At 68.4% G+C, this 56121-nt stretch carries 55 protein-coding genes (2 of these 55 running past the window's edge); 27 read left to right on the top strand and 28 right to left on the bottom strand.

Going from position 1 to position 56121, the window contains the following annotated elements; all coding sequences use genetic code 11:
- The 3 genes from F614_RS0110555 to F614_RS0110545 all read right to left on the bottom strand — a co-directional run.
- Positions 1 to 959, bottom strand: the beginning of a protein-coding gene (locus F614_RS0110555) for an efflux RND transporter permease subunit (RefSeq protein WP_019558866.1). It extends 2230 nt beyond the left edge of the window; the window shows 959 of its 3189 coding nt (coding positions 1–959); it begins with the start codon at positions 957 to 959; its stop codon lies off the left edge, out of view.
- A 3-nt stretch (positions 960 to 962) separates the two neighbouring features.
- Complete coding sequence (locus tag F614_RS0110550) at positions 963 to 2021, bottom strand: efflux RND transporter periplasmic adaptor subunit (protein ID WP_019558865.1); 1059 nt, start codon at positions 2019 to 2021, stop codon at positions 963 to 965.
- A gap of 160 nt (positions 2022 to 2181) precedes the next feature.
- Positions 2182 to 3270, bottom strand: coding sequence for a hypothetical protein (locus tag F614_RS0110545; protein ID WP_018881599.1), 1089 nt, complete (start codon positions 3268 to 3270; stop codon positions 2182 to 2184).
- A 125-nt stretch (positions 3271 to 3395) separates the two neighbouring features.
- Here F614_RS0110545 and F614_RS0110540 point away from each other — a divergent pair, with 125 nt between their 5' ends.
- Both F614_RS0110540 and fliL read left to right on the top strand, forming a co-directional pair.
- On the top strand, positions 3396 to 4241 hold the full coding sequence (locus F614_RS0110540) for a zinc-dependent peptidase (protein ID WP_018878470.1): 846 nt from the start codon (positions 3396 to 3398) through the stop codon (positions 4239 to 4241).
- On the top strand, positions 4238 to 4645 hold the full coding sequence (gene fliL / locus F614_RS0110535; protein WP_018876905.1) for a flagellar basal body-associated protein FliL: 408 nt from the start codon (positions 4238 to 4240) through the stop codon (positions 4643 to 4645). Before F614_RS0110540 ends, fliL begins: the two co-directional genes overlap by 4 nt.
- A 134-nt stretch (positions 4646 to 4779) precedes the next feature.
- On the opposite strand, the gene F614_RS0110530 is transcribed toward fliL, so the two are convergent.
- Both F614_RS0110530 and abc-f read right to left on the bottom strand, forming a co-directional pair.
- On the bottom strand, positions 4780 to 5076 hold the full coding sequence (locus tag F614_RS0110530) for a hypothetical protein (RefSeq protein ID WP_018866736.1): 297 nt from the start codon (positions 5074 to 5076) through the stop codon (positions 4780 to 4782).
- 84 nt (positions 5077 to 5160) lie between these two features.
- On the bottom strand, positions 5161 to 7074 hold the full coding sequence (gene abc-f / locus F614_RS0110525) for a ribosomal protection-like ABC-F family protein (RefSeq protein WP_018882864.1): 1914 nt from the start codon (positions 7072 to 7074) through the stop codon (positions 5161 to 5163).
- Positions 7075 to 7409: 335 nt separating this feature from the next.
- Here abc-f and F614_RS0110520 point away from each other — a divergent pair, with 335 nt between their 5' ends.
- On the top strand, positions 7410 to 8333 hold the full coding sequence (locus tag F614_RS0110520) for a GGDEF domain-containing protein (RefSeq protein WP_018866734.1): 924 nt from the start codon (positions 7410 to 7412) through the stop codon (positions 8331 to 8333).
- A gap of 21 nt (positions 8334 to 8354) precedes the next feature.
- Here F614_RS0110520 and F614_RS0110515 read toward each other — a convergent pair whose 3' ends face one another.
- Positions 8355 to 9308 carry a hydrogen peroxide-inducible genes activator gene (locus F614_RS0110515; protein WP_018866733.1) on the bottom strand — a complete coding sequence of 318 codons (954 nt, stop codon included), beginning with the start codon at positions 9306 to 9308 and terminating at the stop codon, positions 8355 to 8357.
- Complete coding sequence (locus tag F614_RS0110510) at positions 9305 to 9661, bottom strand: DUF3301 domain-containing protein (protein ID WP_018881597.1); 357 nt, start codon at positions 9659 to 9661, stop codon at positions 9305 to 9307. Before F614_RS0110510 ends, F614_RS0110515 begins: the two co-directional genes overlap by 4 nt.
- A 96-nt stretch (positions 9662 to 9757) precedes the next feature.
- Here F614_RS0110510 and F614_RS0110505 point away from each other — a divergent pair, with 96 nt between their 5' ends.
- The 4 genes from F614_RS0110505 to F614_RS0110490 all read left to right on the top strand — a co-directional run bounded on the left by F614_RS0110505 (position 9758) and on the right by F614_RS0110490 (position 14403).
- Positions 9758 to 10588, top strand: a complete 831-nt coding sequence (locus F614_RS0110505) for an inositol monophosphatase family protein (RefSeq protein WP_019558864.1) — start codon at positions 9758 to 9760, stop codon at positions 10586 to 10588.
- Positions 10585 to 11979 (top strand): adenylate/guanylate cyclase domain-containing protein, encoded by a 1395-nt coding sequence (locus F614_RS0110500; protein ID WP_018866730.1) that lies wholly within the window; start codon positions 10585 to 10587, stop codon positions 11977 to 11979. Before F614_RS0110505 ends, F614_RS0110500 begins: the two co-directional genes overlap by 4 nt.
- Complete coding sequence (locus F614_RS0110495; RefSeq protein WP_019558863.1) at positions 11976 to 13097, top strand: hypothetical protein; 1122 nt, start codon at positions 11976 to 11978, stop codon at positions 13095 to 13097. The genes F614_RS0110500 and F614_RS0110495 overlap by 4 nt, the downstream gene beginning before the upstream one ends.
- A 91-nt stretch (positions 13098 to 13188) precedes the next feature.
- Positions 13189 to 14403, top strand: coding sequence for a TraB/GumN family protein (locus F614_RS0110490; protein ID WP_018881594.1), 1215 nt, complete (start codon positions 13189 to 13191; stop codon positions 14401 to 14403).
- Positions 14404 to 14637: 234 nt separating this feature from the next.
- Here F614_RS0110490 and F614_RS0110485 read toward each other — a convergent pair whose 3' ends face one another.
- Genes F614_RS0110485 through F614_RS0110470 form a run of 4 tightly spaced genes read right to left on the bottom strand, consistent with a single transcriptional unit; the run spans position 14638 to position 17716 of the window.
- Positions 14638 to 15636, bottom strand: coding sequence for a zinc-binding dehydrogenase (locus tag F614_RS0110485; protein ID WP_026329850.1), 999 nt, complete (start codon positions 15634 to 15636; stop codon positions 14638 to 14640).
- Between the two features lie 60 nt (positions 15637 to 15696).
- Positions 15697 to 16188, bottom strand: a complete 492-nt coding sequence (locus tag F614_RS0110480) for a Slp family lipoprotein (RefSeq protein ID WP_018866726.1) — start codon at positions 16186 to 16188, stop codon at positions 15697 to 15699.
- 2 nt (positions 16189 to 16190) lie between these two features.
- Positions 16191 to 16775: a Slp family lipoprotein gene (locus F614_RS0110475; RefSeq protein ID WP_019558861.1), complete on the bottom strand. Its 585-nt coding sequence runs from the start codon at positions 16773 to 16775 to the stop codon at positions 16191 to 16193.
- A gap of 44 nt (positions 16776 to 16819) precedes the next feature.
- Positions 16820 to 17716 carry an HDOD domain-containing protein gene (locus F614_RS0110470; RefSeq protein ID WP_019558860.1) on the bottom strand — a complete coding sequence of 299 codons (897 nt, stop codon included), beginning with the start codon at positions 17714 to 17716 and terminating at the stop codon, positions 16820 to 16822.
- A gap of 194 nt (positions 17717 to 17910) precedes the next feature.
- Between F614_RS0110470 and F614_RS0110465 the strand changes: the two genes are divergently transcribed.
- Entirely contained in the window at positions 17911 to 18708 is a 798-nt protein-coding gene (locus F614_RS0110465; RefSeq protein WP_018866723.1) for a dienelactone hydrolase family protein, read from the top strand.
- An 81-nt stretch (positions 18709 to 18789) separates the two neighbouring features.
- Here the strand turns inward: F614_RS0110465 and F614_RS0110460 are convergent, their stop codons facing one another.
- The 5 genes from F614_RS0110460 to metH form a co-directional block, all read right to left on the bottom strand.
- A complete protein-coding gene (locus F614_RS0110460) occupies positions 18790 to 20163 on the bottom strand; it encodes a response regulator (protein ID WP_019558859.1) in 1374 nt (457 codons plus the stop codon).
- A 168-nt stretch (positions 20164 to 20331) separates the two neighbouring features.
- The gene (locus F614_RS0110455; protein ID WP_018866721.1) at positions 20332 to 21885 is read right to left on the bottom strand and encodes a bifunctional GNAT family N-acetyltransferase/carbon-nitrogen hydrolase family protein; all 1554 of its coding nucleotides are present in this window, start codon (positions 21883 to 21885) and stop codon (positions 20332 to 20334) included.
- A gap of 57 nt (positions 21886 to 21942) precedes the next feature.
- Positions 21943 to 22266 carry a hypothetical protein gene (locus F614_RS0110450; RefSeq protein WP_018878480.1) on the bottom strand — a complete coding sequence of 108 codons (324 nt, stop codon included), beginning with the start codon at positions 22264 to 22266 and terminating at the stop codon, positions 21943 to 21945.
- Complete coding sequence (locus F614_RS0110445; protein ID WP_018876895.1) at positions 22263 to 22655, bottom strand: PH domain-containing protein; 393 nt, start codon at positions 22653 to 22655, stop codon at positions 22263 to 22265. Before F614_RS0110445 ends, F614_RS0110450 begins: the two co-directional genes overlap by 4 nt.
- A 149-nt stretch (positions 22656 to 22804) precedes the next feature.
- Entirely contained in the window at positions 22805 to 26596 is a 3792-nt protein-coding gene (gene metH, locus F614_RS0110440; protein ID WP_019558858.1) for a methionine synthase, read from the bottom strand.
- A 154-nt stretch (positions 26597 to 26750) separates the two neighbouring features.
- On the opposite strand from metH, the gene F614_RS0110435 reads away from it, so the two are divergent.
- Complete coding sequence (locus tag F614_RS0110435; RefSeq protein ID WP_018878482.1) at positions 26751 to 27485, top strand: arginyltransferase; 735 nt, start codon at positions 26751 to 26753, stop codon at positions 27483 to 27485.
- A gap of 39 nt (positions 27486 to 27524) precedes the next feature.
- On the opposite strand, the gene F614_RS0110430 is transcribed toward F614_RS0110435, so the two are convergent.
- Together F614_RS0110430 and F614_RS0110425 are read right to left on the bottom strand one after the other, a co-directional pair.
- Positions 27525 to 28373, bottom strand: coding sequence for a methyltransferase domain-containing protein (locus F614_RS0110430; protein WP_018876893.1), 849 nt, complete (start codon positions 28371 to 28373; stop codon positions 27525 to 27527).
- Entirely contained in the window at positions 28370 to 29188 is an 819-nt protein-coding gene (locus F614_RS0110425; RefSeq protein ID WP_018866715.1) for a class I SAM-dependent methyltransferase, read from the bottom strand. Before F614_RS0110425 ends, F614_RS0110430 begins: the two co-directional genes overlap by 4 nt.
- Positions 29189 to 29677: 489 nt before the next feature.
- On the opposite strand from F614_RS0110425, the gene purH reads away from it, so the two are divergent.
- From purH to F614_RS0110410, 3 genes are read left to right on the top strand one after another with little or no spacing between them, the layout of a single operon-like run.
- Complete coding sequence (gene purH / locus F614_RS0110420) at positions 29678 to 31243, top strand: bifunctional phosphoribosylaminoimidazolecarboxamide formyltransferase/IMP cyclohydrolase (protein WP_018878484.1); 1566 nt, start codon at positions 29678 to 29680, stop codon at positions 31241 to 31243.
- Between the two features lie 7 nt (positions 31244 to 31250).
- Positions 31251 to 32540: a phosphoribosylamine--glycine ligase gene (gene purD, locus F614_RS0110415; protein WP_019558857.1), complete on the top strand. Its 1290-nt coding sequence runs from the start codon at positions 31251 to 31253 to the stop codon at positions 32538 to 32540.
- A gap of 44 nt (positions 32541 to 32584) precedes the next feature.
- Positions 32585 to 35071 (top strand): glycogen/starch/alpha-glucan phosphorylase, encoded by a 2487-nt coding sequence (locus F614_RS0110410; RefSeq protein WP_018879721.1) that lies wholly within the window; start codon positions 32585 to 32587, stop codon positions 35069 to 35071.
- A gap of 27 nt (positions 35072 to 35098) precedes the next feature.
- Here the strand turns inward: F614_RS0110410 and cysQ are convergent, their stop codons facing one another.
- The 3 genes from cysQ to F614_RS0110395 form a co-directional block, all read right to left on the bottom strand.
- Entirely contained in the window at positions 35099 to 35932 is an 834-nt protein-coding gene (gene cysQ, locus F614_RS0110405; RefSeq protein WP_018878486.1) for a 3'(2'),5'-bisphosphate nucleotidase CysQ, read from the bottom strand.
- A gap of 85 nt (positions 35933 to 36017) precedes the next feature.
- Complete coding sequence (gene nudE, locus F614_RS0110400; protein ID WP_018879722.1) at positions 36018 to 36563, bottom strand: ADP compounds hydrolase NudE; 546 nt, start codon at positions 36561 to 36563, stop codon at positions 36018 to 36020.
- Positions 36564 to 36579: 16 nt separating this feature from the next.
- Entirely contained in the window at positions 36580 to 37293 is a 714-nt protein-coding gene (locus F614_RS0110395) for an alpha/beta hydrolase (protein ID WP_081601992.1), read from the bottom strand.
- A 32-nt stretch (positions 37294 to 37325) separates the two neighbouring features.
- Between F614_RS0110395 and F614_RS0110390 the strand changes: the two genes are divergently transcribed.
- Complete coding sequence (locus F614_RS0110390) at positions 37326 to 38066, top strand: HAD family hydrolase (protein WP_051080443.1); 741 nt, start codon at positions 37326 to 37328, stop codon at positions 38064 to 38066.
- Here F614_RS0110390 and F614_RS0110385 read toward each other — a convergent pair.
- Both F614_RS0110385 and F614_RS0110380 read right to left on the bottom strand, forming a co-directional pair.
- Positions 38059 to 38298 (bottom strand): hypothetical protein, encoded by a 240-nt coding sequence (locus F614_RS0110385; RefSeq protein WP_018876886.1) that lies wholly within the window; start codon positions 38296 to 38298, stop codon positions 38059 to 38061. The genes F614_RS0110390 and F614_RS0110385 overlap by 8 nt on opposite strands.
- The gene (locus F614_RS0110380) at positions 38295 to 38936 is read right to left on the bottom strand and encodes a 7-cyano-7-deazaguanine synthase (RefSeq protein WP_018881586.1); all 642 of its coding nucleotides are present in this window, start codon (positions 38934 to 38936) and stop codon (positions 38295 to 38297) included. Before F614_RS0110380 ends, F614_RS0110385 begins: the two co-directional genes overlap by 4 nt.
- 43 nt (positions 38937 to 38979) lie before the next feature.
- Here F614_RS0110380 and F614_RS0110375 point away from each other — a divergent pair, with 43 nt between their 5' ends.
- Together F614_RS0110375 and F614_RS0110370 are read left to right on the top strand one after the other, a co-directional pair.
- On the top strand, positions 38980 to 39441 hold the full coding sequence (locus F614_RS0110375; RefSeq protein ID WP_018866706.1) for a TerB family tellurite resistance protein: 462 nt from the start codon (positions 38980 to 38982) through the stop codon (positions 39439 to 39441).
- A gap of 311 nt (positions 39442 to 39752) precedes the next feature.
- Complete coding sequence (locus F614_RS0110370) at positions 39753 to 40415, top strand: sulfite exporter TauE/SafE family protein (protein ID WP_018876885.1); 663 nt, start codon at positions 39753 to 39755, stop codon at positions 40413 to 40415.
- Positions 40416 to 40460: 45 nt separating this feature from the next.
- On the opposite strand, the gene F614_RS0110365 is transcribed toward F614_RS0110370, so the two are convergent.
- The 4 genes from F614_RS0110365 to ppsA form a co-directional block, all read right to left on the bottom strand.
- Positions 40461 to 40913, bottom strand: a complete 453-nt coding sequence (locus F614_RS0110365) for a DUF4426 domain-containing protein (protein WP_018866704.1) — start codon at positions 40911 to 40913, stop codon at positions 40461 to 40463.
- Between the two features lie 139 nt (positions 40914 to 41052).
- Positions 41053 to 41616 (bottom strand): YggT family protein, encoded by a 564-nt coding sequence (locus tag F614_RS0110360; protein ID WP_018866703.1) that lies wholly within the window; start codon positions 41614 to 41616, stop codon positions 41053 to 41055.
- A gap of 100 nt (positions 41617 to 41716) precedes the next feature.
- Complete coding sequence (locus tag F614_RS0110355) at positions 41717 to 42547, bottom strand: pyruvate, water dikinase regulatory protein (RefSeq protein WP_018866702.1); 831 nt, start codon at positions 42545 to 42547, stop codon at positions 41717 to 41719.
- Positions 42540 to 44912, bottom strand: a complete 2373-nt coding sequence (gene ppsA, locus F614_RS0110350; RefSeq protein WP_019558855.1) for a phosphoenolpyruvate synthase — start codon at positions 44910 to 44912, stop codon at positions 42540 to 42542. Before ppsA ends, F614_RS0110355 begins: the two co-directional genes overlap by 8 nt.
- Before the next feature lie 123 nt (positions 44913 to 45035).
- Between ppsA and F614_RS14000 the strand changes: the two genes are divergently transcribed.
- From F614_RS14000 to F614_RS0110290, 12 genes are all read left to right on the top strand, one after another.
- Complete coding sequence (locus tag F614_RS14000) at positions 45036 to 45584, top strand: ATP-dependent zinc protease (RefSeq protein WP_019583378.1); 549 nt, start codon at positions 45036 to 45038, stop codon at positions 45582 to 45584.
- Positions 45581 to 47116, top strand: coding sequence for an inactive transglutaminase family protein (locus F614_RS0110340; RefSeq protein ID WP_019558854.1), 1536 nt, complete (start codon positions 45581 to 45583; stop codon positions 47114 to 47116). The genes F614_RS14000 and F614_RS0110340 overlap by 4 nt, the downstream gene beginning before the upstream one ends.
- Positions 47116 to 48144 carry an alpha-L-glutamate ligase-like protein gene (locus F614_RS0110335; RefSeq protein WP_018881857.1) on the top strand — a complete coding sequence of 343 codons (1029 nt, stop codon included), beginning with the start codon at positions 47116 to 47118 and terminating at the stop codon, positions 48142 to 48144. Before F614_RS0110340 ends, F614_RS0110335 begins: the two co-directional genes overlap by 1 nt.
- A 49-nt stretch (positions 48145 to 48193) precedes the next feature.
- Positions 48194 to 48676, top strand: coding sequence for a Fur family transcriptional regulator (locus tag F614_RS0110330; protein ID WP_018866697.1), 483 nt, complete (start codon positions 48194 to 48196; stop codon positions 48674 to 48676).
- A gap of 39 nt (positions 48677 to 48715) precedes the next feature.
- Positions 48716 to 49243: a DNA-deoxyinosine glycosylase gene (locus F614_RS0110325; protein ID WP_038037346.1), complete on the top strand. Its 528-nt coding sequence runs from the start codon at positions 48716 to 48718 to the stop codon at positions 49241 to 49243.
- Positions 49244 to 49377: 134 nt separating this feature from the next.
- A complete protein-coding gene (locus F614_RS0110320) occupies positions 49378 to 50679 on the top strand; it encodes a TonB-dependent receptor (RefSeq protein WP_018878496.1) in 1302 nt (433 codons plus the stop codon).
- Between the two features lie 107 nt (positions 50680 to 50786).
- A complete protein-coding gene (locus F614_RS0110315) occupies positions 50787 to 51713 on the top strand; it encodes a metal ABC transporter substrate-binding protein (protein ID WP_019558852.1) in 927 nt (308 codons plus the stop codon).
- Positions 51714 to 51804: 91 nt separating this feature from the next.
- Entirely contained in the window at positions 51805 to 52404 is a 600-nt protein-coding gene (locus F614_RS0110310) for an ATP-binding cassette domain-containing protein (protein WP_026329849.1), read from the top strand.
- On the top strand, positions 52394 to 53164 hold the full coding sequence (locus tag F614_RS0110305; protein ID WP_019558850.1) for a metal ABC transporter permease: 771 nt from the start codon (positions 52394 to 52396) through the stop codon (positions 53162 to 53164). Before F614_RS0110310 ends, F614_RS0110305 begins: the two co-directional genes overlap by 11 nt.
- A gap of 169 nt (positions 53165 to 53333) precedes the next feature.
- Positions 53334 to 54302 (top strand): YafY family protein, encoded by a 969-nt coding sequence (locus F614_RS0110300; RefSeq protein ID WP_019558849.1) that lies wholly within the window; start codon positions 53334 to 53336, stop codon positions 54300 to 54302.
- On the top strand, positions 54302 to 54832 hold the full coding sequence (locus F614_RS0110295; RefSeq protein ID WP_018881860.1) for an MOSC domain-containing protein: 531 nt from the start codon (positions 54302 to 54304) through the stop codon (positions 54830 to 54832). Before F614_RS0110300 ends, F614_RS0110295 begins: the two co-directional genes overlap by 1 nt.
- A gap of 70 nt (positions 54833 to 54902) precedes the next feature.
- Positions 54903 to 55322, top strand: a complete 420-nt coding sequence (locus tag F614_RS0110290) for an HIRAN domain-containing protein (protein WP_018866684.1) — start codon at positions 54903 to 54905, stop codon at positions 55320 to 55322.
- A gap of 32 nt (positions 55323 to 55354) precedes the next feature.
- On the opposite strand, the gene F614_RS0110285 is transcribed toward F614_RS0110290, so the two are convergent.
- Positions 55355 to 56121, bottom strand: the 3' portion of a protein-coding gene (locus F614_RS0110285) for an NAD-dependent succinate-semialdehyde dehydrogenase (RefSeq protein WP_019558848.1). The gene runs 601 nt beyond the window's last position; 767 of the gene's 1368 nt are visible here — the last part of the coding sequence; the start codon falls outside the window, past its right edge — the gene reads right to left on this strand; the stop codon is at positions 55355 to 55357.

Genomic DNA, 56121 nt, shown 5'->3' with positions numbered 1-56121 from the left:
TCCAGCCGCTGGAGCGTCCCGCGCACGGCATCCACCGACTCGACGGTATTGGCCTCCGGCAGCTTGAATACCGATACGCGCGCGGCCGGGGTGCCATCCAGGCGGATGAACAGGCGCTGCTCGCGGTGGCCGTCGCGCACCTCGGCCAGCTCGCCCAGGCGCACATGCGCCGACTGCGGCCCCGGCAGCGGGATCAGCACGTTGCGCACATCGTCCTCGGAGGTGAACAGGCCCTCGGTCTTGGCCATCACATCAAAGGTGTCGGAGGTCACCCAGCCACCGGCCACCTCGCGGTTCTCGTCCGCCAGCGTCTCGCTGATCGCGGCCAGCGACAGGCCGTAGCCGCGCACCCGTTCCTGGTCGAGGATCACCTCCAGCTCGCGCTGCTGGCCGCCGGAGGCCTCCACCGAGGAGATCCCGTGGATGGCGATCAACTGCGGGGCCAGCTCGTGCTCCACCCAGTCACGCACCGCGGTCTCGGAACGCACGGTGGAGGAGAAGCCGGCCTCCCAGATCGGGTCCTGCGACGGGTCGAACTTGTACAGGCGCAGGGATTCGAAATCGTCCGGCAACTGGGTGCGCGCCAGCTCGAGGTGACGCGCCGCATCCTGCAACGCCAGATCCAGGTTGGTCCCGTACTCGAACAGCAGGTTGACGTTGGTGCGCCCCTCGGAGGCGCGGCTGTAGATCCGGGTCAGGTTCTCGGTCGCCGCAAGATTGCGTTCCAGCACCCGTGTGACCTGCTCCTCCATGACCTCCGGGGCGGTGCCTGGGTGGTTCACCGTGACCCGGATGTGCGGGTACTCGACATGCGGCAGCAGGTCCACCGGCAGGCGGTCGACAAAGAACATGCCCAGCACGATCACCACCGAGGCCAGCGCCATGATCGCGACCGGCCGGCGGATGGAGAAGCTGGTCACCCGCCCGTGTGGGCGCTGGGAGTCCCCCGCATCGGCCATGCCCTAGCCCCGCCAGCCGACAATGCGCACCCGCTGACCCTCGCGCATGTCGATCGGATTGGTCGCCAGCACGATCTCGCCTTCTTCCAGACCCTCGGTAATCTCGGTCCAGGGGCCCCGGGTCACACCGGTCTCGACCGTGCGCCGTTCCAGCTGTTCATCCACCACCACGTACACATAGCGCGCGTCATCGTCCTCGCCGATCGCCGCGGCCGGCACCGCCAGGGCGTTCGGGCGCTCATCAACGGTCATGCGGATGCGTGCGAGGTTACCCGGACGCACGCCGTTGTCGGCGGCCTCGGCCGGCAGCGCGATCTCCACCGTCACCTGCTGGGAATCCGGCGAGGCCGCCGGGAAGATGCGACGAATCTCGGCGACGTAGTCAGTATCAGGAAAGGCATCCAGCCGAATGGGCACGTCCTGGCCCACGACCAGGTCGCGCACGTCCAGCTCGGACACCCCGGGTCGCAGCACCAGCGTAGTAATATCGACCAGCTCCAGCAGCGCATCGCGCGCCGCGACGGCCTCTCCAGGCTCCACCATCCGCTCGGTAATCACGCCGTCGCGGCCGGCAGCAAGCGCCCCGTAGTCGACCCGCGCCTGCCACAGGGCCTGCTCGCTCTCGGCCGAACGCAGCGCGGCGCGGGCCCGTTCGTAGCTGGCGCGGCTGGCAATCCCCTCGTCCCGCAACTCGGCGCTGCGGGCGTACTCCAGCCGCGCCTCCTCGGCGTGCGCCACGGCACGCGCCAGCTCCGCGCGCTCCTCGGCCACGTCCAGCTCGACCAGGATATCGCCCTGCCCGACGCGGTCGCCTTCCTCGACATGGACCGCCTTGACCACGCCATCCGTACGAGCCGCCAGGCGCACCCGCGCCCGCGGCTCGACCCGCGCGGAAAGTCGCAGTTCGCGCGAGAGGTCCCGCGGCTGCATCTCCACCGCCGCGATCGGGGTCGCCGCCTCGCCAGCGGGCTCGTCAGCCGCTTCGGAAGACTCGCCCCCACAGCCGGCCAGTCCCACGGCCAGGATCATGAGCAGGGACAGGCGGCCGCCCCCCCGCGACATGCAGGTGGCGGGCAGCGGGCGCTTCAGGGGCGGTCGGTCCGACCGCCGCCAACACAAGAGGGTCTCGAATCGCATGCGCCGGGTCGCTCGCGGGGAGTGGACGAAAGCACAGAGTAGCCGTTATACAACCCTCGACGCAGGAACGAGCCTCCGCGTTCCGTCAGGCCGTCAGATCGATCTGCTGCACGCTGCCGCTGCGGCCATCCTCGGCCACCCAGACGCCGGTCGACTGCACCTGGCCCAGCAGGCTGTTGTCACCGCCATGGCGCAGGTCAAAGGGGGTACTGACATGTCCGAGGTAGATCGCCCCCACCCCCACCTCGCCCAGGGCCAGCAACTGATCGCGGCCCTGGGCGTCGCGGGTCCAGACGCGCAGGCGGTCATAGACCGGGTCCGCCGCATCGATCCAGCCATTGCCGTCGTGATCGAAGCGGCGCAGTTCGGCGAAGCCGTCCCCGGTCAGCGGCCCGAACAGCTCGGAGCCATCATCGACCTGCCCGCTGCCCGATCGGTCGAGGGCCAGAAAACCGCTTCCGGGCTGCAGGAAGGCCACCTGCTGCGGTGAGCCATCGGCGTCCAGGTCGAATTCGAAACGGGTCTCGGTCAATGCCGCCGCCGGGGCATCGAAATTGATCACCAGCGGGTCATGCAGTTCGCCATCGACACCGCCCTGAATACGGGTGTGCTCGACGAACTCGCGACTCATGGTCAGGGCAATGTCGATCTCGATGGTCTTGCCGTCGGCCGTCTGCACCCGCCCCTGGGCCTGGAAGGCCGTGCGCTCGATCTCCACCCGGGTCTGCTCCACCGACCAGGCCACGGCAAGGCCGCCCGGCGCACGCGGGGCGCCCGGGGGCCGGGCTGCGGGCGGTTCGAGGAATGCCGGCGGGTTCGCATCCGCGTTCGCGTCGGGCCGGAGGTCCGCCGGGTCCACGACGCGGATCTCGCGCCCGGTAAAACGTTCCAGGATCAGCCGGAGCAGTTCGGTGCGCAGCTGGTCCACAGACGTCAGCTCACTGTCCGCCGGGGCCACGCCCACGAAGGGCGCGCGCAGGGCCGCAACGGAGGCCGGGGCCGGCCGTTCGCCCCGGTCCGGGCTCACAAGTCCAGGCAGCCCGGCGCCCTGGCGGGGCTCCGCCGGGGGCGCGGCCCCGCCCCCTTCGCGCACCGTCAGGCGCACCTCGCGCCGGGTAGCCTCCAGCGCCAGGCGCTGGCTCGAGAACTGCATGGAATAATCGGCAATATGCATGGATGTTCCTCAACGGGACGGATTCCCGAGAGGGTTAACGGCCGCACAGCGGCAATCCTTAACCGCCACCGGCAAGCCTTTGCCGCAGGCGGACGCGACACGGCCAAACATGCGACGATCGGGCGATGAACTCGACACCGCAATTCCCGCTGCGAGGCCTGTTCCGCCGCCTGCTGGGACCGTTCGCCGGACTGGAACCAGAGGCGGTCCCCCTCGACAACGACGAGTGGGAGGCCATGCGCCAGCGGGTGCCGTTCATCGCCCGCCTCACACCGGAGGAACGCGCCCGGCTGCGCGAACTGATCGGGCAGATCCTCGCGCAGAAGGAGTTCATCGGGATCGCCGCGGAACCCGAGCCGTGGCAGTGCCAGGTGATCGCGGCCTACGCGGCACTCCCGATCCTGGAGCTGGGCCTGGCGCCGTACCGGGACTGGCGCACGCTGATCCTCTATCCGGATACCTTCGTGCCGGAACACGAGTGGGTAGACGAGGCGGGCATCGTGCATCAGGGCGCGATGCCCCAGTCCGGCGAGGCCTGGGAGCGCGGGCCGGTGATCCTGTCGTGGAATGACGTCGAACGCGACGGCGCCGTGGTCGTCCACGAGATGACCCATGTGCTGGACGCCGGCAACGGCGAGGTCAACGGCTTCCCCCCGCTCCCCCGCGGACAGTCCACACGCGCCTGGACCGAGGATTTCTCCCGCGCCTTCGACCGCTTCGTGGAGACTGTCGAGGCGGTGGAGGCCGGCACGGTCGACGAGTCGGCTCTGCCGCTGGACCCGTACGCGGCCACAGCCCCGGAGGAGTTCCTGGCGGTCGCGGTGGAGTCCTTCTTCTTCGAGCCCGCGCGGCTGCGCGAGCGGCTGCCCGCCATCTATGATCACCTGGTGGCATACTTCGGTCAGGAGCCGCATCGACGCGGCGACTGGATCGCCTCCAGCACGCAAACCGCCCCGGAGCACGCACCATGACCTCGAGCCCCCTTCGTTTCCTGCCCCCGACCCTGTCGGGGCTTCTCCTGCTGTTGCTTGCCCCCCTGGCTCTTGCCGTGGACGATCTGGACAGCCACTACGTGACCCTGGAACCCGTGGTCGTGAACATGGAGGCCGCCGATCGCGGACGCTACCTGCAGGCCTCCATCCAGCTGGAGGGCCACAATCTGGAAGATGCCCGGGCCATCCGCGAACACATCCCCGCCGTACGCGACCGCCTGATCCACATCCTCGGCGGCCGCAGCCCCGACAGCCTGACCGGCAGCGGCGCCCGGGAGGATCTGCGCAACCAGGCCACGGACGAGCTGAACGAATTGCTCGAAGAGATCACCGGCTCCCCGCGGATCGCCGCACTGTATTTCTCGGATTTCATCCGCCAGTAGTAGCCCCGGAAGGTCCGGACGGATACCCCGAACGAAAAGACCCCGGCAGTCGGGACCACCGGGGTCGGCAAGCGGGACGCCGCATCCGGAGTCCCGGGCCCCGTTGGGGGCCCAAGCCATTCAGAAAACGCTGATCAGTGGGGCCGGTGCAGCAGCGGCATCTCGCCGCGCTCCATCATGTGACGGATCAGCGTGGCCCGGCCCGGCTCCTCCTGCTCCAGTTCCTCGGCGCACTGCGAGGGCTCGTGCGCGGCCTCGGCCAGCATCACCTCCAGTTCGCGCAGATCCACCTTCGGCTCCTGCAGGTCTTCCGGCTTCGGGTTCTCCAGCATGTGGGTCTCCCAGAACATGCGCGGGTGCCAGCAATGCAGCTTTGCATCCGGGTGGTGAAAGAGCTCGACACAGCGACGATTCAGTTCCTGTGCATTCATGGGGTCACTCCTCGTTCCGGTGCATTCCCCTCCTATATAGACCTCGCAATACCCGATCTCAAGGGTTGGTCTTTGAATCGCTTCTCACTCCGTCGGCTCGGCCTGTGCCGCCTCCAGGGCCTCCAGCGCCTCCATCCACTCGCCCTCCAGCGACTCCAGCCGGGCGCGCAGCTCCCCCTGCTCGCGGGTCAGCTGCGCCAGGCGATCCGCCGCCTCTCCCTCGTAAAGGGCAGGATCGGCCATCTCCGCCTCCAGGGCCTCCAGGCGCTCCTGCACCCGGGTGCATTCCTGCTCGGCGCGGTCCGCGCGCTGCTTCAGCGGCTTGAGCGCCGCCCGTGCCTGTGCGGCCTGCTGGCGCCGCTCCTTCTGCGACGGGGCCGGGGCGCTGCGGGCTGCCGATTCACCGGTGCCGGGTTCGCTCGCGGCAAAGGCCTCGCGCTCGCGCGCCTGCAGTTCCCGGGCGTAGTCATCCAGGTCCCCGTCGAAATCTCTCAGATGGCCGTCCTCGACGCGCCAGAAACGGTCGCACACCCGCGCCAGCAATTCGCGATCATGCGCCACGACCACCAGCCCGCCGGCATAGTTCTCCAGCGCCTCGGCCAGTGCCTCGCGCATATCCAGATCCAGGTGGTTGGTGGGCTCGTCCAGCAACAGCAGGGAAGGTGCCTGCCAGATCAGCAGCGCCAGCACCAGGCGTACGCGCTCCCCGCCCGAGCACTGGCCAACCGGGGCATCCGCCTTCTCCCCGGGAAAGCCCATGCCACCGAGAAAGTTGCGCAGCCGCTGTTCCTCGGCGCGCGGATCCTGGCGTTGCAGATGCACGAGGGGCGAGGCGCCCAGATCCAGCTGCTCGCTCTGGTGCTGGGCGAAATAGCCCACCTTCAGGCTCGGCTCGACCCGGCGCTCGCCGGCGGTGGGCGCCAGCTCGCCGGCCAGCAGGGTCAGAAGCGTCGATTTCCCGGCACCATTGGGCCCCAGAACACCGATCCGGTCCTCCGGCCGCAGACGTAAACTCGTCGCATGCAGGCGGGTGCGGTCTCCGGAGCGCACCTCGGCATGGTCCAGCGCCAGGAGCGGGTCCGGCAGACGCTCGGGGGTCGGGATCTCCAGGTGGATCGGCCGTGCGGCCCGAATCACGGCGACCTCGTCGAGCTGCTCCAGGCGTTTCAGGCGGCTCTGGGCCTGGCGCGCCTTGCTCGCCTTGGCCCGGAAGCGGCGCACGAAATCCTCCAGATGTGCGCGCTCGGCCGCGACCTTCGCGGCCGCCGCCTCGCTCTGGGCGATCGCCTCCGCGCGCTTGGCCTCGGCATGGGTATAGCTGCCCGCATAGAGCGCGATGCCCCCGCGCTCGATGTGCGCGATATGGGTACAGACGGAATCCAGAAACCGCCGGTCATGCGCGATCACGATGACCGTTCCCGGGTAGCGCGCCAGCCAGTCCTCCAGCCACAGGATGGTCTCGACATCGAGGTGGTTGGTGGGCTCGTCCAGCAACAACAGATCGGAGCGCGTCATCAGCGTGCGCGCCAGCCCCAGGCGCATGCGCCAGCCGCCGGAGAAGTCGCTCATCGGCCGGTCGGCATCGGCCGGCGCAAAGCCCAGCCCCGCGAGCAGCCGCCGCGCCCGGGCGTCCGCCGTCCAGCCGTCGATCGCATCCAGGGCCGCATACAGGCGCGCCTGTTCGGCGCCGTCGGCGACCTGCTCCAGGCGCGCCTGCAGGTCGCGCAACTCGGCGTCGCCATCCAGCACGTAGTCCGCGGCTGAACGCGCGCTCCCCGGGACCTCCTGCGGCAGGTGCGCCACTACCCAGTCGGCGGGCCGGTCGATCTCGCCGGCATCCAGGCTCAGCTCACCCTGCAGCGCAGCCAGCAGACTGGATTTGCCAGAGCCGTTGGCACCGGTCAGGCCCACCCGCCAGCCGGCGTGTACGGTCAGACTGGCATGCTGCAGGAGGACCTGTCGGCCACGGCGCAGCTCGATATCTTGAAGTCGAATCATGTCGCGCAGTGTAGGGCAAGCGAAGGGCGCGCTCATGTAGTCCGGTCATGGCCCGGGACTCGGCGGCCGACACTAGAGAAGCCTGTCGGATTTGGGACTGATCTCCCACAACGCTCGCGACGATCGCCCAAATCCGAGAGGCGCCTAGCGTCAGGATATTGCCGCCCCTTGCCGGTCCGGGCGGCCATCACCTGCCGGAAGCGGCAAAAATCCGACGGAATTCCGTCTTTCGCACACCAGAAGGATAAACAAGTCACTGTTTCCCAGGTTATTTTCATCGATGGCACGGATCTCGCATTACCTTCGACCCCAGGATCTTTGCGAGCGAGACAGCCATGAACCGCGACGGGAACGCCCACAACCTGCGACTGGTATCCGCCAAGGGCAAGACCACCGGCGATGCCGGCACCCCCTTTGACGCCCTGGCGTTTGTCCAGTCGCTGTCATCCAGCCTGGAGCTGGGCACGGTCCTCGCCCGTCTGCAGGAACACCTGCATGCCCAGGTTCACCACAGCGGCTGGTTCTTCATCCTGCAGGAGAGCGACGAGACCTGGTCCGGCGGCGACGAGGATCGCCATCGCATCGAATACGGGATGAGCGCGAACGGCGAAACCATGGGCTCGCTGATCCTGATGCGCGGGCGCCGCTTCAGCGACGACGAACAACAACTGATCGAGGCCCTGCTGGGCCTGGCCGCTCCGGCGCTTGCCAATGCCCTGCGCTTCAAGCGCCTGAACGAGAACCTGGAGACCGACGAGCTGACCGGCCTGGGCAACCGCCGCGCATTCGAGAAACAGGGCGCCCGCTGGCTGGCCGACTGCCGCCGCCAGGGGCGGCCCATGTCGGTGCTGGCCATTGATCTCGATCACTTCAAGCAGATCAACGACGAATACGGCCACAGCGTGGGGGACGACATCCTGCGTCTGGTCGCGCAGACCCTGCGCAGCACCACCCGGGAATCCGACCTGTGCGTGCGCATGGGCGGCGAGGAGTTCCTGGCGGTCCTGCCCGGTGCCGACCTGAGCCGTGCGATGGAATGCGCCGAGCGCATCCGCCTGGCCATTGGCGCGCTGCGAACCGCCGCCACGGCAGGCGACCAGTCCACGCTCGAGAGCGATGGCGCGGTCAAGGTGACCGCCAGCATCGGCGTGGCCGGCATCGGGCCCAATACCACTCTGCAGTCGGCCTACCAAGCCGCCGACGAGGCCCTGTACGCCGCCAAGCAGGCCGGCCGCAACCGCGTACTGGCCGGCAACTGACATCCGCCCGCCGCGGGCGGGTCAATCCGGGTGGCCCTGACCCGAGCCGGGCTGGATGAAATCGACGCAGGTCAGGGGGGTCGACAACACCGCCCGGCGCAGGGCCTCGATGGCCTCCGGGCGCGGAAAACTGGCGCGCCAGGCCAGGGCCACCCGGCGGCTGGGGGCCGGATCCTCGAAACGCCGCACGGCCAGCAGGCGCTGGGCATAGCGATCCGCCCCCACCGCCGTACACGGCAGAATGGTGACCCCCATCCCCGAGGCCACCATGTGGCGGATCGTTTCCAGCGAGGAGCCCTCGAGGTTGCGTGGCGTACTGCCGTCCGCGGTTACGGTCCGCTGGCAGTCCGGGCAGCGCTCCAGCACCTGGTCACGGAAGCAATGGCCCGCGCCCAGCATCAGCAGCGTGGCATCGGCCATATCCTCCAGACGCAGCGGATCCTTGTCCTTCAGCGGGTGCGCCGCCGGCAGCACGGCCATGAATGGCTCGTCGTACAGGGGCAGGGTCACCACCCCGGGCTCCTCGAACGGCAGCGAGATGATGATCGCGTCCAGCTCGCCCTGCTTGAGCCGTTCACGCAGCCGGCCGGTGTAGTTCTCCTCGATCACCAGGGGCATGTTCGGGGCACGTTCGCGCAGCGCCGGGATCAGCTCCGGCAGCAGGTAAGGCCCGATGGTGTAGATCGCCCCCAGCCGCAGGGGGCCGGACAGCTGGTCCTGGCTCTGCACCGCAACCGAACGCAACTGCTCCACCTCTGCCAGCACGCGCCGCGCCTGCGCGAGGACCTGTTCGCCCGCCGGCGTCACGGTGACCTCGCCCCGGCCGCGCTCGAACAGCGTGACCCCCAGCTCCTCCTCGAACTTGCGCACCGCGACCGACAGCGACGGCTGGCTGACATGACAGGCCTCGGCCGCATGCCCGAAGTGACGGGCATCGGCGACGGCCACCACATAACGCAGTTCGTTGAGCGTCACCCTGCGCCACCCGCGCTCGGGTCGTCGCGCTCCGGCCCCTGGAACTCCCGCCCGCCATCCGGCCAGTCGAGGGTCACACGCTTCAGTTGCCGGCCTTCCAGCGAGATCTCGCCGGGGTGGCGACCCGCCCCGTCGGCGGAGAATTCGAAGCGATAGCGCCGCTCCAGGGCCAGGCCGCGGTCGCCCCATGTGAGGCGCTGACCGATGCGCACGACGGTCGCATCCAGCAGCTGAACCCCCGCCCGCTCGCATGCCTGGCGCCCCACCCGACGGGCCCGTTCGTTGGCCCGCCAGGTGTCATTCACGTAGAACGCGACCAGTGCCAGGGCGAGGATTATGATCAAGCCGGTCATGGACCGGTATGATAAGCACATTCGTAGCCGAGTTCGCCCGGGCCGACCGGGCCGCATCCGGCTCACTCACTCCGCAATCGGCGTTGCCAGGGCTGCATGACTGCCACCTCCATCCCCTTTTCCGATCTCGCCCGGGGTCTGCGCGTGATCGGACAGCAAGAACTCCTGCCGCGCTTCGAAGCCGGCATCGACGTGGACTACAAGTCCGACGGCAGCGTGATTACCGAGGCCGACCACGCGGTGGACGCCCGGGTGCGCGAGCTGCTGCGCCAGCACGGGCAGCGCGAACCGGTGTTGAGCGAGGAGCAGGCGCGCGCGGAACAGGCACAGGTCCTGGAGACCGCCCCGGCCTTCTGGCTGGTGGACCCGCTCGACGGCACCTCCAATTTCGCCGGCGGCATGCCCTTCTTCGCCATCTCCATCGCCCGCATTGCAGGCGACCGGGTCACCCACGGGGCGACCTACGACCCGGTTCGCGACGAACTGTTCACCGCGACCGAGGACACCGCGCTGGAGCTCAACGCCGCCACCCCGCCGGCGGCCCGGCGACCACCGGTCCCGGAGCTGAAACGCGCCATCGCCCTGGTCGACTACAAGCGGCTGGACGCCCCACTGGCGCGCGAACTGGCCAGCCATGCCCCGTTCCGGTCGCAACGCAACCTCGGGGCCTGCGCCCTGGAGTGGGCCTGGCTGGCGGCCGGGCGCGCCGATCTGTACCTGCATGGCGGACAGGCCCCCTGGGACAGCGCGGCCGGCGGACTGATGCTCGCCCGCGCGGGCGGGGCCATGTGCGACCTCGGGGGCCGCCCGGTGTTCGGTCGCTCCCTGGCCAAGCGTTCCGCGGTAGCGGCCCGCTCCTCCGCCCTGCTCGCCGACTGGCGGGCCTGGCTGGCCCCCTGGCTCGCACCACGCGAGGACGCCTCGTGATCGGGCGGCGCAAGCGCGGTGTCAGCGCCCGCCTGAATGTCGGCGGGGCCGACTTCACGCCCCGCTATCTGCCGATCGCATGGAAGATCGTGGCGGCCATCGCCGGGCTTACGCTGGCCGGGATCGTGACCCTGTCGGCCGTGGTGCTGAACCAGGTCAGCAATGTGCTGGACAACCAGATTCGCGCCCAGGCCGAGATCACGGTGGCGCCGGTCGCGCGCACTTCGGCCGAGTTGATGCTGGCGGAGGACTACCTGACCCTGGAGACCCTGCTGAACTCGCTGGTGGAGGAGGGGCGGGTCGAATCCATCGCCGCCTACGCGATCGATCGCGGCCAGGTCGCGCGTGCCGGAACCCCGCCGGAGCAGTCTCTCACCGACGGCGTGTGGCCCCTGGCGCCCACGGTGGAACCGTACCGCCGCGAAGTCCTCTTCCAGGATGTGCAGGTGGGCTACATCGAGGCCTATATCGACACCTCGCCCATGCAGGAACTCATCCGCAACACCCTGAATGCCGGGATTGCCACGGCCATCGGGGTCTTCCTGCTGAGCCTGCTGCTGGCGATCGACATCAGCAAGCGCCTGGTGCGGCCGCTGGAACGCCTGGCCGAGAGCATGCGCTCGCGCTTCCGGCCGATGGACGCCGAGGGCAACCCCCTGCCCATGGTGCGCCAGGACGAGATCGCCCAGCTGACCGATGCCTTCAACGACATGGCGCGCGACCTGCTGCGCAAGGACCAGGTCGAGGCCGCCCTGCGCCGCTACGTATCGGACGCCATCGCCCAGGACATCCTGGAGAACCTGGACCGGGTCGAGCTGGGCGGGCGCGCGGTGGAGGGCTCGGTCCTGTTTGCCGACATCCAGGGCTATACGGCGCTGTCAGAGCGCTGCAGCCCGGAGGCCCTGGGCCGGATGCTCAACGAATTCTTCGGCCCGATGTCGGAATGCATTGCCCGTCACGGAGGCACGGTGGACAAGTACATGGGCGACTGTACCATGGCGGTCTTCGGCCTCGGGACGGACGCCGGCAACCACCGTCTGACCGCTGTGCAAACCGGCCTGGCCCTGCTGGAAACCGTCGCCTCGATCAATGCCGAACGCGAACGCCGGGGCGAGACCCGGGTGGAATTCCGTATCGGCCTGAACGCCGGCGAGATGCTGGCCGGCAACATGGGGGCCGAGGACCGCATGCAGTTCACCGTAGTCGGCGACACCGTCAACCTGGCCGCCCGCCTGGTCACGGTCGCGCCCCCCGGCGGGCTGGTCACGACCGCCGCATTCATGGAGCACGAGCAGGTGAAGGGACACTTCCGCACCGAAGACTGGGGCACCCACGAGCTGCACGGCGTCAGCGAGGCCGTTCCGGTCACCCGGGTCCTGGACCGCGCATGACCACACGCGGCGGCCTCCTCCCGCTCGCGGGCATCCTGCTGGCGGTCCTGCTGGTCCAGGGCTGCGCGGCCCTGGACCCCTTCGCCCCGCCGGAGCAGCGCATCGAGCGCGCGCTGGAGGCCGGCGACTACCAGCGCGCCCTGGAGCTGATCGAGCAGCACGAGCCGGAACCGCAAGCGGAATGGACCGAGCGCCGTGAGGAAATCGAGCGCGCGGCCGAGACCGCCGCGGCCGCGGCCATGGATGAGGCGCGCGCCGCCTCGGCCGAGGGCGCCGTGGCCCGCGCCCTGGAGATCCTCGAGGACGCCGAGCAGAAGCTGCCGCCCGCCAGCGAACGGCGCCAGTACATCGAGCAACTCGAGCGCCAGCGGCAAGTCGGCCTGCAGACCCTGGAACAACGCCACGACATCCTCGAGGCCCGCGCCCTGGTCCAGCAGCTGCGCCTGCTGGAGGTGATGCGTCCGCTGGTGCGGCGCAGCGAACAGCTGCCGGACGATCCCGACCGCCTGGCCCAGCGCCGCGACCCCCTGGCCCGGTCGCTGGACGGCTACGCCGCGGATACCGAGGGCGAGGAACGCCTGGAGCTGCTGCGCCTGGCCCAGAACCTGGCACCCGCCTCGGAACGCGCGCGGCGCATCGCGGAACTGGAGCAGGAACTGCGCGAGGCCGAGGCCCCCGCGGTCGAGGACGAGGTCCCGCGCTCCACCATCAACGCACGCCTGCGCCAGGCCCTGGAGGCCGACGACCTGGCCACGGCCGCGCGCTGGTGCCGCAGCGAGATCACCCCCGATGCCGACGCCTCCGGCCCGGACCAGGCCGCGCAGCGGGCGCACCGCGTGCTGTGCGAGGAATGGCGCGAACGCCGCGACGCACGCGCCGAGGAACTGCTGGAAGCGGGGCGCGGGCACTACTCCGCCGGGCGCATCGAAGAGGCCCTGGAGCACTGGCAGGAAGGGCTCGACCTGGCCCCCGACCACGCCGGACTGATCACCGCCCACGAGCGCGCCCTGCGGGTAATCGAGCGCCTGGAGAGCCTGCGCGTGCCGGAACCCCTGCCCGCGACCGACGAGGCGACCCCGCCCGCCGACGTGCCGCAAGCCGAACCCGAGACCCCCTGACCGCCTCCCCGCAACGCCCCCTTCCGGCGCTGCGGGCCGCACGCATTCGCCGTAGAATACGCCCGCCCACCGGAGCAAGAGCCCGCCACGCATGAATCCCGCCGTCCAGGAACTGATCGCCGACGAACCCCACCGCGTCCTGCAGCTGGGCGACACCGAGGTCGTGGTGCTGGGGACCGCGCACGTCTCGCGCGCCAGCGCCGACAAGGTGCGCGCGCTGGTGGACACCGGCGCCTTCGACAGCGTCGCCATCGAGCTGTGCGAGAGCCGCCAGCGCGCCATGCTGGATCCCGATGCCATCGGCCGCATGGACCTGTTCAGCGTGATGCGCAAGGGCCAGGCCCCGATGATCGCCGCCAGCCTGGCGCTGGGCGCCTATCAACAACGCCTGGCCGACCAGTACGGCATCGAGCCGGGGGCCGAGATGCGCGCGGCGATGGACGGCGCCCTGGACCGCGGCCTGCCGCTGGCCCTGATCGACCGCGACATCGGCCTGACCCTGCGCCGCACCTACCGCGCCGTACGCTGGTGGGAGCGCATGGGGCTGATCGGCGGCCTGTTCGGCTCGGTGCTGTCGCGCGAGAAGATCGACGAATCGGAGATCGAGCGGCTCAAGGAAGGCGACATGCTGGAGTCCACCTTCAGCGAGTTTGCCGAGCAGTCCGAGGATCTCTACCGCACGCTGATCGAGGAGCGCGACCACTACATGGCCGCCCACCTGCGCCGGCTCGCGGCCAACCCGGACACCCGCCGCATCCTCGCCGTGGTCGGGGCCGGGCACCTGCCCGGGATTGCCGAACAGGCCGAGGATCACCTGACCCCGCCAGACGCGATCCTCGAGGCGCTCGACCAGGCCCCGCCCAAGGCGCGCTGGCCGAAGGTCATCCCGTGGGTGGTGATCGGGGTCATCCTGGCCGGCTTCGCCATCGGCTTCTCGCGCAACCCGGACATCGGGGTGCAGATGGTCACCGACTGGGTCCTGATCAATGGCGGCCTGGCGGCGATCGGCGCGATCGTAGCGCTGGCCCACCCACTGACCGTGCTCACCGCCGCCCTGGCCGCCCCGCTGACCTCGCTGAACCCCACCATCGGGGTGGGCTTTGTCGCGGCGGCGGCCGAGCTGTTCCTGCGCAAGCCCCGGGTCTCCGACTTCGCCAGCCTGCGCCAGGACACCACCACCCCGCGCGGCTGGTGGCGCAACCGCGTCTCGCGCGTGCTGCTGGTCTTCCTGCTGACCACCCTGGGCTCCGCCGCCGGCACCTACATCGGCGGCGCCCGCGTCTTCAGCCACCTCTTCGGCAGCTAACCCCCGGCCCCATGCGCTTCAGGAGTCCGCTACGAAGACACGAAGCAGGGCAAGGGCAAGAGCGATTTACAGGAAGAAGGGAAGACGGGAAGGGTTTTTGGGGTAGGGGATTGGCTGGAGACCGCGATTCCCAAACCGCCCGCCATGCTTCCTGCGTTTCAACCCAATCCCTCTTCCAATCTTCGCGTCTTCCTGTAGACCGCCCTTGCCCTTCTTGATGGTTGCAAGACCCGCTTATTCGGGGATGCGCAGGACGAGTTTGCCGCGGCGGCCGCCGGCCTCGATGCGGCGGTGGGCCTCGGCCGCCTCGGCCAGGGGCAGGGTGTCCTCGACATTGACCTGCAACCGCCCGCTGGCCAGCCGGGCCAGGCCCTCGGCCACGAGGGTCCCCTGGTGCTTCAGGCGCCGGCGATCGTTCTCCAGCATCGGGGTCAGCATCAGTTCCAGGCTGATACTCGGGTTGCGCAACCGCGCGGGGTTCCAGTCGACATCCGCCGGGGGTGCCAGCAGGGTCACCAGGTCGCCGCCATAGGCCACCTGGGCCAGGCCCTCGCGGAAGGTCTCGCCCCCCACGGTATCCAGCACGACATCGAAGCCCCGACCATCGGTGTACTGGCGAATCGTCTCCTCGGCGTCGGGCTTGCGGAGATCGACGACATCCACGCCCAGAGCCGTAACGATGGCGGCGGCCTCGTCGCGCCGCACCAGCCCCAGCACCCGGGCGCCAGCCGCGCGCGCGATCTGCACCGCCATCTGGCCCACGCCACCGGCCGCCGCATGCACCAGCACACTCTGTCCGCGCTGCAGATCGGCCCGCTCGAACAGGGCCTCCCACGCGGTCAGCCAGGTCAGTGGCAAGGCCGCGGCCTGGATATCGGACACCGCCGAGGGTACCGGGACCACCGCGGCCTCCGGCACCACCACCTGCTCGGCGTAGGTACCCGGATCGGCGCCGACCCCGCCAAAACAGAAGGCCACACGTTGCCCCGGCCGCGCGTGGTGTACCGCGCTGCCGCATTCCTCGACGATGCCGACGCCATCGCAACCGGGGGTGTTGCGGGGGGCGCCGGGGACGATCATGCCGCCGCCGCGCACCTTGGTATCCACCGGGTTGACGCCGGCAGCCAGCATCCGGACACGGACCTGGTCGGGGGCCGTCAACGCCGGTTCCGCCACCTCGTCCAGGCGCAGGACCTCGGCGGTGCCGGGTTCGTCAAACACCACTGCTCGCATGGGACCTCCCAGAGAAACTCGAATGGTTGTGCCCGCGCGGCGGGATGACCGACTGCCGCGTTACAGGCCGATGCCGATCCCGATTCCGAAGCGCACACCGCCGGATGAACGCGGCGGGTCGGGCTCCGGCCACAGATGCACCGAGTGGGCATCCAGCACCGGGAAGACGTAGTCCAGTTCACCGATCCGCCCTTCCTCGACGCCGGTAACCGTGCCTACGCCCGTGATGCGGCGACCGGCGCGATAGTCCACCGGGTCGGCGAAACCGTCCACCCGCAGGCGGAAGCGCCCGGTGGTGGACTGCCGGGTCTGCGGCTCCTGGCGAGTCAGTGGGTAGCCAACCACCTCGACGAAGGTGGCCTCGGCGCGATTGTCCACCCGAGCGATCACGCCGCCCCAGACCTGCTCGTCGGCGGGCAGGCTGTCCGCCGTGACGGCCCGCGGTTCGACCTGCACGGACGGGTCGTCAGGCGCCTCCAGCGGGCCGGAGGCACAGGCGATCAGGAACAGGGGCAGCAGCAGGGCTGCCAGGGGAAACCGGAATCGGGACATACTCACCAGTACCACGGATGCGGGTGATAACGCCCGTAGACCCCGTAGCGCGGGCCCCAGGGGCTGTAGAACGGATCGTAGAAGGGGTCGTAGAACGGGTCGCGATAATACCGCTCGGACGGCGGCGGCCGGCGTGGCCACAGGTACACCGCATCCGCCTGCAGGGTCACGAAGGTATAGGCGTAGTCACCGACACTGCCTTCCTCGGTGCCCTGGATTACGCCGCGTACGGTGACCTCGCGGCCCTCGGCATAGACTTGAGGGTCCAGGAACCCGCCGCTGACCGCGCGAAAGCGCCCCGGGGAGCGGTCAGCCTCCCGCGGGCGGCCCTGGCGATCCAGCTCGCGGGCGACCACCTCCAGCCGGGTGCCGCCGTCGGTGTTCTCGATGGCCGCGATCACTCCGCCCCAGACCGCGACCTCGCCCTTCACCGCCTCGGGGTCGGCGAGCACCTGCTCGCGATCCGGTGCCGCGGCCGGCAACGGGGCCAGCGACGCCGGCACCCCGGCGCAGCCCGCCAGCAGGAACAGCAGGCCGGCCGCGAACCACACGCGCAGCCCCGGGTTGATACAGGCGGACATCGGCATAATGCTTCCGACCCCGGAGGCCGGCGCGGGTTCACGCCACGCTCTCATACGCGTGGCTCCGCGTCGTGCGCCGGATCGCAGAGGTCCTGCACCGCCAGCACCTCGTGCTGGGCCTCCTCCACGGCGGAGAGCAGGACCTCGGGGGCCAGGTGCAGGGCCTCCCAGACCGCCGGGTCCACCGGTGGGGCGTCGGCCCAGTCGCGCGAGTCGATCTCGGCCAGATGAGCGCCGGTATTGGCCAGGTGCACCAGCATCACGGCGGTGCGGTGGCGCTCCGGCGCCTGCATGGGCTGATGATGACCGGCCAGGCAATCGACCAGCAGCTCCGGCAGTCCCCAGTGCTCGGCCAGGGCCCCGCCCAGCTCCGCGTGATCAAACCCCAGCTGGGCGCGTTCCGCGCCCTGCGGGCTGAGCCCATCGCCGACATCCAGGCTGGAGAGGAAGGCCCGATGGGCCGATTCCGGCGACTGCGAGAACAGCAGCAGCTTGCCCAGGTCATGCAGCAGACCGGCCAGGAAGATCCCGCTGGCCTGGCGTGGCAGCACCCGCATCGCCAGCTGCCGTGCGATCACCGCGCAGTAAGCGGAATGCCGCCAGAAGACTTCCAGCGGCAGGCGTTCCTGATCGGGGATGCTGGCCGTCGCGCGGGTGATCGCACTGGCCACCACCAGGCGCTGCAGGGCATCGCGCCCCAGCATCGCGATCGCGCGGTCCACCGAGTCGATGGTCCGCGCGGGGGCGTAGGCGGGGCTATTGGCGATACGCAGGACCAGGGCCACCAGGCCGGGGTCGCGGCTCAGGCTGTTCGCGATCTGGACCGCGGTCGCGTTGTCGTCCTCCAGAAGACGCGCGACCTCGAATACCACCTGCGGCATCGCCAGCAGCTTGTCGGCCGACTGGACCCGGGCCTCCAGGGAATCGTTGGCGGAACGCTCGGACATGGATGGATCCTCTTGCCGGAGCGAAGCGCCGATCGCTTCGCCCCACTCGTCCTGTTCCCGGGCCGGCGCGCTGCCACGGCCCGGACGTCTCTACTGTAGCCGCTGTCCCGATCGTTGTAACCCGGCGGGGCAACGAACCATACTCGAGGGTCCGGGTCTATCGAGAGTCGATTCGACGATCAAGGAGGTGTTCGATGTTCGCCAAACCCGCTTTCGCGCCGCTCGCCGTCCTGCTGGCCGGACTCCTGCCCGGCCTGGCCTTCGCCGGCATCCAGACCGAAGAGGTCGCTTACGACCACGACGGTGACGAGATGACCGGCTACCTCGCCTACCCCGAAGGCGACGGCCCGCATCCGGCGGTCCTGGTCATCCACGAGTGGTGGGGCCACAACGACTACGCCCGCGACCGCGCCGAGCAACTCGCCCGCGAGGGCTACACGGCCTTCGCCTTGGACATGTACGGCAGCGGCAAGCTGGCCGACCACCCCTCCACCGCCGGTGAATTCGCCGGCGAGATCCGCGAGAACCGCGATCTGATGCTGGGCCGTTTCCAGGCCGCCTACGACTGGCTGCGCGCGCATGATGCGGCGGCCGATGCCGCACCCTCCGCGGTCGGCTACTGCTTCGGTGGCACTGTGGCCCTGGAGGCCGCACGCGCAGGGATGGACCTGAACATTGCGGCCAGCTTCCACGGCGGCCTGGGGACCGAGCACCCGGCCGAGGCCGGCAAGGTCACGGCGGAACTGCTCAGCTTCACCGGCACCGCGGATCCGATGATCCCGCCAGAACAGATCGCCGGCTTCCAGGACGAGATGCAGAATGCCGAGGCGCGCTACACCGTGGTGGAATTCTCCGGGGTGAAGCACAGCTTCACCAACCCCGGGGCCGACGCCATTGCCGAGGAATTCGGCATGCCGGTGGGCTATGACGCCCGCGCGGACCACGACTCCTGGAACCATCTGCTGGGCGTACTGCGCGACCGCCACCAGTAGGAAATGCCCCCGGCGGGCCCCGGGTCACCCGGGCCCGCCACCTCCTAACCACTCATCGAATCGCCGGGCCCTCCGGCGACGTCAGTATCCACGCAGGTAGATCGCCACACCCAGGGCGACCACAACCGCCAGCACACCCACGAAGGCCACCCGGAACCAGCGCCGGCGCCCCAGGCGCTCGGAACGCCTGTGCGGCGTGTCCGACGCTGGCGCGCGCAGGCGGTCCTCCGGCTCCGCCTTGACCGACCCCTCGGGATCGGCCGGGCGCTCGGGCTCTGCGGCCGCCGTGGTGCTGTGTCCGGTCAGGGCGTGTTCCAGATCGCGGATGCGGCCACGCAGCTCCTGATTGCGCTGCTGAGACTCGGCCAGTTCCTGTTCGCGCGCTACCAGGCGCTCGCCCAGATCCGCCGCCGAGTCCCCGGTGTCCGCGCAGCGCTGCTCCGCCTCCGCCTGGGCCTTCTCCGCGGCGGCCGCCCGCTCGCACTGCTGATTGCGCTCGCGGCGCAGGCGATCGGCCTCGGCTCGCGCGTCCTGCAGCTCTTTCTGCACCGCGTCGCGCTGGCGCTCCAGCTCGACCAGGTCATGATCCAGGCGAACGTTCTCGCCCTCCAGTTCGCGCACCCGGCTGCGCAGTTGCTCGGTCGCCTCGCTGGCCGCCGCGGGTGCCCCGGACTCCTCGGCCTCCAGCTCCTCGACCCGCGCGCGCAGCGTGGCCAGTTCGGCCTCGCGGGCCTCGGCCTGCTCGCCGGCGGCCGCGGCCTCCTCGTCGCGCGCCCGAGCCTCGGCCAGCGCCGTCTCGGTCTCCTCCAGCCGGGCCTGCAGGGTCTCGATCTCGCGCTCGCGTTCCTCGGCGCGCTGGAAGGCCGCCGTGGATTCATCGCGAGCCTCGCCCAGGGCATTGCGCAGGCGCTCCAGTTCCTTCTGCGCCTCGCGCTCGTTGGCGGACTGCTGGCGCAGCATCAGCTCGCGACGCAGGCGCTCGACCTCTTCGCGCAGCGCCGCGGCCTCGGCGGTATCGACTTCCGCGCCGGCGCTCGCGGGCTCCGGCTCCGGGGGCGGCGGCAGCAGTTCGGCCACCACCTCGCGCACACGGGTCGGCACGAACGGCTTCATCAGGACGGCGCTGGCGCCCAGCGAACGCCATTCGTCGCTGGCGGCCTCGTCACTCTCCTGGCCGGTCACTATCGCCACCGGGAGATCGGCGGGGACATTCTCGATGCCATCGCGCACACGGAGCAGCAAATCCTGGCCGTCGATCCCCGGCATCGAGAGATCGGTCAGGACCAGGCCGATATCCGGATACTGCTGCAGCAGCTCCAGGGCCTGCTCGCCATCGGCGGCCTCGTAGACCGTGTGCTGGCCCTGCAGGATGCGCTGCAACGCGACCCGGATGACCTTGGAGTCATCCACCACGAGAATCGCGGCGCGTTTCGGATCCGGCGTCTGCTCGTTCATTCCTTCCCCCTGACTGACATCCGCCCGTCCAGTGACGGCGCGGCCTCGATCATGGCCGACGGACCGCGACCGATGCTCCCTGTACCAGCAAGACTAAGGGGCGCGGCCTCCGGATGCCAGTGGCAGCCAACGGGCAACCGGAACGCGTTCACGTTTTGTCCGCGCGGGCTACACTGGCTTGGACTTCCACTTGACCGAGTAGAGATCCCGGCGGCGGTCGCGCAGGTTGCGCACCGAGCCGTGGTTGCGCAGCTCCTTCAGGTTATCGAGGTCGAGGTCCACGATCAGCGTCATCTCGGTATTCGGAGTCGCCTCCGCCGCCACCGCGTCATGCGGGAAGGCGAAGTCGGACGGGGTGAAGACCGCGGCCTGGGAATACTGCATGTCCATGTTCTCGACCTTGGGCAGGTTGCCCACCGAGCCGGACATCACCACGTAGCACTCGTTCTCGATGGCGCGTGCCTGGGCACAGCGCCGCACCCGAAGGTAGGCGTTCTTGGTGTCGGTCCAGTAGGGGACGAACAGGATCTGCAGGCCATGATCGGCCATCACCCGGGGCAGTTCGGGGAATTCCACGTCGTAGCAGATCAGGATGCCGATCTTGCCGAAGTCGGTATCGAAGACGTGTACCTCGTCGCCCCCCTGCAGCCCCCAGTAGGAGACCTCGTCGGGGGTCACGTGGACCTTGTACTGACGATCCCAGGTGCCGTCGCGGCGGCACAGGTAGGAAACGTTGCGGAGCACGTCCTCGGTGTATTCGGGCATCGACCCGGCCACGATGTTGATGTTGTAGGCCAGCGCCAGGCGCACCATCTCCTCGCGCACCGCCTCGGTGTATTCGGCCAGGCGGCGCACGGCCTCGGCCGGGTAGTCCTGGTTGAACGCCCCCATCAGCGGGCCGTTGAAGAATTCCGGGAACAGCACGCAATCCGCGCGGTAGCCGGAGACCGCATCCACGAAGTACTCCACCTGCTGGAACAGGGCGTCGAGATCCACTGTCGGGCGCATCTGCCACTGGACCACGCCGATGCGCACGTCCGAGCGGCTGCCGCCGATCAGCTTCTCCTTCTCCTCGTAGTAGATGTTAAGCCACTCGATCAGGGTGGCGTAGGCCCCGGACTTCTCGTCGTCCGGCAGGTAGTTGGTGATGATCTTGCGGACGTGGAAGTCGTTCGCCAGCTGGAAGGTCAGGATCGGATCGGTGATCTCGTGGTTCTTCACCCGACGCACGTACTGCTGCGGGGTCAGCTCGTCGCGATACTGCTCGTAGCCGGGGATGCGCCCGCCGGCGACGATCGCCCGCAGGTTCAGCTTCTCGCACAGCTCCTTGCGCGCGTCGTACAGCCGCCGTCCCAGACGCAGCCCGCGATAGTCCGGATGCACGAAGATGTCCACGCCGTAGAGGGTGTCGCCGTCCGGGTCATGGGTGGTCAGGAAGCCGTTGCCGGTGATCTGCCAGTAGTTGTGGTGATCGCCGAAGCGCTTGTATTCGACGATCAGGCTGATCGCCGCGGCCACCACCTTGCCGTTGTCCTCGATGCAGATCTGGCCCTCGGGAAAACGCTTCACCTGGGAGCGGAACTGCGCCTCGCTCCAGGCGCCGTCCAGGTCGTGATAGACCCGCTCCATGATCTCGCGGATGTCCTCGTAGTCCTCGATCCGGGTCGGCCGCAGGGTGAGGTGGTGCTGGGGATTGGATTCGTTGTCCGCGTCGGTCGTCACGCTCGGGGCTCCGGGGATTGAGAAGGAAACGCAGGATGCACGGTGCACCGGCCGGGATCAAAAGATCCAGGCCAGCATCAGCCAGAAGAAGACGAAGAACAGGAAAAAGCCGGGGATCATGAACTGCAGTTCCCCGATCAGGCCCTCGCCGGCGGCCAGGGCAAACACGATCGAGATCAGGACCGACACGATGGCCGCGACCAGCGCGGCGTTCTTCAGGCCCATGCCGTCGTCGAAGGTCAGCGCCACCCAGTCCGACAGCCCCGGCAGGGAGACCGCCGCCGCCAGCACCAGCAGGGCCACCAGCAACGCCACCAGCGCCGAGGTGCCCAGCAGGATGCGCAGCGCCAGGCGGCTGTCGGAGCGATCACTCCGGCTCATGCCAGGGCCTCGCGGCGACCGCGCACGTACTCGCGCACGCGATTGGGGTCGGGGATGCCGGTGACCCGGAACTCCGGGTTGTCGCCAGTGGTGTACACCGCGATGCGGCCCACCCGGAAGATGCGGTCGAAAAAGCTCTGGTCCACCTTCACCGTGCGGATCTGGCCGATATCCAGATCCACATGCGACTTCGACAACAGACCGCGCTCGAGATGGACCTGGTCGGCATCGATGCGCAGCCGTACCGAGCGGGTCTGCAGATACCACCAAAGCAGGATCAGCAGGCCGAGCCCGAAGGCCGGGATCAGTACCAGGCTGAGGATGAAACCGAACGGGTGGTTGCGGAACATCGCCGGTCGGGCGTCGATCGCGGGTTCACGGGCGGACATGCACGAACTCCGGTTGCGGGCGGACCCGAACAGTTTGGCGCGGCCACCCAGACAAAGCGAGCCCCGCACCGGGGATTCCCTGATGCGGGGCTCGCAGTTTGCCGGACCCGCCCGCTCGCACGGGTCGGCCCGGAGACGGGACCGGGGTGTTAAGCGGTCCGGGCTTCGCGCTCGGCCTTGGCTTCCGCCTTGGCCTCGTCGCTGTCGTCGTAGCCGATGTTCGGCGCGAGCCAGCGCTCGGCCTCCTCGAACGACATACCCTTGCGCTTGGCGTAGTCCTCGACCTGGTCGCGGTTGACCTTGCCGAGACCGAAGTAGCGCGACTCCGGATGCGCGAAGTACCAGCCGGACACGGCCGAGACCGGCAGCATGGCGTAGCTCTCGGTGAGCGTCATGCCAGCGTTCTCTTCCGGCTGCAGGAGCTCCCACAGGGTGGACTTCTCGGTGTGCTCCGGGCACGCCGGGTAGCCCGGGGCCGGGCGAATGCCCTGGTACTTCTCCTCGATCAGGTCCTCGTTTTCGAGCGACTCGTCCGGGACATAGCCCCAGAATTCGCGGCGCACATGCTGATGCATGCACTCGGCGAAGGCCTCGGCCAGGCGGTCCGCCAGGCTCTTCACGAGGATCGAGTGGTAGTCGTCGTTGGCCTTCTCGAATTCCGCAGCCTTGGCATCGACATCGCCACCGGCACTGACCGCGAAGGCCCCGATGTAGTCGGGACCGCCGGCCTCCTTCGGCATCACGAAATCGGCCAGCGAGTGGCTCGGCTGACCCCGGCGCTTCTCGGTCTGCTGACGCAGGTGATGCAGCTTCTTCAGCACCTTGGAGCGATTCTCGTCGGTGTACACCTCGATATCGTCATTATTGACGGTGTTCGCCGGGAAGAAGCCCACCACGCCCCGCAGGGTGACCCACTTCTCGTCGATCATGCGCTGCAGCATCTCCTGGGCGTCCTTGAACAGCTTGCGCGCCTCTTCACCCACCTTCTCGTCATCCAGGATGCGCGGGTAGGCGGCGTGCAGCTGCCAGGAGTGGAAGAACGGCGTCCAGTCGATGTACTCGGCGACCTCGTTCAGATCGTAGTCGTCGAAGCGCAGCAGCACGGAGCCGTCGCCATGCGGGTGCAGCACGGTCGGCTCGCCCGGCAGCTTGTCGGTCTCCAGCGCCTTCGGCTTGGTTGGGGTATAGCTTGACCAGTCGATCTGCGGCTTGTTGGCGCGCGCCTTCTCCAGCGTGACCCACTGGGTCTTTTTCTTGCGCCCGGCGTTCTGCACGCGCAGCTTTTCGTACTCCTCGCGGATCTCGGCGGCGTACTTCTCGCGCAGTTCGGGGCTGATCAGGCTCTGGGCCACACCCACCGCACGCGAGGCGTCCTTCACCCAGACCACGGGACCGGAGTAGTTCGGCTCGATCTTGACCGCGGTGTGGGCGCGCGAGGTGGTCGCGCCCCCGATCATCAGCGGGGTCTTCATGCCTTCGCGCTCGAGATCGGCGGCGAAGTTGGCCATCTCCTCCAGCGAGGGGGTTATCAGGCCGGACAGGCCGATGACGTCCACATCGTGTTCCTTGGCGGCCTTCAGGATCTCGGCGCCCGGCTGCATCACGCCGATGTCGATGACCTCGAAGTTGTTGCACTGCAGCACGACGCCGACGATGTTCTTGCCGATGTCGTGGACGTCGCCCTTCACCGTGGCCATCAGGATCTTGCCGTTGTTCTCGGTGCCGGTCTTCTCGGCCTCGATGTACGGGATCAGATGGGCCACGGCCTTCTTCATCACGCGGGCGGACTTGACCACCTGCGGCAGGAACATCTTGCCCTCGCCGAACAGGTCGCCGACCACGTTCATGCCGTCCATCAGCGGACCCTCGATCACCTGGATCGGGCGGTCATAGGCCTGGCGCGCCTCTTCGGTGTCCTCGACCACGTAGGTGTCGATGCCCTTGACCAGGGAGTGCTCGAGGCGCTTGGTGACTTCCCATTCACGCCACTCGAGGTTCTCCTCCTTCTTGCCGCCGCCCTGGCCCTTGTACTCCTCGGACAGGTCAAGCAGTCGCTCGGTCGCGTCATCGCGACGGTTCAGGACCACATCCTCGACCGCTTCCTTCAGCTTCTCGTCGATGTCGTCGTAGACCGCGAGCTGGCCGGCGTTGACGATGCCCATGTCCATGCCCGCCTTGATGGCGTGGTACAGGAACACCGCGTGGATCGCCTCGCGCACCGGTTCGTTGCCGCGGAAGGAGAACGACACGTTGGACACGCCGCCGGAGACCAGCGCGTGCGGCAGGTCGTTCTTGATGCGGCGGGTGGCCTCGATGAAGTCCACGCCGTAGTTGTTGTGCTCTTCGATACCGGTCGCGACCGCGAAGATGTTCGGGTCGAAGATGATGTCTTCGGCCGGAAAACCGACCTTCTCGGTCAGCAGCTTGTAGGCGCGGGTGCAGATCTCGACACGGCGGTCCTCGTTGTCGGCCTGGCCGTCCTCGTCGAAGGCCATGACCACGATCGCGGCGCCGTAGCGGCGGCACAGCTGGGCCTGCTTGATGAAATTCTCCTCGCCCTCCTTCATGGAGATCGAGTTGACCACCGGCTTGCCCTGCACGCACTTCAGGCCGGCCTCGATGATCTCGAACTTGGAGGAGTCGATCATCACCGGCACGCGGGCGATATCCGGCTCGCCGGCGAGCAGATTCAGGAATCGGACCATCGCGTCCTGCGACTCCAGCATCCCCTCGTCCATGTTGATATCGATGATCTGGGCGCCGCCCTCGACCTGGTTCAGCGCGACTTCCAGCGCGACGTCGTATTCCTCGTTCTGGATCAGGCGCAGGAACTTGCGCGAGCCGGTCACGTTGGTGCGCTCGCCGACGTTCACGAACAGCGAGTCGTCAGTAATGTTGCACGGCTCGAGGCCCGACAGGCGACAGGCCGCGGCAACCTCCGGGACCTTGCGCGGCGGATGCTTCTCCACCGCCTCGCGCATCGCGCGGATGTGCTCCGGCAACGTGCCGCAGCAGCCGCCGATGATGTTCAGCATGCCCTGCTCGGCCCACGGACCGACGTCCTCGGCCATCTGCTCCGGGGACTCGTCGTAGTCGCCGAACTCGTTCGGCAGGCCGGCGTTGGGGTGCGCGGAGACGTGGGTATCGGCGATGCGCGACAGCTCTTCCACGTACTGGCGCATTTCCTTCGCGCCCAGCGCGCAGTTCAGGCCGATGGAGACCGGGTTCGCGTGACGCACCGAGTTCCAGAAGGCCTCGGTGGTCTGGCCGGACAGGGTGCGGCCGGAGGCATCGGTGATCGTCCCGGAAATCATGATCGGGAGGTCCTTGCCGAGCTCGTCTTCCAGCGTCTTCACCGCGAAGATCGCGGCCTTGGCGTTCAGGGTGTCGAACACCGTCTCGATCAGCAGCAGGTCCACGCCGCCCTCGACCAGGGCCTCGGCGGCCTCCTTGTAGGCCTCGACCAGGGTGTCGAAATCGACGTTGCGCGCGCCCGGGTCGTTCACGTCCGGCGAGATCGACGCGGTGCGGTTGGTCGGGCCGAGGATACCGGCGACAAAGCGCGGCTTGTCCGGGGTCTTCTCGGTCCAGGCATCGGCGGCCTTGCGCGCGAGCTTCGCGGATTCGCGGTTCAGCTCGGGGACCAGGTCCTCCATGTGGTAGTCCGCCATCGCGATGCGGGTACCGTTGAAGGTGTTGGCCTCGATGATGTCGGCACCGGCCTCGAGATAGTCGTTGTGGATCTGCTCGATGATGTCCGGACGGGTCAGCGACAGCAGGTCGTTGTTGCCCTTCAGGTCGGACTCCCAGTCCTTGAAGCGCTCGCCGCGGTAGTCGGCCTCGTCCAGCTTGTACAGCTGGATGGTGGTTCCCATACCGCCGTCCAGGATCAGGATGCGCTCTTTCAGCGCCTTCTCGATATCTTTACGTGTTGCCGTCATGTGCCGTACACCATTGGTTTCGAATGGGATAAGTGTACACGCCGGGGTTCCATCCCGGTCGTGGAGCCCACCCTTCCGGCAGGCTCTTTGGTATCTCGTGGCGGTCTGGGATGCCCCTGTTTGCGCCCGTGCACGGAGATGTCACGATAGCGCCATGCAGGAACATCCGATCCGCTGGTTCATCACTGCCCCGCAGGCCTGCCCCTATCTGGACGACCGCGAGATGCAGAGCCTCCTGGTCGACCCCGCGGTCAGCCTGGGCGGTGCCCGCTTCGGCCAGCTACTGGCCGAGGGCTTTCGCCGCAGCGGTCAGTTTGTCTACCGGCATCACTGTCCCGAATGCGCGGCCTGCGTGCCGGTACGCATTCCGGTCGCGCGCTTTCGCCCGAATCGCAGCCAGCGCCGTTGCCTGGACCGCAATCAGGATCTCGCGGTGGCGATCCGGCGCCCGCCGGAGCAGCCGGGCACCGGGCCCGCCGCCGATCTCGACGAGCACATGCCGTTGTTCTCGCGCTACCAGACCGCCCGCCACGCGGGCGGGGGCATGGAGCAGATGGGGCGCGAGGAATACACGGGGATGCTGGCCCACCATAACGGCCCGGTGGATCTGATCGAATTCCGCCAGGCCGGCACGCTGGTCGCGGTGGCCGTCACCGACCGCACCCCGCAGGGGCTGTCGGCGATGTACAGCTTCTTCGATCCGGATCAGCCGCGCCGCGGCCTGGGCACCCTCGCGATCCTGACCCAGGTGGCGCATGCGCACCGCCTCGGTCTACCCCATGTCTACCTCGGCTACTGGATCGACCAGGCGCCGAAGATGGAATACAAGACCCGCTTCCAGCCGCTCGAAGGCCGCATGGACGGGGTCTGGAGGCGACTGCCCGCCTGACGGCGGCCAGCCCCCCGGTCCCTGCTTCGCAAGCGCGACCTAGCGGGCCGGCTTGCGGAAGCGGAAGATGCCCCAGGTCAGGTAGCCCGAGTTGCCGCCATCGACCCAGTGCTGCAGGCCCTGCTTCATGCGGTCGATGTAGTCCTGCGAGATGTAGTGCTTCAGCTCGTCCTCGCGGGACTCGAGCTCCTGCTTCACGCGGCCGTAGTGGGTCGCGATCTGGCTGGAATGCTCCTCGAAACCGACCTCTTCCAGACCCGCTGCCTTGGCCGCCTCACGGTAAAACTCGGGGCTAGCCAGCGAATCCAGATGGATGCGGGCGAGGATCGGGTCCAGCACGCCGTCCGGGCAGTCGTCGGTCTGCATCGGATCGGTGAAGATCAGCCAGCCACCCGGCTTCAGTACTCGAGCGGCCTCCTGAATCACCTTCTTCTTGTTTTCGTTCTCGCTATGCAGGAACGAGTCTTCGGACCAAACCACGTCATAGGACGCGTCCGGCTCGTCGACCTTCTCGAAGCTGCCGTCGACCACGGTGATCTTGTGGTCCAGGTGGCGCGCCTTGTTGATCTCGCGGTCGCGCTCGTTTTCCTTCTCGGACAGGTTCAGCGCGGTGACTTCGCAGCCGTAGTTCTCGACCAGGTAGCGCGCGACACCGCCGTAACCGGCGCCCATGTCGAGCACGCGCCATTCCGGCTGCGGCTCGCCGAGCAGGTCGGACATATGGGCGACCGTGCGCCGGCTGGCGTCGCCGATCGGCTCGTCCTTGTACTCGTACAGCCCGATATGGAGGTCTTCACCGCCCCACACCATCTTGTAGAAGGTGTCGGCGTCCTCGCTGTTGTAATAGTCGCGAGCCGTCTCGACGACGTCGGAGTAGTTCTCGCTCATCGTTCCTCGCCCTCGATATAACGCTTGTCGGCAACGTGGATGAAGAAGTCGGGATCGGTCTCGCGGTAGGTCTCCTGGAAGTCCCCGTAGGTCTCGATCTTCTGGAAACCGACCTCGCGCATCAGGCGGCGCACATAGGCCTTGCGCAGCGGGAACATGTTCAGGAAGTACTCGGAGCCATCCGGGAAGCGATACTGGAAGCGGGCCAGGCCTTCGTCGACATGGGCCGGCTGCACCTGCACGTCGTCGCCGCAGTAGTAGTAGGTGTGCTTGGACGAGTAGCCGTGGTCCATGATGGTGTCGTAGTTGCGCTGGTCGAGGATCAGCACGCCATCGTGGTTCAGGGCGGAGTAGAACTCGGCCAGGGCCTTGCGGCGGTCATGTTCGTTGAACAGGTGGGTAAACGAGTTGCCCAGACAGACCACGGCGTCGTAACGGCCGTAGATATCGCGGTTCAGCATGCGCCAGTCGGCCTGCACGGTGCGCAGGATGTGCCCGCGCTTGCGGCCGTTCTCGAAGGCCTTGACGAGCATCTCCGGGGCGCCGTCGGCGGTCACCACGTCAAAGCCCGCTTCGCGCAGCTGTACGGAGTGAAAACCGGTACCGGCGGCCACGTCCAGCACGCGCTTGGCGCCACGCTTCTTCAGTTCCTCGATAAAGAAGGTGCCTTCGCTCTTGGCGCGGTTGTCCCAGTCGATCAGGTCGTCCCACTTGTCGACGAAACCGGTGGTGTACTCGTTGAGGTAGTTCTCGGTATCGCGACGTTCGGTCGGCTTGTCACCGAAATCCTGATCATTCTTGATGTTCGCTGCCATGCTGGTTCCTCTTGGCTTTTGCTGCTGTCGTAAGCGTGAACGGACGGCCCGCGGCCGATCCGTCGGCACAACACCCCGCAAACGCAGAGAACCGCGACCCCCGCATGTCCCGGCGGTCTCGCCATTCGCCCGATCCGCCCAGGCCAGGCCTGGTGTTCGGGTAGCAATGCAACGGGCGCGTTGTTCGCAGCGCCCGCTACCGGCCTGGCCGGTTCATCCTGCACATCCGGAGGGCTCTTCATTACCCGGATGCCGAGCCGTGGTCTGGCGGGCCCATCCCGCCTGGCTCGGGGATCGTTTACGGCGCCTCGCGCTGCGTCTGAACGCGGGCGTTGTGTCCGAAATCGTTTTTATACCCTGAAGGTTTTGCGCAAAAATTACAAGTTGAGCCCCAGCCCTCCCGCTGTGCCGCGGCCGGGTCGAAGCCGCCTCCACGGGCGTCACGCGTTCGATATAATGGCGGTTTTTGCAGCGATCCCGAGGCCCCGCATGACCCCCAGCCGCCCCATCCAGCGCGCCCTTTTGTCGGTCTCCGAGAAGACCGGCGTCGTGGAGCTTGCCCGCGCCCTGCACGAGCGCGGCGTGGAGCTTCTGTCCACCGGCGGCACGGCCCGCCTGCTGGCCGAAAACAACCTTCCGGTGACCGAGGTTTCCGCGCACACGGGCTTCCCCGAGATCATGGATGGCCGGGTCAAGACCCTGCACCCGCGCATCCACGGGGGCCTGCTGGGGCGGCGCGACATCGACTCCGCGGTGATGGCCGAGCAGGACATCCCCCCGATCGACCTGCTGGTGGTGAACCTCTATCCCTTCGAGGCGACCGTGGCCCGACCCGGGTGCAGCCTGGAGGATGCCATCGAGAACATCGACATCGGCGGGCCCGCGATGCTGCGTGCGGCGGCCAAGAACTACCGTGACGTGGCGGTGGCCACCAGCCCCGACCAGTACGGCGAGATCGTTGCGGCCATCGGCGACCACGGGGAGGTCCCGCAGTCCCTGCGCTTCCGCCTGGCGGTCGCGGCCTTCGATCACGTCGCGCGCTACGACGCTGCGATCAGCAATTACCTGTCGGCCCTGGACGAGGACGGCGAGGCCGCGCCCTTCCCCGGGCAGCTGAACGCCACCTTCGAGCGCGTCGAGACCCTGCGCTACGGCGAGAATCCGCACCAGCGCGCCGCGTTCTACCGCGATCCGCAGCCCACACCCGGCACCCTGGCCAGTTACCGCCAGCACCAGGGCAAGTCGCTGTCCTACAACAACCTGGCGGACGCCGATGCCGCCTGGGAATGTGTGCGCCAGTTCGAGGCCGGGGCCTGCGTGATCGTCAAGCACGCCAACCCCTGCGGCGTGGCGGTCGCGCCGAGTCAGCTGATGGCCTACGAGCGCGCCTTCCAGACCGACCCGACCTCGGCCTTCGGCGGCATCATCGCCTTCAACCGCCCGCTGGACGGCGACACAGCGCATGCGATTGTCAGCCGCCAGTTCGTCGAGGTCGTGATCGCCCCCGAGATCACGCCGGGCGCGCTGCGCGCGCTGGCCACCAAGAAGAACGTCCGGGTACTGGAGATCCCGCCGGCGGGCGTTGGCCCGGGCCTGGACTACAAGCGCATCGGCGGCGGGCTGCTGGTCCAGGATGCGGACCGCGGCAGCCTGGCCGATGTGGAACTGAAGACCGTGACCGCGCGCGCGCCGTCGGAGCAGGAGATGAAGGACCTGTGCTTCGCCTGGCAGGTCGCCAAGTACGTCAAGTCCAACGCCATCGTCTATACCCGCGACCAGCAGACCATCGGGGTCGGGGCGGGCCAGATGAGCCGCGTGTACTCCGCGCGCATCGCCGGCATCAAGGCCGCGGACGAAGGCCTGCAGGTCGCCGGCTCGGTGATGGCCTCGGATGCCTTCTTCCCGTTCCGCGACGGCATCGACGCCGCAGCCGAGGCCGGTATCACCGCGGTGATCCAGCCGGGCGGCTCGATGCGCGATCAGGAGGTGATCGACGCCGCCAACGAGCACGACATCGCCATGCTGTTCACCGGCATGCGCCACTTCCGCCACTGAGGTCCCGATGAACGTACTGGTAATCGGCAACGGCGGGCGCGAGCATGCGCTGGCCTGGAAGCTGGCACAGTCGCCGCGCGTCGAGCGCGTCCTGGTGGCCCCCGGCAACGCGGGCACCGCGCGCGAGGCCAAGTGCGAGAACATCGACGTCGGCGTCACCGACATCGACGCGCTGCTGGCCCTGGCCGAACGCGAGGCCATCGCGTTTACCGTGGTCGGCCCCGAGGCACCCCTGGTCGCCGGCGTGGTGGATGCCTTCCGCACCGCCGGCCGGCGCTGCTTCGGCCCCACGGCAAAGGCCGCGCAGCTCGAGGGCTCCAAGAGCTTCGCCAAGGACTTCATGCACCGCCACCACATCCCGACAGCCGCCTACGGCAGCTTCGAGGACGAACAGGCCGCGCTGGAGTTCATCGCCACCCACGGCGCGCCCATTGTGGTCAAGGCCGACGGCCTGGCCGCCGGCAAGGGCGTGATCCTCGCGCAGACCGAGGACGAGGCCCGCGCGGCGGTGCACGACATGCTGGCCGACAACGCCTTCGGGGAGGCCGGCAACCGCGTGGTCATCGAGGAATTCCTGACCGGTGAGGAGGCCAGCTTCATCTGCATGGTGGACGGCGAACACGTGCTGCCGCTGGCCTCCTCGCAGGACCACAAGGCGCGCGACAACGGCGACCAGGGCCCGAACACGGGCGGCATGGGGGCCTATTCACCCGCCCCGGTGGTGACCGATGCGCTGCATGCGCGCATCCTGCACGACGTCATCGAACCGACCGTGCAGGGCATGGCCGCCGACGGCGAACATTACACCGGCTTTCTGTATGCCGGCGTGATGATCGACGCTGCGGGCAACCCGAAGGTCTTGGAGTTCAACTGCCGCTTCGGCGACCCCGAGACCCAGCCGATCCTCAGCCGCCTGGAATCGGACCTCAGCGAACTGGTCGAGGCGGCGCTGGACGGGCGTCTGGACGCGGTCGAGGCCCGCTGGGATGCGCGCGTAGCGCTGGGCGTGGTCCTGGCCGCCGGGGGCTATCCGGGGGACTACCGCAAGGGCGACGTCATCAGCGGCCTGGAGGCCGTGGAGGCCGATCCCGACGCCCACGTGTTTCATGCCGGTACCGCCCGCGATGCCGAGGGTCGCATCGTGACCGCCGGCGGTCGCGTACTCTGCGTGGTCGGCCTCGGAGCCGACGTGAAGAGCGCGCAGAAAAAGGCCTACGCGGCCGTACACCAGATTCATTTCGACGATATATACTGCCGAACAGATATCGGCTATCGCGCCGTCGCCCGGGAAGGATAATTCCAGGCAGCGGCGCTTCTACCCCCTTTCTGGAGATCCGCCCGATGGCCGCCCCCGAAGTGACCCACCTGCCCAACCTTCCCAACGATGTGGAGGGTCTGCGGCAGTCGATCCGCGATGCCGTGGTCCGCGTGGTCGGCGAGGACCCGCGCCAGGCCACCGAACGCGACTGGATGGAGGCCCTGGCCTTCGCCATCCGCGAACGCATGGTGGAGCGCCGCCTGCTGACCCGCCGGCAGTTCGCCGACGAGGACGTCAAGCGCGTCTACTACCTGTCGCTGGAATACCTGATCGGGCGCATGCTCGAGGCCAACCTGCGCAACATGGGCATCCTCGAGCCGGCCCGCCAGGCCATGGCCGATCTCGGCGTCGACCTCGACACCATTCTGGACCTCGAAGACGACGCGGCCCTGGGCAATGGCGGGCTGGGGCGCCTGGCCGCCTGCATCCTGGAATCCCTGGCGACCCAGGGCTACCCCGGCTACGGCTACGGCATCCGCTACGAGTTCGGCATGTTCCGCCAGCAGTTCGAGCCCTACCATCAGGTGGAACACCCGGACAACTGGCTGCGCTACGGCAACCCCTGGGAGTTCCCGCGCTCGGACCGCAAGTATCCGATCCACTTCTACGGCTACGTGGTCGAGCACCATCACCCCGATGGCTCCACCCGCTACACTTGGGAGGACGGCGAGGAAGTCCTGGCCATGGCCTACGACTACCCCACCGCGGGCTATGGCCGGCGCAACGTGAACAACCTGCGCCTTTGGGCGGCCAAGGCCACCCGCGACTTCGACCTGCGCTATTTCAATGAAGGCGACTACATCCGCGCGGTCGCGGACAAGGCGGAGTCGGAGACCATCTCGATGGTCCTGTACCCCAACGACGCCACCGCGATCGGCAAGGAACTGCGCCTGAAACAGGAGTACTTCTTCGTCTCGGCCTCGCTGCAGGACATCATGGAGCGCCATCTGGCTCTGGACTACAGCCTCGACGCCCTGCCCGACAAGGTCGCGATCCAGCTGAACGATACCCACCCGGCGATCGCCGTCGCGGAGCTGATGCGCCTGCTGATGGACGAGCACGAGCTGCCCTGGGAACGCGCCTGGGAACTGACCCGGCGCACCTTCGCCTACACCAATCACACCCTGATGCCCGAGGCCCTGGAGACCTGGCCGGTGGAGCTGATGGAACGCGTACTGCCACGCCACATGGGGATCATCTACCAGATCAACCATGGCTTCCTGGAGGAGGTACGCCACCGCTATCCGGGCGACAACGACCGCCTGGCGCGGCTGTCCATCATCGACGAGGAACACGGCCGCCGGGTCCGCATGGCCCACCTCGCGGTGGTGGGTTCGCACCGCGTCAACGGCGTGGCGGCGCTGCACACCCAGTTGCTGCAGGAGACCCTGTTCGAGGACTTCTACAACCTGTGGCCGGAGCGCTTCGTGAATGTCACCAACGGGGTGACCCCGCGCCTGTGGATGATCCAGTCCAACCCCGCGCTCACCGAACTGCTGGGCCAGCGCATCGGCGACGACTGGCAGTACGACCTGGATCGCCTGCGCGCGCTGGAACCCTACGCCCACGACGCCGACCTGCAGAAGGCCTTCATGGACGTGAAGCGCGCGAACAAGCAGCGCCTGGCGGACCTGGTGCGCGAGCGCACCGGCGTGGAGCTGAACCCGGACGTCATGTTCGACGTGCAGATCAAGCGCATCCACGAGTACAAGCGCCAGCTGCTGAAACTCCTGCACGTGGTGGACCTGTACCGCCGCATCCGCGCCGGCGAGGACATCCCGCCGCGCGTGGTGCTGTTCGGCGGCAAGGCCGCGCCGGGTTATGCCCGGGCCAAGGGCATCATCCAGGTGATCAACGAGGTCGCCGACATCGTCAACCATGACCCGGCCATCGGCGACCGCCTGAAGTGCGTGTTCTTCCCCAACTACGAGGTCAGTTCGGCGAGCATCATCATCCCGGCGGCGGATGTCTCCGAGCAGATCTCCACCGCCGGCTTCGAGGCCTCCGGGACCGGCAACATGAAGCTGGCGCTCAACGGCGCCCTGACCATCGGCACCCTGGACGGTGCCAACATCGAGATCCGGGACGCGGTGGGCGAGGACTCCATCTTCATCTTCGGCATGACCGCCGACGAGGTCGTCGAGCACCGCCGCCACGGCCCGCCCCCGGAGGCCATACTGGCCGGCCAGCCGGGCCTCGCCGCCGCAGTCGAGATGATCGAGTCCGGGTTCTTCACCTGCAACGACCCGGGCACCCACGCCGACCTCGGTCGCTACCTGCGCCAGGAAGATCCCTTCTTCGTGATCGCCGACTATGCGGCCTACGCCGAGGCCTGCGCGCGGGCGGACACCCTGTACGCCGACCGCGCCGCCTGGGCCGAGGCCGCCATCCTGAATGTCGCACGCATGGGGTATTTCTCGATCGACCGCACGGTGCGCGACTACGCCCGCGAGATCTGGGACATCACGCCGGAGCCGGTCGCCCCGTCGCGCACCAACGGCGCCGCCTGACGCGGCGGCGCGCGCTTAGAGTTTCCCTCAGGCCTCCGGCAATCCCAGGCGGCGCAGCCAGCCGTCGGGGTTGCCGGCGCACACCAGAAACTCGGGGTTCAACAGGCTCTCGCGCGTGTTGTAGCGAAGCTCCTGGCCCTGGAGGTCGGTCACCCGGCCGCCGGCCGCCCGCACCACCGCATGGGCCGCCGCGGTATCCCATTCGCTGGTGGGCCCCAGGCGCGGATAGATATCGGCGGCGCCCTCGGCCACCAGGCACAGCTTCATCGAGCTGCCCATGCTGACCAGCTCGTGCGGGCCCAGCCGGTCCAGCGCGAGCTTCAGGCGTTCCGCCCCGTGTGAACGGCTGCCCGCCACCACGGGATGATCCGTGCCGATGCGCTCGCTGGCGACCGCAATCGTGCGCGGGGCCTGGTCTTCGTCCCGCCGGATCGCCACCCCGTCGCGGTGCCCGGCATACAGCCGCTTGAGCACCGGACACCAGACCACGCCCAGGACCGGCTCGTGGTTGTGAATCAGCGCCACGTTCACGGTGAACTCGCCATTGCGCTTCACGAACTCGCGGGTCCCGTCGAGGGGATCGATCAACCAGTAGGTCGGCCACTGCCGACGCCGCGCGAAGGGCACGTCCTGCCCCTCCTCGGACAACACCGGCCAGTCCGGGTCGATATCCGACAGCCCGCCGACCAGGATACGGTGGGCGGCCAGATCCGCCTCGGTCAGCGGCGAGTGGTCGGCCTTCTCGGTGACCGCGAAACGGGTCTCGTAGAGCTCGAGAATGGCGTGGCCGGCCGCGTCGGCCAGGCTCGAGACCTCGTGCATCAGGGCAGTCAGGGCCGCATCCTTCGGCGGAGCATGCATGGGGAACTCCCGTTTTCCCGGAACATTCCCCCTAGCTTGGCAGGGTTGCGGCCCCGGGGGAACACCGGCGCGCGCCAGGAGGCCTCTATCCGTCGAGGTAGTCGCGCACCATGTACAGGGCGGCAATGGAACGCGCCTCGGTCAGGTCCTCGCGTGCAACCAGCTCCGTCAGGCGGTCCAGCGACCAGGGCACCACCTCGATCGCCTCCGGCTCGTCGCCCTCCGCGGTCTCGGGGTAGAGATCCTCGGCCAGCACCAGATGCGTCTGGTGGGCCATGTAGCCGGGCGCCACGGTCAGCGCGCCCAGGTGGGTCAGGCGGTGTCCGGCATGCCCCACCTCCTCCATGATCTCCCGGTTGGCGGCGGCCAGGATGTCCTCGCCCGCCTCCATCCGTCCCTTGGGCAGACCCAGCTCGTAGCGGTGGGTGCCCGCGGCGTATTCGCGGATCAGGAGGATTGTCCGGTCGGCCTGCACCGGGGCGATGATCACCGCACCATGGCCGCGGCTGACCAGGCGCTCAAAGCAGGTGCGCGCGCCATTGCTGAACTCGAGGTCCAGCTCTTCCACCTCGAACAGGCGACTGCTGGCGACCGTGCGTCGCCCCTGGACATCCGGCTTGTCTCGGCTCATGCGCCCTCCCGGGCGGTCAGTGGCTGTTGCGCAGACGCACCAGGGTCCGCAGTTCGCCCTCGAACAGGGTGTCGAACATGAACCCGTGATCGGAGGTCACCACCTCGAACCCGTCCTGCTCGGCCGGCTCGGTCTCCGCCAGGCGTAGATCCAGATCACCCCAGCTCACGGCCATGGTGACGCGCATCGGGAAATAGCCGTCGAGGAAGCGGCGAACGAACGGGCCGTTCTCCAGGCGATAGACGCCGTCCCCCTCGTGCTCGACGATCTTCATGCGCGCGGTCACACAGACCTCGGCGTCCTTCTCCACCCCGCGCAGATCCACACGATCGCCCTCGGCGCGCGCGGATTCGATGTTGCGGGTGGACTCGACCTGGAGTTCGTCGATGGTCGCCTCATTGTACACAATGACCATGCGCCGAATGGCCGCCACATCGTTGTGGCACTGGCGCAGATCGGCCCATCCGTCCTCCAGGGAGGAGGCCGTGATGCGGATCTGATTCTGGTGGTGATGCGGCGTCCGGTCCGGCTCCTCCAGCAGGAACGTCAGCTCCGGACTGGTCGTCTGGGTCTGGTCCGGGGAGACCGTCTCGCCCCACAGGGCATCATCCTCAAGCGGATCGTAGTCCGGATCATCCGGGTCCATCGCCAGGGTGGGGCCCGGCAGGGCCAGAAGCGCGGCAAGAAGGGGCGCGGGCAGAAACCGCACCTGGGGTACCATGAGAGCCATAACCAATCCCCTCGATCATGTGGCCGTCTGCTGTGGACCCGAAAAACCCCGAAAAAAATCCGCACGCCCCCGCGCTCGCCGTGGACTGGAGTCGCATCGACACCGTGCTGTTCGACATGGACGGCACGCTGCTCGACCTGCACTTCGACAACCGCTTCTGGCGCGAGCTGATCCCGCGGGAGTACACCCGCTGCCAGCCGGACGACCCGGAATGCGCACGCCGCCGCCTGGAGGACGAGATGCAGCGGGTGCGCGGCAAGCTGGAATGGTACTGCGTGGATCACTGGACGCGCTTCACCGGGCTGGACATCCTGGGCCTGAAACGCGAACTGGCCCATCATATCGCCCTGAAACCGCATGCCAATGCGTTGCTGGCCGCCCTTGAACGTGCCGGCCGGCGGCGGGTGCTGGTGACCAATGCCCATCCGCAGGTCTACGCCTTCAAGCACCAGCTCACCCGCATCGGCGACCATCTGGACACCATCGTCTCCGCCCACGATCTGGATTGCGCGAAGGAAGAGGCCGCGTTCTGGGAGCGCCTGCAGCGGGTCGCCCCCCATGACCCGGAGCGCACCCTGCTGGTGGACGACAACCTGCTGGCGCTGGCGAGCGCCGCCGGGGCGGGTATCGCAGAGCTGCGCGGCATGCGATACCCGGACGAGCGCGGCGAGCCCATGCACTCGGAGGACTTCGTGCTGCTGGAGTCGCTCGCGGACCTGATGTCCGGCCTGCCCGCCACGAGAGACAGGGCCGGCGATTCGGCGGCTACTTGACCGGGGTCGGCAGGTTGCGGATCAGGTCCAGGCGGATCTGCACCGGCCGGCCTTCGCACTCACCATCCAGCCAGTGATAACCATCCGCCTCGCGCACTTCGCGGGGCGTTACCTTGCCCCACCAGGCTTGACTGGAACCGGGCTCGGCCCAGTTCAGTTGCAGGGTTTCGCCGGTGAGGATGGCGATCTCCAGACGCTCGGAGACATGGCGGGGAATGGCGGCATCGGTCATCGGGGTGCTTCGCGGTAGTCGGTCGGGTCGGGGATGCCGGCCGCGGCGAACGCGGCGCGCCGGGCCTGGCACTGCGGGCAGCGCCCGCAGTGGCGCGATTGTGCCAGAAGGCAGCTCCAGGTGCGGCGCCAGTCGATCCCCAGCGGATCCGTCGTGGCGATGATTTCCGCCTTCGACTGCTCGATCAGCGGCGCCTCGACCTGCAGATGCGGGACCAGGGTCCCGGCCAGCGCCGAGACCTGCTGCACGAACCCGGGCTGCGAACCCGGCCCATGCCCCTGATCCTCGCGGTTCAGGGCCAAAAGGATACGCCCGGCACCGTGGTGTTCGGCCAGGTTGACCGCCAGCGCCAGCACCAGCAGATTGCGCTGGGGCAACGGCACATGCCCGACCCAGTCGTTGCGCCGGGTGAAGGCCGCGCGCAGGGACTGCAGGTCCAGCGCGACGGGCGTCGCGCCGTAGACCCCGGCCAGATGCTCCACCGCCGCCCATTCGCGGGCCGCATTGCGCTGGCCATAGTCGACCCAGACGGCGCGCAGCACCTGGCCGGCTGCATGGCACTGCGCCAGCAGGGCGCTGCTCTCGATGCCGCCGGAGAGCAGGAGGAGATCGGGGGATTCGGGCCGAACGGATTCCATTCGGGCACCATACCGCACAGCGCGAGTAGACGGAGACCACGCGGTGATTGAACAACTACGCAGCCACTGGCAGCGCCTGCTGGGCGCCGAACGCAGCGATCGCGCCGAGGGCGATCCCGAACAGCGCCTGCAGCGCGCCGCCGCGGCCCTGATCATGGAAGTCTGCCGCGCCGACTTCGAACTGCGCGCGGAGGAGCTCGAATCGGTACGTGGCAGCCTGATCGAGTTGTTCCGCCTGGACAACGATACCGCCGATGCGCTGCTGGAGATCGCGCAGGAGGAGAGCGACGCGCTGATCTCCATCCACCCGATGGTGCGCGAGGTCAATGCGGCCTTCGATGCCGAGCAGAAGGCCGACATACTGCGCGCCCTGTGGCGCGCCGCCTGGGCCAACCGCGACCTGCACAAACGTCAGGAGGCGGTCATCCGGCACCTCGCGGACCTGCTCTACGTGCCGCACGCCACCTTCATCCGGACCAAGCACGAGGTCCTAGGGAAACACTGATTCATGTACACGCTCGCGTTGGCACCCCAGGTTCTTCGAGACAAGGCGCGTCGTGCAGCGGGTAGTGGTTCTACCCGCAAGCGGCGCAACGCCGTATCGGGGAACCTGGGGTGCCAACCCCACAAACCATTCAATGCAGGGGCTCGGCCGCTTTTGCGCGCGCACAGCGTTGCGGTTCCCTTGTGCAGAATGACTGCACGGCAGTCACCGCGCCTTGTTCGCACGCAAAAGCGACTCGAGCGCGAGCGTATACATCAAGCAGTGTTTCCCTGGGCGATGCGGCCGATCCGGACTGATCGGGGAGTTCGCTGATGGGTGACCCGGGCACCCTGCTGGCCGCGCTGGCGGTGGGCATCCTCGGCGGCGTGCACTGCCTGGGGATGTGCGGCGGCATCGTCGGCGCGATCTCCATGGGCCACGGTCGCCGCGGGCCGGGGCTGGACCTGCTGCTGGCCTACAACCTCGGGCGCATGGCGAGCTATGTCGTTGCCGGGGCCCTGGCCGGGTGGCTGGGAGCCAGTCTGCTGGGCGGCCTGCCGGCCGGTCAGGCGATCCTGCAGAGCTTCGCCGCGGTCTTCCTGATCCTGCTCGGGTTCTATCTCGCCGGCTGGTGGCCGATCCTCGCGCGCCTGGAACAGGCCGGCGGGGTGCTGTGGCGGCGCATCGAACCGCTGGGGCGGCGCTTCCTGCCAGTGCGCCACGCCGGGCAGGCCCTGGTGGTCGGCGGGCTGTGGGGCTGGCTGCCCTGCGGGCTGGTGTACAGCGTGCTGGCCTGGTCACTGGGCGCCGGCGGGGCCCTGGAGGGCGCCGCGCTGATGGGTGCCTTTGCCCTGGGCACGCTGCCCAATCTGCTGCTGATGGGGGTGTTCGCCGCACGCCTGGCGGCCTTCGTGCGCCGCCCCTGGGTCCGCCGGATCGCCGGCGGCGGGGTCGCGCTGTACGGGGTCTGGATGCTGCTGAGTGTGGCGATGTGATCCCCCGCCCGGGCGGGGGATCATTCTGAAGGCCCCGGGCGGGGCTCAGTCCACGAAAAAGTCGCGCGAGAAGCGCACCGGCAGCACGCGTTCGCTGCCCGCCGGGGCGACATCGATCGCGAAGTCGAGGGTCTCGCCGCTGCGAACCGTCACCTCCGACAGGAAGTAGATGGCATCACCATCCTGGATCTCGCGGAAACGCAGGTTGCGCATCTGGTCGTTCATGTTGGTGGCCGACCCGGTGACCTCGGCGGAGACCGCCTGCAGACCGTTATCGCCCCGCTCCATCACGCTGACGTTGACCATCGCCCGGTTGGAACTGCGCCGCACGTCATAGGCCCGCGCGACCTCCGGCGACAGGAAGGTGGTGTTGATCACGTTGTAGTGGACGACGTAATTGTCGAACTCCGCCTCGTTGGCGGATGCGATCGAGCTGCCGAGAGCGACCGCCGCCAAAGCGACGAGAAAGCCGGTAAAGACCCGATGCACTCTTGCCATGGCTGACTCCTTTGCCTGATGGGGAAAGCGGGGCCCTGCGGAGACAGGCTCTCAGGTACCCCTGTCTTCGAGTCTAGCCGCTTTTGCTGCGATTGAAACCGGGGGTGGCGGCGCGCGTGCCGACCCCCGCTCGGCGGATTCAGAAAGAGCGGACGATAATCAGCAGGATATAGAGCCCGACCAGGGCAATCATCGGCGAAAAATCGATCGCACCGGTGTTCGGCAGGGCCCGGCGCAGCGGGCCGAGGATGGGACGGTTCACCGCGCCGGCCAGGCGCATGATGGGGTTGTTGGCGGCGCCGCCGCCCCCGGCCTGGATCCAGCTCATCACCACCTCGACGATCAGCGCGATGATGAAGACCCAGATCACGGTGGTCAGCAGCTCGCGGATCGCCACGGCCAGGATGAGCCCGAGCCCCACGTCCACGCCAACGATGAGCACGCGCAACCAGATCTCGATGAACTTGAGCACGATCATCAGCACGATCGCGGCGAGATCGACCCGCCCCACGGACGGAATCACCGGCCGCAGCACCCGCAGCGGCGGATCGGTCAGCATCACGATGGTCTGCGAGATCGGGTTGTAGTAGTCGGCCCGCACCAGGCCGAAGATCGTCCGCAGGATCAGCAGGATGATGTAGATCCCGAAGACAACGCTGACGAGGAAGATGGCGATCTCTTGTCCGGTTCCGGCGGCGGGCATGCGGGCTCCTTGCGGTGCAGCGAGTTAACCGCGCCCATTCTCCGGCAAGCCCGACGGGATGCCAAGCTGTGACGCGTCCGCTGCGGCTTGCCGGCGCGGCTCAGCCGCCGCGGCGGGCATCCATGCAGTCGCGCACCCGGGTGGCGATCTCCTCGATCGACAGCTCGGTCACGTCCAGGTGCGGGATCCGCCAGGTATCGAAGAACTCCTGGATCGCCACGCATTCCGCCCGGCACTGCGCCAGACTCGCGTAGCGGCTGTCGGGGCGGCGCCCCTCGCGAATCTGCGCCAGGCGCTGTGGCGTGATGGTCAGGCCAACCAGTCGACCGCCGAGCCCCCGCAGACCTTCGGGCATGTGCGGGATATCGCCCTGGTGCAGGTCCTCCGGGACCAGCGGGTAGTTGGCGGCAAAAAGGGCGTAGTTCATCGCCAGATAGAGACTGGTGGGTGTCTTGCCGGAACGCGAGGCCCCCAGCAGCACGACGTCGGCGACCGACAGATCCTGAGTGGCCAGGCCATCATCATGGGCCAGGGTGTAGTTCAGCGCCTCGATGCGGCGGTCGTAGCGGCTGACGTCGCCCATGCCATGGGCCCGTCCGGACACAGACTGCGACGCGACCCCCAGCAGGCCCTCCAGTCGCTCCACCTGCTCGCCGAAGACATCGATCACCGGCACCGGGCAATGGCGCAGGTCGGCCCGCAGGTCGGCATTCGCCAGGGTAGCGACCACCAGGGCCGGCTGCGGACCGGCCTCGGCCCGGGCGAACACGCCGGCCAGGCGGCCGGGGGTCTGCACGAATGGCAGTCGGTGCCAGGCCGGGTCGACATCCGGAAACTGGGTGAACAGCGAGCGCGCCAGCGTCTCCGCGGTGATCCCGGTCCCGTCCGAAACCAGGTAGACCTGCGGGCACTGGGCGGCGGCATCAGCCATTACCGGGCTCCCGCCCCTGTGCGAGCTGTTCCCAGGTGGACAACAGCGAATCGGGGTTCAGCGACAGCGACTCGATGCCCTCGTTCATCAGCCAGGCCGCCAGCTCCGGATAGTCGGACGGGGCCTGGCCGCAGATACCGACGTACTTGTCGGCGCGACGGGCGGCCCGGATGGCCATACTCAGAAGCGCCTTCACCGCATCGTCGCGCTCGTCGAACGACTCCGCCACCAGTCCGGAGTCGCGGTCCACTCCCAGGGTCAGCTGGGTCAGATCGTTGGAGCCGATGGAGAAGCCGTCGAAATGCTCGAGAAAACGCGCCGCCAGCAGCGCGTTGGAGGGGATCTCGCACATCATCACGACCTTCAGGCCGTTCTCGCCGCGGCGCAGCCCCTCCTCGTCCAGCACCCGGATCACGTCCTCGGCCTCGGTCAGGGTGCGCACGAACGGGACCATGATCTGCACGTTGTCCAGGCCCATGTCGTCGCGCACCCGCCGCAGGGCCTCGCACTCCATCGCGAAGGCCGGACGGAAGGTCTCCGAGCGGTAGCGCGAAGCCCCGCGAAAGCCGAGCATGGGGTTTTCTTCCTGCGGCTCGTAGCCGCGCCCCCCGATCAGGTGGGCGTACTCGTTGGACTTGAAGTCGGACAACCGCACGATCACCGGCTCCGGCGCGAAGGCCGCCGCCAGCGTCGCGATGCCCTCGGACAGCTTGCGCACAAAGAACTCGCGCGGGCCGTCGTCGAACCCGCGCAGACGCTCGGCAATGCGCTCCTGGACCTCGGGGTCCAGGCGGCCCGGGTCCTCGGCGTAGTCCAGAAGCGCCAGCGGGTGCACCCCGATGGTGCCGTTGATGATGAACTCCAGCCGCGCCAGGCCGATCCCGGCATGCGGAAGCTGCGAGAAGGCATAGGCACGACCCGGGTTGGCCACGTTCAGCATCAGTTTGACCGGCAGCTTCGGCAGTTCGCCGATGTCGGTCTTCTTCACCGTGTACTCGAGTGTGCCCGGATACACGTGACCATCATCCCCCTCGGCGCAGGAGACGGTCGCCTGCATCCCGTCGGAGAGCACCTCGGTCGCATTGCCGCAGCCCACTACCGCCGGGATGCCCATCTCGCGGGCGATGATCGCCGCGTGGCAGGTACGCCCGCCGCGGTTGGTGACGATCGCGGCGGAGCGCTTCATGATCGGTTCCCAGTCGGGATCGGTCATGTCCGCGACCAGGATGTCGCCCTCCTCCATGGTGTGCATGGCATCCGGGGAATCCAGCACGCGCACCACGCCGGCCCCGATCTTCGCGCCGATCGCCCGGCCCGTAACCAGCGGCTCCGCCTCGTGCGGCGCCAGTTCGTAGCGCTCGCCCGCGCCCAACTCGACGCGACTCTCCACGGTCTCCGGGCGCGCCTGCACGATAAACAGCTCGCCGGTCTCTCCGTCCTGCGCCCACTCGATGTCCATCGGCCGGCCGTAGTGCTGCTCGATCGCCACCGCAAAGCGCCCGAGCTGCTCGGCGTCGGCATCCGACAGGCAGAAGCGCTGGCGCAGGTCCTCCGGGGTGTCCTCGGTGCGCGTGCCATCCCCGGTCAGCACCATGCGCACCGCCTTGGTGCCGAGGGTGCGGCCGATGATGGCGCGCTTGCCGGCCGCCAGCGCCGGCTTGTAGACCTGATACTCGTCGGGATTCACCGCGCCCTGCACCACCGTCTCGCCGAGGCCCCAGGCCCCGGTAATGAACACCGCATCACGAAAGCCGCTCTCGGTATCCAGCGTGAAGATCACGCCGCTGGCGCCGACGTCGGAGCGCACCATGCGCTGGATACCGGCCGACAGCGCGACTTCGTCATGAGCGAAACCGTTGTGCACGCGATAGGCAATGGCGCGGTCGTTGTACAGGCTGGCGAAACACTCGCGCAGCCGCTGCAGCAGGGCGTCGATGCCGCGCACATTGAGAAAGGTCTCCTGCTGTCCGGCGAACGAGGCCTCGGGCAGGTCCTCGGCGGTCGCCGAGGAGCGCACCGCTACCGGGACCTCGTCCCCCAGTTGCGCGTAGTGTTCGCGCACCGCCTGTTCCAGCTCGGCCGGCAGTTCGGCCTGCTCGATCCAGCCGCGCACCTCGCGCCCGGCGGCGCGCAGCGCCTCGATGTCGTCGATATCCAGATCCGCCAGGCGCGCCTTGATCCGTTCATCCAGACTATCCTTCGCCAGCAGGGCGCGATAGGCATCCGCGGTGGTGGCAAACCCGCCCGGCACGCGCACCCCGGCCGCGCCCAGCTGTCCGAGCAGCTCCCCCAGAGACGCATTCTTGCCGCCCACCTTCGCGACATCGTTCATGGTCAGGTCGGCGAGATCGACTACCCAGTGCATGGCGACTCCTGGACTGCGGTGACCGGCCGGCACGAAGACGGCCGCGGGTTTGTGAACCCCTTAACAGGGGTGAACCACTATGATCAGCTAGAATTCGATGTTTTGTAACCTTCAGGAGACTGCGTGACTGCCCCAGCCGCCCGTCGTTCCAGCTTAACCCACTCCATCCTGCCGACCATGCTGCTCGGCTTGGCGTTCCTCGCGCAATCCGCCGCGGCCCACGAATCGGGCCCGTCCATGGCCATCCTGGGCACGGTGGAGGACATACAGATCGTCGAGGAAGACGTCGTACTGGAGGCACGCATGGACACGGGTGCGACCTCCTCCTCCCTGAACGCGCTGAACAAGGAACGCTTCGAAAAGGACGGCGAGGACTGGATCCGCTTCGAGATCATCGATCCGGAAGACGAGGACGCCCGCATCACCCTCGAGCGCCCGATCGAACGGATCGTCCGTATCCGGCGCCACAGCGGCGAGTCGCAGGAGCGCCCGGTCGTGCGCATGGAGTTCTGCATTGGCAACCAGCTCCTGACCGCCGACACCAGCCTGATCGACCGCACGGCACTGACCTATCAGGCCCTGATCGGTCGCAGCCACATGGCCGGCCATATCCTGGTCGATTCCGGCGAGAAACACCTGCGCGCGCCCGACTGCGCGGCGGATGACCAGTGAAGCGCTTTCACCTGCCGATCCTGATCGTGCTGCTGAGCGCGGTCGGGCTCGGGGTCTTCGCCTACAAGGTCAGCGCACTGGGCATGCCCCTGCAGCCGGATGCCACCGCCGAGACCTGGCAGGTGGAGGCGCGGGTGCGCTATCAGCCCACCGGCGGCGCAGCCACGGTGGAACTGCGCATCCCGCATCGCCTGCCCAATTTCTCGATCCTGGACGAAGGCTTCGTCTCGCGCGGCTACGGCCTGAACTCCATTACCCAGGCCGAGGATCGCCTGGCCCAGTGGACCACCCGCCAGCCACGCGGTGAACAGGTTCTCTACTACCGCGCCACGCTCTATCGCGACGGCAACGACCGCTCCGAGTCGGAGTACCCCGGGCCGGTGGCCGTGCCCGACTGGACCGAGCCCTTCCGTTCCGCCGCCGAAGCCCTGATCGACGACGTGCGCGGCCGTTCCTCGGATATCCAGAGCTTTGCCTCGGTGCTGGTCAATGACCTCGCCAACGCCGCCCCCGCATCCAACGCGGCGGTGTTCATCGAGAGCGACGACAACCGCACGCGCCGCACCGAGACCCTGATCGAACTGCTGGCCACCGCGCGGATCCCCGCGCGCCAGGTGACGGCCCTCCGGCTGGTCGATGGCCGCCGCGACATCGAGCCGCAGACCTGGCTGGAGGTCCACAACACCCGGCGCTGGGTCCCCATCGACCCGGAGACCGGCGAGATCGAGTATCCCGCGGACGTAGTCGTCTGGTCGCACGGCAGCGCCCCGCTGCTCGAGGTATCCAATGGCGAGGCCGCCGAGGTCCGGTTCGCGGTGTCGCGCGGGGTCCAGGATGCCCTGGCGACCATCCAGCGCTTCGGCGACACCCTGGACACCCGCATCCTCGACTTCTCCACCCTGAACCTGCCGCTGGGCACGCAGAACACCTACCGCGTGCTGCTGATGGTGCCCCTGGGTGCGATGATCATCGTGTTCCTGCGCAACGTGATCGGCATCCAGACCTTCGGCACCTTCATGCCGGTGCTGATCGCGCTGTCCTTCCGCGAAACCCAGCTGCTGGCCGGGATCATCCTGTTCACCCTGATCGTCGCACTGGGCCTGGCCGTGCGCTTCTACCTGGAGCACCTGCGGCTGCTCCTGGTGCCCCGTCTGGCGGCGGTCGTCAGCGTGGTCATCATGCTGATGCTCGGGATCAGCGTGCTGTCGCATCAGCTGGGCTTCGAACGGGCCCTGGCGCTGTCGCTGTTCCCCATGGTCATCCTCGCCATGACCATCGAGCGCATGTCGGTCGTATGGGAGGAGCACGGGCCGGCCGACGCCATTACCCAGGGCATCGGCAGCCTGGTCGTGGCGGCCGCCGCCTACGGCCTGATGGCCAACCGGCAGCTGGAGCACCTGCTGTTCGTGTTCCCGGAACTGCTGCTGGTGCTGCTGGCCGTGACCCTGCTGCTCGGGCGTTACACCGGCTACCGCCTGACGGAACTGTTCCGCTTCGGCCGTATCCAGGACGCGATGCGGAGGCCCGACTGATGCCGGCCTGGTTCCCGCGCTTCGTGCGCCCGAAGCTGCTGAAGGAACAGGGCATCGTGGGCATGAACGCCCGCAATGCCCGCTACATCGCGGCCTGGAACTCCCGGCGCTTCTACCCGCGGGTGGACGACAAGCTGCAGACCAAAAAACTGGCGCTGGATGCCGGCTTGTCAGTGCCCGATCTCTACGGGGTCGTGCGCACCCACCGCCAGATCCGCGACGTACGCCGCCAGCTGCGGGACTACGAAGACGGCTTTGTGATCAAGCCAGCGCATGGCGCCGCGGGCGACGGCATCCTGGTGATCGAGGGCTGGCGCGGCGACCGGCCGCGGCGGGCGGGCGGCCGCGCCATGGAGCTGAGCGAGCTGGACGACCACATCTCCAACATCCTGTCAGGGATGTACAGCCTGGGCGGGCGCCCGGACGTCGCCATGATCGAACAGCGGGTGCGTTTTTCCTCGGTGTTCGACGCGGTCTCGCACCGGGGCGTGCCGGACATCCGCACGGTCGTCTATCGCGGCTACCCGGTCATGGCGATGATGCGCCTGCCGACCCAGGACTCCGACGGCAAGGCCAACCTGCACCAGGGCGCGGTCGGCACGGGCATCGACCTGGGCTCCGGCCGGACCATCGGCGGGGTGCGCTACAACAAGCCCTGCCGCGAACACCCTGACAGCGAGCAGAGCATCGTCGGTCTGCAGATTCCTGACTGGGGCCAGCTGATGGAGCTCGCCGCGGGCTGCTTCGAGCTGAGCCAGCTCGGCTACCTGGGAGTGGACGTGGTCATCGACGCCGACCGCGGACCGCTGATCCTGGAGCTCAATGCTCGCCCGGGGCTCGCCATCCAGATCGCCAATGGCGAGGGCCTGGACCACCGGATCACCGCCGTGGACGCGCACATGGTGGCGCGCGAGACCGAACCGGCGGCCGACCGCGCCCGCTGGTCCGCCGAGATCTTCGCCCGTCCCAACGCCACGCGCCCCGAACAGCCCGACCCGGAGCCCGCGGCCGATGCCGAACCCGCCTGATGCCCGGGGCGGTTACGGACGCGATGAGTGTTTGGGCTATGCTAGGCGCATGACTGCCGCCGCCGAGACCCAGACGCCGGACATCGAACAGGCCCTTGCCGACGCCGAACGCGTCTGTGCCCGCCAGGGTGCGCGCCTGACCGAGCAGCGCCGGCGCATCCTCGAACAGATCCTGCGCACCGAGGGCGTGATCAAGGCCTACGACCTGATCCACGCCCTGTCCTCCGACGATCACAGCATCAAGCCGCCGACGGTCTACCGCACCCTGGCCTTCCTGCTGGAGCAGGGGCTGATCCACCGCATCGAGAGCCTCAATGGATTCGTCGCCTGCTCGCATCCCGGGGAGCGCCACGAATCCGCGCTGATGATCTGCGACGGCTGCGGCCAGATCACCGAGTTCCACACCCCGGAACCGGCCAGCCGCGCACTGGAAGAGGAGGCCGAGGTACAGGACTTCGCTATCGAGTCGCGCATGGTGGAACTGCACGGCCAGTGCGGCGACTGCCGTCGGAGTCAGCAGGACCGCGCCTGACACCGCCCCACCCTCTCAGCCCGCTTGCTCCACCTTCCTGTGACCGCTGGCTCAGCCACCCTTGAAGCGTTCCCACCGATCCTGCGAGCGGATACCCGACTGGTCGTGCTGGGTAGCTTTCCCGGCGTGGCGTCGCTGGAGGCCCGGGCCTACTACGCCCACCCGCGCAACCAGTTCTGGCCCATTGCCGGGCAGATCCTCGGCGAACCCTTCCCGGAGTTGGACTACCCGGAGCGCATCCAGCGCCTGCTCGACCACGGCGTGGGCCTCTGGGACGTCTACGGGGCCTGCTCGCGCGAGGGGAGCCTGGACAGCGCCATCCGCGAACCGGTCCCCAACGATCTGGCCCGCCTGACCCGCGAGGCCCCGGGCCTGCGCGTGATCATCCACAACGGCGCCGAGAGCGCGCGGCGCATCCGCGAGACCCGCGCCCTGGGCGTCGAGGCCCTGCGGCTGCCCTCCACCAGCCCCGCCAATGCCCGCCTGAGCCTGACCGAAAAGCTGGAGCCCTGGCGCGCGGCGTTCGCCCGCGCGGGCCTCCCCCGAGACCGATCCGCCACAAACTGACTGGCTGGAACGGGGTTGAATCCAGGGGTGTTATTGTATAACGTTCATGTCTTGACGTTACGCTATAACAACTCACCTCCATCGGCGGACCCACTGATCCTGGCTGCAGTCTGCCGTGCAACAAGGAGATCGACATGTCCCGCGCCCCATACGCCCGCCCCGTCCTTGCCGGACTCACCGCCCTGACCCTCGCCGCCCCCGGGGCCGCTGCCGCGCAATGGAGCGCCCAGTCCGAAGACCGTTCCTGGGGTCTGGACGTTTCGCTGATCCTGGAAGGCGTCTACTACAACGAACTCTCGCACGGGATCGACGAACCCGCCGGCTTCGACGATGGCCACGACCACGGCCATGGTCACGACCACGGACACGATCATGGCTTCGACGACGGATTCAACCTGGGCCACAGCGAGCTGGTCTTCCAGGCCAACCTGGGCGACCTGTTCGACGGCGTGCTGATGCTCGGCTTCGACGACAGCGACATCGAAGTCGAAGAGGCCTACCTGACTACCCGCGCCCTGCCCGGCGGCTTCCAGATCAAGGCCGGTAAGTTCCTGTCCGATATCGGGTACATCAACAGCCGCCACGGCCACGACTGGGACTTCGTCGACCGTCCGCTGGTAAACGAGTACATCTTCGGCGACCACGGCCTCCAGGAAACCGGCGTCCAGGCCACCTGGGTCGCACCGACCGAGGCCTACACCCAACTCGGGGTGGAACTGCTGCAGGGCGAAACCAGCGGGATCGCCAACTACGAGGGTAGTCAGTCGGCGCTCAACGGTCAGGAACGCATTCTTCGGGACCGCTCCGGCCCGCGCCTGGTCACCGCCTTCGCCAAGTTCGGCCCGGATCTTGGCCCTGACCACGCCGCGCAGTTCGGCGTCTCCGGTGGCTACGCCCGCAGCTATCAGGTGACGGACGAGCACTCCACCCGCTTCGAGGACTGGGACGGCAGCGCCTGGTTCGCCGGCCTGGATGCCGTCTACAAGTACAGCGCCGGGCGCGCCTACGGCCATGGCGACTGGCGGCTGCAGGGCGAGTACTTCTACCGCGAAATCGACGTCGACCGCCGTGACGTGAACTTCGAGGCAGACGGCAATGGCCCCGTGGGTTTCGTGCGCAACGAGCAAAGCTTCAAGAACAAGCAGGACGGTATCTACGTCCAGGGCGTCTACGGCTTTGCCCCGCGCTGGGAGGCCGGTCTTCGCGCCGAGGCCCTTGGCCTGACCAACGACGTCGGCCGCGGCGACGGCGACTCCTTCGGTACCTCCTATCGCCACTCCGCCCAGGTCACTTTCCGCCCGGTGGAGCCGGTGTTCCTGCGCGCCCAGCTGTCGCAGAATGACTTCATCGATGACGACGGCCACCGCGACCGCGGGCTGGAGTTCATGCTGCAGCTGAACGTGGCCCTCGGCGCCCACGGCGCCCATCGCTTCTGATGCCCACTCGCGCGGGCCCGCCCGGGCCCGCTCGCTTCCGCCCGTGTCGGCCAATCCGGCCGGCATCGGTACCGTGCTAGCACACCATATCCCCCAAGGAGTCCCGCATGTTCTTTCGCAAGACTCGCACCCGCAGCACCCGGTGGCTGATTTCCATCGCCGCCCTTACCCTGACCGCGCTGGTCCTGGCGCCCGCCCAGGCCGCGGCCGGTCTTAACGTCGTCGCCACCACCTCCAGCCTCGGCGCCCTGGCCCGCGAAATTGGCGGCGACCAGGCCGAAGTCCGCGTACTCGCGCCACCGGACCGTGATGCACACTATCTCGATGCCCGCCCCAGCTTCATGGCGGCCCTGCGCCGAGCCGACATGCTGCTGGAACTCGGCGCCGGCCTGGAAGAGGGCTGGCTGCCGGCCGCGCAGCGGGGTGCCAGCAACCGTGCCATCAATTCCGGGCAGCCGGGGCACTTCCGAGCTGCGGACATGATCGAGCTGCGCCGCTCCATCACCATGGATGGCCCGAACATGGGGCACGTGCATGAAGAGGGGAACCCGCACTTCAACGCCGACCCGCTGCGCATGGCCGAACTCGCCCTCGCGCTGGGCCAGCGCATGGGCGAACTGCGTCCGGACCATGCCGACAGCTTCATGGAGCGAGCGGAACGCACCGCCGACCGCCTGCGCGCGCACGCCGAGGCACTGGCCGAGCAGGTCATGCCGGAGCAGCGCATCGTGGTCTACCACGAGGACCTCGACTATCTGGAAGAGTGGCTGCCGGTCGAGATCGTCGGCTACCTGGAGCCGGCCCCGGGCATCCCGCCCACCGCGCGCCACCTGCGCAGCCTGGTCAGTGATCTCGAAGGCACCGAGGGCACCGTCCTGTACGCCGAATTCCAGCCGCCGCGCGGCGCCGAATTCCTCGAACGCAACCTGGGCTGGCCGAGCCATGCGGTCCCTCTGGATCCGCCGGCCGACTCCAGCCTGGATGGGTACCTGGACCTGATGACCACCTGGGCGCAAACGCTGCCCCAACGCTAACCCAGGGCGAAACATCTTCCTCACGATCGGGCCCGGAAAATGCTTTCCGGGCCCGATATCATTCAGGCTCCTCCAACGATTTCGAGTCCGCATGCCCCCTCAAACCGCCCTGCACGCACAGGCCGCACACCTCGGCTTTGATCGTCCGGTGCTGGGCCCGCTATCCCTCAAGGTACCCACAGGGGCCCGATGGGCCTTGACCGGCCCGAACGGCATCGGCAAGTCGCTGCTGCTGAAGGCCGTGACCGGCCAGGCTCGGGTCCACGCAGGCACCCTGCAGCTTGGCCCCGCGACGCGTGTCAGCCTGCTGGCGCAGGACCACCCCCGGCGGGACCCCTGGCCCTTGTGCGGTCACGACTGGTTCCGGGCGATGGGCGCCACCCCGCCCGATCAACCCCGGGTGCAGGCCTTGCTGGATCGTCGCCTCGACCGCCTGAGTGGCGGCCAGTGGCAGTTGCTGCGCCTGGCCGCGGCCCTGTACAGCAGCACCGACCGGCCACCGGGGGAACGCCTGGTCCTTCTGGACGAGCCCGCCAACCACCTCGACGCCGAGGTGCGCGGCGATGCGGTCGACCTGATTGCCTCCCTCCCGGCCGCTACGACACTGGTGATGACCAGCCACGACGACGAGTTCCTGCAGGCCGTCGGGGTCGAGAGCCATCCATTGACGGACTACCTCGATGCTCGGTGACCTGCTGTTCGAACCGTTTGTCTCCGGACTGCTGATCACAGGCGTCCTCGCCCTGGCCGGGGCCGGCCTGTTCCTGCGCGGGTCGGTCTGGCAGGCCCTGGCGCTCGGGCAGTGGGCCGCGGCCGGGGGCGTCCTGGCGTCGGTCGTGCACTGGCCGGTACTGCCCGTGGCCCTGGCACTCGGTGCCGCAGTGATGGCCCTTTTGCAACGCAGCCCCGACCGCGAGCGCCTGCCGCTGGCCGTTTTTCTGGCCGGACTGGCGGCGGTGACATTGCTGGCCGCCAATTTCGCGCAGGCCAGCCTCGCCGCAGCCGCCTGGGCCGAGGGCCAGCTGTATTTCGCCGGCCCTCGCGAACTATGGGCGGTGGTCGCGCTCGGGTTAGCCAGCCTCGTGCTCGCGCCCGGGCTGTACCACGTCTGGCGACACGCGCAGCTCGCGCCCGACGTCCCCGCCACGCGCAGCCCGCATGCGTGGCTGCGCCTCTCGGAGATCGCCTGGCTGGTGGCCGCGGTGGTGCTGGGCAGCATGGTGCTGGGGCTGCCCGCCGCCCTCGCCACGCTGCTCCTGCCCGCCTGGGGTGCCGCCTATCTCGCACGCAATCTGCGCGGATTGTTCCTGTGGGCCCAGACCCTGGCCCTCGCGGGCTTCCTGATCGCCTGGAGCGTCAGCCTGCCGCTGGACCAGCCCTTCGCGCCGGTACTCGTCCTGGTCAACACGGCGCTGGCCCTGGGCGCCCGATTCGCTGCGCGGCGCCCGTAAAGCCGTCTCGGACCCGACGAACGGAGAGTCTCGCGATCACGAACCCGCCGCTGCTCGAGCAAAGGACGTGTGCCGGGGGCGGCGCAGCCGACGAAAAATCACCGTGACATTGCCAAGGGGCAGGTTCTCCACGTAGCGTTCCGGAAATGTCCACCCCTGCATTGACTTCGTGAACCGCGCCGAGCGGATCTTCCATCTGCACCGCCTGCTCCAGGCGCGCCAGCCGCCGTCGCTGGCGCACCTGATGGAGGCGCTCGAGGTCTCGCGCGCGACCATCAAGCGCGACCTCGAGTACATGCGCGACTTCATGCAGGCACCGATCGAGTACGACGCGGAGGCCAACGGCTACCGCTACGCACAGGATGTCCCGGCCTTCGAGCTGCCGGGGCTATGGTTCAACGAATCCGAATTGCTCGCGCTCCTGACCATGGAGCAGCTCCTGGAGGACGTGCAGCCGGGTCTGCTGGCACCCACACTGGGGCCATTGAAGGAGCGTATCCGGGAGCTGCTCGCCAGCGGCGGGCACCAGCCGGACGCCGTGCGCCGCCGCATCCGCATCCAGCCCCTGGCCCAGCGTGGCAACCGCAGCGACGGCTTTCAGGCCGTAGCCGCCGCGACCCTGGACGAACAGCCGATCGCGATCGAGTACCACGGCCGTGCCCGCGACTCCGCCACCCAACGCGACGTGCATCCCCAGCGACTGCTGTACTACCGCGACAACTGGTACCTGATCGCCTGGTGCGAAAAGGCCCGGGCCCTGCGCACCTTCGCGCTGGAACGCATCCGGTCCACCCGGGCGACCGATGGCCCCTACCACGACATCGACGAAGCGACCCTGGATGCCCACACCGGCGCGGCCTTCGGCATCTTCACCGGCCCCGCACAGGAATGGGCGGTGCTGCGCTTCACCCCGGAACACGCCCGCTGGGTCGCGGACGAGACCTGGCACCCGGACCAGACCGGCCACTTCGAGGGCGACCACTACCACCTGCGGGTGCCCTTCGGGGATCCCACCGAGCTGATCCAGGAGATCCTGCGCCACGGTCCCGGGGTCGAGGTCCTGGCCCCCGAAAGCCTGCGCACCCGTGTCGCCACCACGCTGCGCGAGGCCGCTGCGCAATACGCGGCTTCGTCCTGATGCTGCGCCGCTGGCTGGCCCGCCGCAAGGCCGCCACCGTCTCCGGCCGGCTGGAAGCGATCTGGATCGCCGATCGGGCCGGCACCCCCATGCACGATTGCGCCGCCGTGGAGGTTACCGAAGCGGGCCTGACCGGTGACCGCTACGCCACCGGGCAGGGCCACTGGCACACGGTGGAGTCCTGCCCCGTCACCCTGATCTGCAGCGCCGAGCTGGACCGCGCCACACGGCGGGCGCGGCGCCTGCGCCAGCCCGCGACCCCGACGCCCGGCGACCACCGCCGCAACCTCGTGGTCAGCGGCCTCCGGCGCAGCCCGCGCGCGGGAACCTTGCGCATCGGTGTTGTGCGTTTTGCCATCACACGGCCGCGCCCGCCCTGCGGCTGGCTCAACCAGGTGGTCGGCTACAACCTCGCCGGCGCCCTGCGCCAGGACAGCGGCATCTGCCTGCGGCCACTGGAGCCGGGCACCATCCGGCGGGGCGACCCCGTGCACTGGGAGGCCGCCCCGGGGCCCGCAAGACACGATTAGCCGGGGTGGCTCATTCTGTGAGCCACCCCCGGTGCTACAAAGGTCGCAACCCCCCAGATGGAGCGCGACCATGCAATCGAACACCCCCAACCGCCAGGCTCGCCGCACCCCCGTACTGCGCGGCTACTACGCCCAGCGCGGCCGCTACAACGCCACCGCCACCACCGAGGAACTGCTGCAGACCATCCCGCTGGCCGGCTACCGCCACCACGACGCCCCGAAGCTGTGGAATGCGTTGAAGCGCGGCCAGGCCCTGACCCTGCGCCGCGAGCGGCTGAACCCGCACGATGACAAGGCCGTTGCCATCGACTGGATCGACCACCAGCTCGGCTACCTGCCGCGCGAACAGAACCAGCTCGCCGCCGACCTCCTCGACCGCGACGAGCCCCTGGTCGCCCGCATCATCGCCAAGCGTGATCAGGCCGACCCCCACAACCGGCTCGAACTGGGCCTCTACCGCGCACGGCCGAGGACCGCGCCGGCCCACTAGGGAGACGCGGATCCTCCCCCGGGCGGGGCAAATCAAGCGACCCAGATGGTCTTGGCGTTCTGGAACTCGCGGATGCCGAGTTCGGAGAGTTCGCGGCCGTAGCCGGAGTCCTTCACGCCGCCGAACGGCAGGCGCGGGTCGCTCTTGACGATGCCGTTGACGAAGGCGCAGCCGCATTCCAGCCGCCGGGCCAGCGCCTCGCCGCGGGCCGGGTCGGCGGTCCAGACGCTCCCGCCCAGGCCGAAGCGCGAGCGGTTGGCGAGCTCGACGGCATGGTCCGCGTCGCGCGCCCGGGTGACCGCTGCAACCGGGCCGAAGGTCTCCTCGTCGAAGGCCGGCATGCCGGGTTCCACGCCATCCAGCAGGGTCGGCGGGTAGAAGTAGCCGGCGCCGACACGCGGCGCGCCGCCGGCGACCAGGCGGGCCCCGGCGGCCACGCTGCGGGTGACCTGATCGTGCAGCTCACTGCGCAGGTCGTCGCGCGCCAGCGGGCCGATGTTCGTGCCCTCGTCCATCGGGTCGCCGATGGCCAGGGCCTCGATGGCGGCCCGGAAGCGCTCCACGAAGGCATCCGCGATGGCCTCCTCCACGATGAAGCGCTTGGCGGCGATGCAGGTCTCGCCGTTGTTCTGGAAGCGCCCCCGCACCGCCTGCTCGACTGTATGGTCAAGGTCCGCGTCGGCCAGCACCACAAAGGCATCCGACCCGCCCAGCTCCAGCACCGAGGATTTCAGCGCCTTGCCTGCAGCCGCCCCAACCGCGCGGCCGGCCCCCTCGGATCCGGTCAGGCTGACGCCCT

Source organism: Thioalkalivibrio sp. ALE12, assembly GCF_000381105.1.
Taxonomy (GTDB): domain Bacteria; phylum Pseudomonadota; class Gammaproteobacteria; order Ectothiorhodospirales; family Ectothiorhodospiraceae; genus Thioalkalivibrio.
This window is presented reverse-complemented; position numbering and strand designations above follow the sequence as displayed.

Excerpts from the sequence above, each read along its gene's own strand:
- F614_RS0110550 (WP_019558865.1), bottom strand. The coding sequence starts at position 2,021 with ATGTCGCGGGGGGGCGGCCGCCTGTCCCTGCTCATGATCCTGGCCGTG.
- F614_RS0110545 (WP_018881599.1), bottom strand. The coding sequence starts at position 3,270 with ATGCATATTGCCGATTATTCCATGCAGTTCTCGAGCCAGCGCCTGGCG.
- F614_RS0110540 (WP_018878470.1), top strand. The coding sequence starts at position 3,396 with ATGAACTCGACACCGCAATTCCCGCTGCGAGGCCTGTTCCGCCGCCTG.
- fliL (WP_018876905.1), top strand. The coding sequence starts at position 4,238 with ATGACCTCGAGCCCCCTTCGTTTCCTGCCCCCGACCCTGTCGGGGCTT.
- F614_RS0110530 (WP_018866736.1), bottom strand. The coding sequence starts at position 5,076 with ATGAATGCACAGGAACTGAATCGTCGCTGTGTCGAGCTCTTTCACCAC.
- abc-f (WP_018882864.1), bottom strand. The coding sequence starts at position 7,074 with ATGATTCGACTTCAAGATATCGAGCTGCGCCGTGGCCGACAGGTCCTC.
- F614_RS0110520 (WP_018866734.1), top strand. The coding sequence starts at position 7,410 with ATGAACCGCGACGGGAACGCCCACAACCTGCGACTGGTATCCGCCAAG.
- F614_RS0110510 (WP_018881597.1), bottom strand. The coding sequence starts at position 9,661 with ATGACCGGCTTGATCATAATCCTCGCCCTGGCACTGGTCGCGTTCTAC.
- F614_RS0110505 (WP_019558864.1), top strand. The coding sequence starts at position 9,758 with ATGACTGCCACCTCCATCCCCTTTTCCGATCTCGCCCGGGGTCTGCGC.
- F614_RS0110495 (WP_019558863.1), top strand. The coding sequence starts at position 11,976 with ATGACCACACGCGGCGGCCTCCTCCCGCTCGCGGGCATCCTGCTGGCG.
- F614_RS0110490 (WP_018881594.1), top strand. The coding sequence starts at position 13,189 with ATGAATCCCGCCGTCCAGGAACTGATCGCCGACGAACCCCACCGCGTC.
- F614_RS0110485 (WP_026329850.1), bottom strand. The coding sequence starts at position 15,636 with ATGCGAGCAGTGGTGTTTGACGAACCCGGCACCGCCGAGGTCCTGCGC.
- F614_RS0110480 (WP_018866726.1), bottom strand. The coding sequence starts at position 16,188 with ATGTCCCGATTCCGGTTTCCCCTGGCAGCCCTGCTGCTGCCCCTGTTC.
- F614_RS0110475 (WP_019558861.1), bottom strand. The coding sequence starts at position 16,775 with ATGCCGATGTCCGCCTGTATCAACCCGGGGCTGCGCGTGTGGTTCGCG.
- F614_RS0110470 (WP_019558860.1), bottom strand. The coding sequence starts at position 17,716 with ATGTCCGAGCGTTCCGCCAACGATTCCCTGGAGGCCCGGGTCCAGTCG.
- F614_RS0110465 (WP_018866723.1), top strand. The coding sequence starts at position 17,911 with ATGTTCGCCAAACCCGCTTTCGCGCCGCTCGCCGTCCTGCTGGCCGGA.
- F614_RS0110460 (WP_019558859.1), bottom strand. The coding sequence starts at position 20,163 with ATGAACGAGCAGACGCCGGATCCGAAACGCGCCGCGATTCTCGTGGTG.
- F614_RS0110450 (WP_018878480.1), bottom strand. The coding sequence starts at position 22,266 with ATGAGCCGGAGTGATCGCTCCGACAGCCGCCTGGCGCTGCGCATCCTG.
- F614_RS0110445 (WP_018876895.1), bottom strand. The coding sequence starts at position 22,655 with ATGTCCGCCCGTGAACCCGCGATCGACGCCCGACCGGCGATGTTCCGC.
- metH (WP_019558858.1), bottom strand. The coding sequence starts at position 26,596 with ATGACGGCAACACGTAAAGATATCGAGAAGGCGCTGAAAGAGCGCATC.
- F614_RS0110435 (WP_018878482.1), top strand. The coding sequence starts at position 26,751 with ATGCAGGAACATCCGATCCGCTGGTTCATCACTGCCCCGCAGGCCTGC.
- F614_RS0110430 (WP_018876893.1), bottom strand. The coding sequence starts at position 28,373 with ATGAGCGAGAACTACTCCGACGTCGTCGAGACGGCTCGCGACTATTAC.
- F614_RS0110425 (WP_018866715.1), bottom strand. The coding sequence starts at position 29,188 with ATGGCAGCGAACATCAAGAATGATCAGGATTTCGGTGACAAGCCGACC.
- purH (WP_018878484.1), top strand. The coding sequence starts at position 29,678 with ATGACCCCCAGCCGCCCCATCCAGCGCGCCCTTTTGTCGGTCTCCGAG.
- purD (WP_019558857.1), top strand. The coding sequence starts at position 31,251 with ATGAACGTACTGGTAATCGGCAACGGCGGGCGCGAGCATGCGCTGGCC.
- F614_RS0110410 (WP_018879721.1), top strand. The coding sequence starts at position 32,585 with ATGGCCGCCCCCGAAGTGACCCACCTGCCCAACCTTCCCAACGATGTG.
- cysQ (WP_018878486.1), bottom strand. The coding sequence starts at position 35,932 with ATGCATGCTCCGCCGAAGGATGCGGCCCTGACTGCCCTGATGCACGAG.
- nudE (WP_018879722.1), bottom strand. The coding sequence starts at position 36,563 with ATGAGCCGAGACAAGCCGGATGTCCAGGGGCGACGCACGGTCGCCAGC.
- F614_RS0110395 (WP_081601992.1), bottom strand. The coding sequence starts at position 37,293 with ATGGCTCTCATGGTACCCCAGGTGCGGTTTCTGCCCGCGCCCCTTCTT.
- F614_RS0110385 (WP_018876886.1), bottom strand. The coding sequence starts at position 38,298 with ATGACCGATGCCGCCATTCCCCGCCATGTCTCCGAGCGTCTGGAGATC.
- F614_RS0110380 (WP_018881586.1), bottom strand. The coding sequence starts at position 38,936 with ATGGAATCCGTTCGGCCCGAATCCCCCGATCTCCTCCTGCTCTCCGGC.
- F614_RS0110370 (WP_018876885.1), top strand. The coding sequence starts at position 39,753 with ATGGGTGACCCGGGCACCCTGCTGGCCGCGCTGGCGGTGGGCATCCTC.
- F614_RS0110365 (WP_018866704.1), bottom strand. The coding sequence starts at position 40,913 with ATGGCAAGAGTGCATCGGGTCTTTACCGGCTTTCTCGTCGCTTTGGCG.
- F614_RS0110360 (WP_018866703.1), bottom strand. The coding sequence starts at position 41,616 with ATGCCCGCCGCCGGAACCGGACAAGAGATCGCCATCTTCCTCGTCAGC.
- F614_RS0110355 (WP_018866702.1), bottom strand. The coding sequence starts at position 42,547 with ATGGCTGATGCCGCCGCCCAGTGCCCGCAGGTCTACCTGGTTTCGGAC.
- ppsA (WP_019558855.1), bottom strand. The coding sequence starts at position 44,912 with ATGCACTGGGTAGTCGATCTCGCCGACCTGACCATGAACGATGTCGCG.
- F614_RS0110335 (WP_018881857.1), top strand. The coding sequence starts at position 47,116 with ATGCCGGCCTGGTTCCCGCGCTTCGTGCGCCCGAAGCTGCTGAAGGAA.
- F614_RS0110330 (WP_018866697.1), top strand. The coding sequence starts at position 48,194 with ATGACTGCCGCCGCCGAGACCCAGACGCCGGACATCGAACAGGCCCTT.
- F614_RS0110320 (WP_018878496.1), top strand. The coding sequence starts at position 49,378 with ATGTCCCGCGCCCCATACGCCCGCCCCGTCCTTGCCGGACTCACCGCC.
- F614_RS0110315 (WP_019558852.1), top strand. The coding sequence starts at position 50,787 with ATGTTCTTTCGCAAGACTCGCACCCGCAGCACCCGGTGGCTGATTTCC.
- F614_RS0110310 (WP_026329849.1), top strand. The coding sequence starts at position 51,805 with ATGCCCCCTCAAACCGCCCTGCACGCACAGGCCGCACACCTCGGCTTT.
- F614_RS0110305 (WP_019558850.1), top strand. The coding sequence starts at position 52,394 with ATGCTCGGTGACCTGCTGTTCGAACCGTTTGTCTCCGGACTGCTGATC.
- F614_RS0110295 (WP_018881860.1), top strand. The coding sequence starts at position 54,302 with ATGCTGCGCCGCTGGCTGGCCCGCCGCAAGGCCGCCACCGTCTCCGGC.
- F614_RS0110290 (WP_018866684.1), top strand. The coding sequence starts at position 54,903 with ATGCAATCGAACACCCCCAACCGCCAGGCTCGCCGCACCCCCGTACTG.